Origin of the sequence: Ensifer sp. B1-9 (genome assembly GCF_050474445.1) — a bacterium.
Lineage (GTDB): Bacteria > Pseudomonadota > Alphaproteobacteria > Rhizobiales > Rhizobiaceae > Ensifer.
This window is the reverse complement of record NZ_JBCHVG010000011.1, coordinates 1-56,061: the sequence shown is the minus strand read 5'-3', so window position 1 is coordinate 56,061 and position 56,061 is coordinate 1. Positions and strand designations below refer to the sequence as shown.

The window sequence follows — 56,061 nt, the reverse complement described above, 5'->3', positions numbered from 1 at the left end:
ACCGCAGGCGGTGGGGGGCCATCTTCTACCGTGGCGCGCCGCCGTTTAGGCGACGGCTTGAGGCCCATCATGATTGACGATGTGTCCATGTCCAGCGGCCATCCTCCTGGCAATCCAGTATGGCCTCGTAGAGATCACGGGCATCGCTCTCTTCGCCGTTGGTGATGCAGGTGATCCCGTTCTCGGAGAGCAGGCTCAGCACTTTCCGGAACGTCTCGTGCCCGAGGGTTGCCTCGAGCCGGTCAACAAAGACATATCGCGGTCTTGCGAGAAGCACCTTGGCCACAGCCAGGAGCTGTTGCTGCCCCAAGGACATTTCCCGATCCAACTCCTTCTCCAGTGCGTGAGTGTCGCAGGCAAGGCTCTCGAGACCAACGCTGCGCACGACCTCAAGGATACGACTTTCCGAGATGTCGTCCGGTTTGTCGGCGGGCAGAAGAATCTGCCGAAGCGAGCCCGGCGGCAGGTAAGGTCGCTGTGGAAGAAACAACAGGTCGTTCGGACGTGTGATCCGCCCGTTACCGCTGGTCGGAATTCCGGCGGTCGCCCTGAAGAGCGCTGCGCCTGCAGCCGCATGCGATCCCGATATCAGCACCGGCATTCCCTGCGGGATCGATATTGACAGGTCGTGCAGGAAGGCGTGACCGCCAGTTGAACCCAACGTCACATGCTCGAAGAGCAGATCGCCCTCCCGCTTGACCAGTTCAATACCAGTCGCACCCCTTGTTCGGCTCTTCTCAATGGCTTCCAGCAGGGAACTCAACCGGGACACCACCGCGGCGAAGTTGGAGATAGAGTTGAACTGCCGAACGATCAGGGAGAACGCGCCCACGAGCATCGCGAAGGCCGCACCGGATTGCGTGATGACGCCGAACTCGATTTCTCCCCGCATGAAAGCGGGCGCGATGATCAGGTCCGGGATGATCTGTATCATCCAGTTATAACCGCTCGTAAAATAGGCGAGGTTCCGGTTGACAGTGGTGATGATGCGAATGTTGCCCACGAGGTCGTCGAGGCGTTGGATCAACCTTGTTCTTTGCTGCCCCTCGACGCTCGTCACCATCACCGACTCGGCGTTCTCGCGGACATGCATAAGGCTGGATCTGAAGCTCGCTTCCTTGTCGAGCCGTTCGTAGTTCAGGCCGATGAGAGGGCGTCCCAAGACGATCGTCATGTACGAGCCGCAGGCGGCATAGAACACGGCCACGAAGAAGAGCAGCGGGCTGATGGACCACAACACGCCGGAGAACGTCACCACCGTCAGCGTGCTGCTGAACAGCATGATGATGTAGGAGAGCGTCGTGACGGTGAACGCCTGGATGTCTTCGGATATTCGCTGGTCCGGATGGCTCAGCGTGCCCGAGACCTCCACGCGGTAGTAGGTCTCATTCTCCAGATAGAGATCGACGGCGCGCCGCGTCATGAATTCTCGCCAAAGCAGCGCCAACCGTTCCTCGACAAATCGTGCGATGACGCCGGTAACGGTGAGGACGGCAAACACGCAGACGTAAAACACGGCCTGCCGAATGAACTCGTCCATCTGCCGTTCGGCGATCGCGGTCATGAAATTGCGGCCGACGTAGTTGTTGACGACATTGAGGCCGTTCAAGCCGAACAGCAGCGCCATGAGCCCGACGAACATCCATCTGGCCCTGCCACCGACTTCGGAGGTCAAGAGCATTCGAACAGCCCGTGCAAAGCGCAGTGCGGTTGTTCTGATCGGCACTGGCTGGCTGTCCATCAGAGTACCTTTGTTGATTTGGTCCTTAGAGCCAGCCACCGGAGAAACCTGCTCGCCTCAACCCCACCACGATCGGCGCGCACCGGCGCATGATGTTCCACAGCAGGCCGGTTCGGTAATTCTCGATCATCAGAACCACGGGGCCCTGGTCGATGCCGAAGTGGTAGGGGCTGACCCACCAGCCCGATTCGCTTCCCTCGACGGGAAAGCTTCGGTTGAAGGACGGCTTGAAGCCGTAAAGCTTGGTCATGCCGAGGTTCATGCGGGCGCAATTCCAGACTGTCGGGATGACAATCTCCGGCGCGAACGGCAGCGAGGCGACGACGGCCCAAGGTGACACGGTTCCATCGTCCGGGCCGAAGGGAGCGCCGCGGGCGAGGTAGTCGAAGAACTCTCGTTCGGTGCCGTTTACATTGCGCTTGGTCCAGCCCGGTCCGTCGCTCGCCGTGAAGCCCCAGCAATGCTCGCCATAGCCGACGAAATTCAGCGGGTTGCGGATGGCATATTGCTGCTGGACGAAGGTCGCGTGCCGGCTGTTCTGGAAGTAGTCGCTGTTGTGCTCGCGCATGAATTCGTCGCGGATGCCGCGGAAATCGATCCACATGTGCGAGAGCTGATGCGTAAATAGCGGCCCCGAATAGAGCAATTCGCGACCATAGAGGTTCCGCCAGTCGTAGCTCGCCGTATAGGCAGCATAGGCTTCCGGCGGTAGCGGATGGGTGGGGGAGCCGAGGCCCAGGATGTAGAGAAGCAGGCCTTCGTCGTAACCGCGCCAGCGATAGGGAATGAAACCGTTTTCCGGCCGCCAGCCATGGGTCAGCGTAAGCCCATGATCGCAAGCCCAGTTCCAGTCAGCCCGTTCATAGAGCGCATTTGCCGATCGGCGAATTTCGACTTCTTCCGCCTCATCGCTGTCAAAATAGGCAGCCACCGTCAGCGCGCCAGCGAAGAGGAAAGCGGAGTCGATCGTCGACAGTTCGCATTCCCAAACACGTCTGCCGGTCTCGATATCAAGGAAGTGATAGAAGAAGCCCTTGTAGCCCGAAGCGTCCGGCTCCGGCCCCTGCGGGCATTGCAGCAGAAACTGCAGCCGTCGACGCGCGATTTTCGCGGCGAACTTGCGGATGACGATGCCCCGCTCGACCAGAACCGGGATCGTTGCGAGCGCCATGCCGATTGCCGCGATACTTGCGGGCGCATCTTCCTGCGTCTTGTCGCGCACGAGCCCGTTATCGGGATTGGTGCAATGCAGGTAGTAGAGCAGGGTGGTAAACTGCAGCCGGGCTAGATCCTGCTCGGTCGGCATCCGGTTCAGTTCGGGATCTGTCGACAGCAATTCCGACATGGCCAGCCAGCCGCGATTACGACGAGGGTTCATTCATCCAATGTGGGCGAGACGCTCCTGCCGGAGCGGCTCGCCGGCCCGATCGGGCGATCGGAGCAAGGTCGTCAATAGGGTAGCGCGCGGACCCTAGACATTGTCGCCTTCCGTCGATGTCGCCGGCTTCGTCTGCTGCGCATCTTTGACGCCCCATTTCCAGCCGCTGATCGACGGCATGTCGTCGCCGTGCTTCTCGATATATTCCCGATGTTCGATCAGCTTGGCCTGTATCGCCTGCTTGAAATAGGCGGCACGCGCGCCGAGCTGCGGCAGGCGGTCGATGACGTCGCCGGCGAGATGGAAGCGGTCCAGCTCGTTCAGCACCACCATGTCGAACGGCGTCGTGGTCGTGCCTTCCTCCTTGTAGCCGCGCACATGCAGGTTGTCGTGGTTGGTGCGGCGGTAGGTGAGGCGGTGGATCAGCCACGGATAGCCGTGGAAGGCAAAGATGATCGGCTTGTCCCTGGTGAAGATGCCATCGAAATCGCGGTCGGAGAGGCCGTGGGGGTGCTCTTCCGCCGGCTGCAGCTTCATCAGATTGACGACGTTGACCACCCGGACCTTCACTTCGGGAAGATGCTCGCGCAACAACTGCACCGCTGCCAGCGTTTCGAGCGTCGGAACGTCGCCGCAGCAAGCCATGACGACGTCCGGCTCGCTGTTGGCATCATTGCTGGCCCAATCCCAGATGCTGACGCCCATGCTGCAATGGCGCACGGCCTGTTCCATCGTCAGCCATTGCGGCCCCGGTTGCTTGCCGGCGACGACGACGTTGATGTAGTTGCGGCTGCGCAGGCAATGGTCGGTGACGGAGAGCAGCGTGTTGGCATCCGGCGGCAGGTAGACGCGGATGACGTCGGCCTTCTTGTTGACGACGTGATCGATGAAGCCGGGATCCTGGTGGCTGAAGCCGTTGTGGTCCTGCCGCCAGACATGGGAGCTCAGGAAGTAGTTCAGCGACGCAACGGGCCGGCGCCAGGGAATCTCGTTGCAGACCTTCAGCCACTTGGCATGCTGGTTGAACATCGAATCGATGATGTGAATGAAGGCTTCGTAGCAGGAGAAGAAGCCGTGGCGGCCGGTCAAAAGATAGCCTTCGAGCCAGCCCTGGCACTGGTGTTCGCTCAAGACCTCCATGATGCGGCCATCCGGTGAGAGATGATCGTCCTCCGGATAGATCTCGGCCATGTAGCAGCGATTGGTGACCTCGAGCACGTCTTGCCAGCGGTTGGAATTGTTTTCGTCCGGGCTGAACAGCCGGAAGTTCCTGGAGTCCATGTTGGACTTCATGACGTCGCGCAGGAACTTGCCCATGACGCGGGCGGCTTCCACGGTGGTCGCACCCGGACGCGGAACGTCGACGGCATAATTCCGGAAAGCCGGCATCTTCAGGTCGCGCAGCAGCAGGCCGCCATTGGCGTGCGGATTGTCGCTCATGCGGCGATGCCCCGTCGGCGCCAGCGCTGCGATTTCCGGCTTCAGCCGGCCCTCGTCGCTGAAAAGCTCCTCGGGGCGATAGCTCTTCATCCACTGCTCGAGGATGCGGATGTGCTCGGGCTTGTCCATTTCGCCCATCGGCACCTGGTGCGAGCGCCAGTAGTCCTCGCATTTCTTGCCGTCGATCTCCTTCGGGCAGGTCCAGCCCTTGGGCGTGCGGAAGATGATCATCGGCCAGGCCGGCCGCTTCAGGTTGCCCCTCACGCGGGCGTCGTCCCAGATCTGCCGGATCTCCGCCATGGCCGTATCGAGCACGCCGGCCAGTTGCTGGTGCACGCTATCCGGATCATGCCCTTCGACGAAATAGGGCTTGTAGCCCATGCCCTCGAAGAACTTCTGCAACTCGTCGCGCGGGATGCGGGCGAGGAAGCACGGGTTGGCGATCTTGTAGCCGTTCAAATGCAGGATTGGCAGGACGCAGCCGTCGCGGGCGGGATTCAGGAACTTGTTGCTTTGCCAACCGGTCGCAAGCGGCCCGGTTTCGGCCTCGCCATCGCCGACGATGCAGGCGACGACGAGGTCCGGGTTGTCGAAGGCCGCGCCATAGGCATGGCTCAGCGCATAGCCGAGCTCGCCGCCCTCATGGATGCTGCCGGGCGTTTCCGGCGCCACGTGGCTCGGTATGCCGCCCGGAAAGCTGAACTGCTTGAAGAGCCGCTGCATGCCCTCGGCGTCTTCGCCGATATTCGGATAGAACTCGCTATAGGTCCCTTCGAGATAGGCATGCGCCACCAGCGACGGTCCGCCGTGCCCCGGCCCGATGATATAGATCATGTTGAGATCGTCGCGCTTGATCACGCGGTTGAGATGCACATAGAGCATGTTGAGGCCCGGCGAGGTGCCCCAATGGCCGAGCAGGCGTGGCTTGATGTGTTCGCGTTTCAGCGGCTCGCGCAGGAGCGGATTGTCGAGCAGATAGATCTGGCCGACGGAAAGATAGTTCGAAGCCCGCCAATAGGCGTCCATCAGACGGAGTTCTTCTGACGACAGCGGAGTTGCTGAATGCGATTTTCCGGATGCCGTCTCTTGCATCGATGCCGTTTCAGGCGAAACCATCTGAACCTCCCGATCATTAGGACATTGCCTGGATTGCTCAGGCTTGCGGCGGTGCAAGCCACTGCAGTCCTCTGAATTCGCGACGGTCGTTGCTGTTTCCCGTTGGCGGGCGGAAGGGTGGAACGCCTGTCTTCGGACGACAGCGGCAAGGATCGTCTTGCTATTTCAGCGTCGCGGACACCTGCGTGCCGCGGCGGTTTCAAAATGCGCTCTATTGCGGATATGGTTCCGAGAAATGCTCGACCACCGCCCGAACGCCGCGGACATTTTCCGCGACGGTCCGTGCGGCTCTCCGGCACTCGGCAGTCTCCACATTGCCCCAGAGATGGACGATGCCGTCGGTCACCGCGACCTTTATATCCAGCCCTTCGAGACCGGTATTCTCGCCAAGGCGCACGAGAATGCTGCGCCGGATGGCTTCATCGCCTGCGGCCGTCTCGTCCTGTTTCGCTTGCAAAAGCGCCTGCAGCAGGTCGGCGCGGCTGACGATGCCGACCAGGACACCATTTCTCAGGACAGGAATGCGCTTGATGCCGCGCTCCTGCATCACCGCGGCCACACGCGCCACGGACGCATCCTCACCGATCGTCACCGGATCGGCCGTCATCGCGTCGCCGACCCGCCAGGAAGACCGCCGCACATAAGCGTTGGCGCGCTCATCGGCAGCTATCGTCACATCCACTATCGGGACGCCGCCCCCGAGTTCGGTCCGACGGATGAGATCACCCTCGCTGATCAAGCCCACCAGACGACCTTCATCGTCAACGACGGGGAGGCCGCTGACGTGATTTTCGAGCATGATCCGGGCTGCCTGTCTGACGCTGTTGTCAGGGGATAGCTTGACGACCGATGTCGTCATTACATCTTTGACGCGCATGTCGATCCAACCCCGAATAGGACCTTGGTACCGTCATCAGCAGGCGTAAGGTAAACCTATCGCGGCTGTTCGACAACCGGTTCGCGCGATGCAATTTCCAAGAAGGCAGGGACCAACTGCACCTTCTAGACGAAGACACATTCCGCCAGCGTTCACTATGAGAGCATATGGCTGTCCCCATGTCTCAGGGACAAACTGTCACCTATGTCTCCGGGTCGGACACTTAAGTCTTGGTGGAGCCGAAGGGAGTCGAACCCTCGACCTCCGCAGTGCGATTGCGGCGCTCTCCCAACTGAGCTACGGCCCCATCCCAAGTGGGATCATGTACAAATCTGTGGTCTTTGCAAGGGCAACATAGCAGACCTTGGTCCGTTCAGAATGTAAGAGGGCGAGGCGGGTCATCCGCCGATCGTGGCGTTGGTCTCAGAGTCACGACTCGGCCACCTTCGCGTCGATCAACAAAACTCGGGGTATCAAACCGGACTTAATCTCTTAGAGGTTGCTAGGGCTGTCACTGTCATAAGTATGGCAGGAAAAACACCATAGACGACACCAACAAGAACGTCTTCGATATTATAATCACCTGAAAATAGTTGCGGCAGACTATAGTCTGAAAAATCGTATGTGATGTAGCAAGGAGTAGCGCCTGTAGCTAATACACCCCAAGCGAGGTCTCTATTAATAAAGAGCAATAAAGATGATACGCAGAAGGTGCCTATATGACATCCCAGCTCTTTCGTGGACCATTTGTATGGTCGCGGCCTCATGAAGCCGAAGTAACAAAAGATTGCTATCGGAATAATCAAAAAGGGGGTGCTCAGCATTGCCCCGACTTGGAAGCTACCTGTGTCCCCTTGCGTGCAGGTCTCGGAATAGCCGAGCGCTTGCAGAACACACGCCACCACTGTTGAAACGAATGCTGCCCCCATTCGCAAACTCACGACCTCGCCCCTGCCGAGCAGCGCGCGACATTTTTTCGGCTCATTCTGTTTCACATTGTGGGCTCCGTGACATTTGTACGGAGCCCATCCACACACACTCGTTTGCGATCAGCCTTAGCTGCAGCCGCTCGTCGCGCCGCAGGTGTCGCACTTCTCGCAGGTGCCGTTGCGCACCATCGTGAAGTTCTGGCACTCGGTGCACATGTTGCCGGTGTAGCCCTGCATGATCGAGCGGGCGCGGCGTTCGGCTTCCACCTTCTTGGCATCCGTCTTGGCCGATGCCGCTTCAGCGGCTGCCTTGTCGGAGAAGAGGGCGGTCACTTCCTGCTCGACTTCGCCGGCGATCTCTTCCGCCAGTTCCGCGGCGCGCTCTTCATAGTCGCGCTTGAAGGCGACGACTTCCGAGGTGGCGACCGCTGCAGTCGTCTCGAGCTTGCGGGCCGCGTTGCCGGCAATTGCCGTCACCGTCGCGCCGGACGAAGCGCGGGCAGGGGCTGCCGTGGACGAGCCCTTGGGCTCACTGGCCGTACGATCCGCCGTGCCGCCGACGATCGTCGGCTTGTAGCCGCGGGTCCAGCCCGTCGAGATCAGGTTGGTCTTGCCTTCCTGGATGCCCTTGCCAAGCGCGGTGTTGCCGAAGTCGGAGGTGTCGACATGGGCGAGGTCGTGACGGCCGAGATAGGAGACCGCCAGTTCGCGGAAGACGTAGTCGAGGATCGACGTCGCGTTCTTGATCGCATCGTTGCCCTGGACCATGCCGGCCGGCTCGAACTTGGTGAAGGTGAAGGCCTCCACATATTCTTCGAGCGGAACGCCGTATTGCAGGCCGAGCGAGATGGCGATGGCGAAGTTGTTCATCATCGCACGGAAGGCGGCCCCTTCCTTGTGCATGTCGATGAAGATCTCGCCGAGGCGGCCGTCACCGAATTCGCCGGTGCGCAGATACACCTTGTGACCGCCGACGACGGCCTTCTGGGTGTAGCCCTGGCGGCGGTTCGGCAGCTTTTCGCGGGCGCGGATCACCTTCTCGATGACGCGCTCGACGATCTTTTCGGTGATGGTGACGGCCTGGGCGGCGGCCGGCGCCTGGATCAGGTCTTCCAGCGCATCCTCGTCCCTGTCGTCCTCGATTAGCGAGGCGTTCAGCGGCTGCGACAGCTTCGAGCCGTCGCGATAGAGCGCGTTCGCCTTCAGCGCCAGCTTCCAGGAAAGCATGTAGGCGTTCTTGCAATCCTCGACGGTCGCCTCGTTCGGCATGTTGATCGTCTTGGAGATCGCGCCCGAGATGAACGGCTGGGCCGCCGCCATCATGCGGATGTGGCTTTCGACCGAAAGGTAGCGCTTGCCGATCTTGCCGCAGGGGTTGGCGCAATCGAAGACCGGCAGGTGCTCGTTCTTCAGGAACGGCGCGCCTTCGAGCGTCATGGCGCCGCAGACGTGGATGTTGGCGGCCTCGATGTCCTTCCTGGAGAAGCCCATGTGCTCCAGCAGGTTGAAGTCCATCGCGCCGAGCTGCTCGTCGGTGACCTTCAGCGTGCCCTTGAGGAAGTCGGCGCCGAGTGTCCACTGGTTGAAGACGAACTTGATGTCGAAGGCGCTCTTCAGCGCGGCGTTGACGGCTTCCACCTTCTCGTCGGTGAAGCCCTTGGCCTTCAGCGTCGTCGGGTTGATCGCCGGCGCCTGGTTCAGGTTGCCGTGGCCGACGGCGTAGGCTTCGATCTCGGCGATCTGGCTTTCGCTATAGCCGAGCGAGCGCAGCGCTTCCGGAACCGCGCGGTTAATGATCTTGAAGTAGCCGCCGCCGGCGAGCTTCTTGAACTTGACCAGCGCGAAGTCGGGCTCGATGCCGGTCGTGTCGCAGTCCATGACGAGGCCGATCGTGCCGGTCGGCGCGATCACGGTCGCCTGGGCGTTGCGGTAACCGTGCTTCTCGCCGAGTTCCAGCGCCTTGTCCCAGGCACTCATGGCGTGGATGATCAGGTCCTGATCCGGGCTGTCCGAGTGGATGAGGGCGACCGGGTTGACCGAGAGCGCCTCGTAACCGGTCGTCTCGCCATAGGCGGCGCGGCGGTGGTTGCGGATGACGCGCAGCATGTTTTCGCGGTTCGGTGCAAAGCCCGGGAACGGGCCGAGCTTCTCAGCCATCTCGGCCGACGTGGCGTAGGAGATACCGGTCATGATCGCGGTGAGGGCACCGGCGATGGCGCGGCCTTCGGCGCTGTCATAGGGGATGCCCGAGGACATCAGCAGGCCGCCGATATTGGCGTAGCCGAGGCCGAGCGTGCGGTATTCGTAGGAGAGTTCGGCAATCTCGCGGGACGGGAACTGCGCCATCATCACCGAGACTTCGAGAACGATGGTCCACAGGCGGACGGCATGTTCGTAGTCGGCGATGTTGATGCGCTTGGTCGCCGCATCCTTGAACATCATCAGGTTCAGCGAGGCGAGGTTGCAGGCGGTGTCGTCGAGGAACATGTATTCCGAGCACGGGTTCGACGCGCGGATCGGGCCGGCGGCCGGGCTCGTGTGCCAGTCGTTCATCGTCGTGTTGAAGTGCAGGCCCGGATCGGCCGATGCCCAGGCGGCGTAGGAGATCGACTCCCAGAGGTCACGGGCCTTCAGCGTCTTCAGGACACGGCCGTCCTTGCGGGCGGTCAGGTGCCAGTCGCCATCAGCCTCGACGGCGCGCAGGAAGTCGTCCTTGATCGAGACCGAGTTGTTGGAGTTCTGCCCCGAAACCGTGAGGTAGGCTTCCGAATCCCAATCGGTGTCGTAGGTCTTGAATTCGAGATCCTTGTAGCCCTGCTTGGCGAACTGGATGACACGCTGGACGTAGTTTTCCGGAACCAGGGCCTGCTTGGCGGCGCGGATCTCGCGCTTCAGCGCCGGGTTCTGCTTCGGGTCATAGCAGGCGTCGTCGGTGCCGTCGCAGTTGACGCAGGCCTTCATGATCGCCTTCAGGTGCTTGGCGACGACCTTGGAACCGGTGACGAGGGCGGCAACCTTCTGCTCTTCCTTGACCTTCCAGTTGATGTATTCCTCGATATCCGGATGGTCGATGTCGACGACGACCATCTTGGCGGCGCGACGGGTGGTGCCGCCCGACTTGATGGCGCCGGCGGCGCGGTCGCCGATCTTCAGGAACGACATCAGACCCGAGGACTTGCCGCCGCCCGAGAGCTTTTCGCCTTCGCTGCGCAGATGCGAGAAGTTGGAGCCGGTGCCGGAGCCATACTTGAACAGGCGCGCTTCGCGCACCCAGAGGTCCATGATGCCGCCTTCGTTGACGAGATCGTCGGCAACCGACTGGATGAAGCAGGCATGCGGCTGCGGGTGCTCGTAGGCGGACTTGGACTTCGTCAGCTTGCCGGTGAAGGGGTCGACATAGAAGTGGCCCTGGCCGGGGCCGTCAATGCCGTAGGCCCAGTGCAGGCCGGTGTTGAACCATTGCGGCGAGTTCGGCGCAACGCGCTGGGTGGCGAGCATATAGGCGAGTTCGTCCTGGAAGGCAGAGGCGTCTTCTTCCGTGTCGAAATAGCCGCCCTTCCAGCCCCAATAGGCCCAGGTGCCGGCCAGGCGATCGAAGACCTGGCGGGCATCGGTTTCGGAACCGTACTGTTCTTCCTTCGGCAGCGCCTTCAGCGCATCCTGATCGGGAACCGAGCGCCAGAGGAAGGAGGGGACATCGTTCTCCTCGACGCGCTTCATCTTGGCGGGCACGCCAGCCTTGCGGAAATACTTCTGGGCGAGAATGTCGGCAGCGACCTGGCTGAATTGCGCCGGAACGTCGATATCGGCAAGGCGGAAAACGATCGAACCATCGGGGTTCTTGATCTCACTCGTAGCCTTGCGGAATTCGATCTCCGCATAGGCGGATTGCCCGGCCTTGGTGAAACGACGTTCGATCTTCATTGTCCCTGGTCCTTCGTGTTGCCTAGCGCCCGCCACAGGCGCAATTGTCCCCGCCCGGCCGCGAGGGGCATCCCGCAGCCAGTCTCAGCTTCCGTCCTTGGAGAGAAACCCATAACTGGGTGACCCTGTATCTTGTGAGATAGGCTGACTGCAAGCACTAAATATAGTGTTAACAGCTGATTTATGCCAGCCAAATGTTGCTCAAGCGGGCCACAAAGATCGCACAAAAATCCTCACGGCGACCGCATGGTGAAATCCATGACTGCCGCCTGTCAGAACCGACGATTTGGTGAGATGAACCGGGCGCTAAACAATCCGGTCCGCCGCCGTCGCAACGTGAAATCCATTAACCGTGAATCGTCCGGGGGCGTCAAGGGGTGGTTTGTGACGGAAGTTTGGGCGCTAGATGTTGTGTGGACCGACTGTGGAAAACGGGGACATCGGTCAACACCATGAAAATCAGGCACTTCCAGAGGTTGCCTGTGAGACTGCCGCAACGGTCAGCGCGAAATCAAAAAATTGACGGGTAAAAAACTGCATAAATACCATCCCCAACGGTACCCTCGGTTGCACTTGCGGAAGCGATGTGGGGTGGGCGTCGTGATTCGCGTCTTGCGCCTTGAGGCCGTTGGCCTTTTGGGTTCCCGCAGCGAAACGCCGACACCGCTGGAAACGGCTGTTCCAGCCTCGCTGATCGTCGGTGACGCTGGCGCGGCACAAGGACTGGTAGGTTGGTAACGGGTGAGCGGGATCAGGCGCGTGCACTGATCCCCGCCTTGGACCTCAATCGACACGCTTCTGCAACTCACGGGCACCGTTCGGCGCATTCACCTTGCCCTCGGTGATGAAGTAGGCGAACACGTCGCGCGGCTCCTTCGCGGCCTTGCGCTCCGGAGCGCTCTTGTCGAGCCCGTTCGGCTCGTCGCCGCTTGCGAAGGCCTTGGCGCGCTCGGCCCAGAGGTCGAGCTTGTCGGCCGCATAACAGGTCTCGATGTCGTCGCTGCCCTTCTGCAGGCGGAGATAGACGAAATCGGCGGTAACGTCGGCGATCATCGGATAATCCGCATGTTCGGCGAGCACCACGGCAACGCCGTATTTCTCCAGCAGCGCCACGAATTCCGGAACCTGGAAGGTGGGATTGCGGACCTCGACCACATGGCGCAGCGCAAGCCCATCCTGCTTTGCCGGCAGAAGTTTCAGGAAACCCTCGAAGTCGTCGGGTTCGAACTTCTTCGTCGGCGCGAACTGCCAGAGGATCGGCCCGAGATGGGGTCCGAGCTCGGTCAAGCCCTGCGTCAGGAATCGCTCCATGGATTCACCGGCTTCCGAGAGAACCTTGCGGTTGGTGACGAAGCGGCTCGCCTTCAACGAAAAGATGAAATCCTCAGGTACTTCGGAGGCCCATTTGGCGAAGGTCTCGGGCTTTTGCGAGGAGTAATAGGTGCCGTTCACCTCGATCGCGCGAAGCTGTTTGCTTGCGTATTCGAGCTGGCGCTTCTTCGCCAGCCCGCTCGGATAGAAGGTGCCCTCCCAGGGCTCGAAGGTCCAGCCGCCGATACCAACGCGGATCTTTCCGGATTTTGCCATGCCATCCTCCTCGACAACGGTCATCGCTTGACCGCGTGCTTTTCAGTCCTTGATCGATTTCGTCATGTCCACGAGCGTCCACCCTGGACGATAGGGATTGGGTCTGCGACCCGTTTCTTGAAATCCATAGGCGCGATAGAGCGCGATGTTTCGCTCCATGCGTGAATTGGTATAGAGCCGCACCTCCGGCAAGCCCCACTCGGCCGCCTTGCTCTCCAGGAACTGCAGGAGCTCGATACCGAGCCCTTGGCCCTGAAAAGCTGGGGCGACGGCAATGCTGAAGATCAGCAGGTGATCGGCGTGCCGCTCGAAGACGGCCAGCGCGATGACAACTTCATCTCGCTCCCGAAGCCAAACCTCGCCGCTGACAATGCGTGGGCCGTAGTCCTCGGTGACCGGGAGCGGCGGCCCGCCAAGAAGCGCCCGGTAGGGCTCGTAGGCCGCCTCGGTCAGGCCTTGCACAGCAGCCAGATCCTCCAGACGAGCAGGCCGCATCATCCGCGATCACTCCTTGTGGTCGCCGATCGGCGTCGAGGCGATCACTCCGCCGCCTCGACCTTCTTCATCGGCCGGCGCTCGAGAAGCTCCTTCAGGAACTGGCCGGTATAGGAGCGCTTCTCCTTGACCACCTCCTCAGGCGTGCCCTTGGCGATGACCTCGCCGCCGCCATCGCCACCCTCGGGACCGAAGTCGATGATCCAGTCGGCGGTCTTGATGACCTCAAGATTATGCTCGATGACGACGACGGAATTGCCCTGGTTCACGAGTTCATGCAGAACTTCAAGAAGCTTGGCTACGTCGTGGAAATGCAAGCCGGTCGTCGGCTCGTCGAGAATATAGAGCGTCCGGCCGGTGGAGCGCTTCGACAGTTCCTTCGCCAGCTTAACGCGCTGGGCTTCACCGCCTGAAAGCGTGTTTGCCTGCTGCCCGACCTTGATGTAGCCGAGGCCCACCTGGTTCAGCGTCACCAGCTTGTCGCGCACGGCGGGGACGGCGGCAAAGAACTCCACGCCTTCCTCGACCGTCATGTCGAGCACGTCGGCAATGGACTTGCCCTTGAAGTGCACGTCGAGCGTTTCGCGGTTGTAACGCTTGCCGTGGCAGACATCGCAGGTGACGTAGACATCCGGCAGGAAGTGCATCTCGATCTTGATGACGCCGTCGCCCTGGCAGGCCTCGCAGCGGCCACCCTTGACGTTGAAGGAGAAGCGGCCCGGCTGGTAGCCGCGCGCCTTTGCCTCCGGCAGACCGGCGAACCAATCGCGGATCGGCGTGAAGGCGCCGGTATAGGTCGCCGGGTTGGAGCGCGGCGTGCGGCCGATCGGCGACTGGTCGATGTCGATCACCTTGTCGATATGCTCGAAGCCATCGATGCGGTCATGCTCCGCCGGGTTCTCGCGCGCGCCCATGATGCGGCGGGCAGCGGCCTTGTAGAGCGTTTCGATCAGGAAGGTCGACTTGCCGCCGCCGGACACACCGGTCACGGCGGTGAAGACGCCGAGCGGGATCGAGGCGGTGACGTTCTTCAGGTTGTTGGCGCGTGCGCCAACAACGGTGATTTCCTTTTTCTTCTTCGGCTTCCGACGTTCTGACGGAACCGCGACCGAAAGCTCGCCGGAAAGATACTTGCCGGTGAGCGATTTCGGATTGGCCATGATGTCCGATGGGGATCCTTGCGCGATGACCTCGCCGCCATGGATACCCGCGGCCGGGCCGATGTCGACGACATAGTCGGCCGTCAGGATCGCGTCCTCGTCGTGCTCGACGACGATCACGGTATTGCCGATGTCGCGGAGATGGCGGAGCGTTTCGAGCAGGCGGGCGTTGTCGCGCTGGTGCAGGCCGATCGACGGTTCGTCGAGCACGTAGAGCACGCCAGTGAGGCCCGAGCCGATCTGCGAGGCAAGCCGGATACGCTGGCTTTCACCACCCGAGAGCGTTCCGGAGTTGCGCGACAGGCTGAGATATTCGAGGCCGACATCGTTGAGGAAGCGCAGACGGTCGCGGATCTCCTTGAGGATGCGGACGGCGATTTCGTTCTGCTTGGTATTGAGATGCGCCGGCAGAGCCTCGAACCAGTCGCGCGCAACGCGGATCGACATCTCGGTGACCTGACCGATATGCAGCTTGTCGATCTTGACCGCCAGCGCCTCGGGCTTCAGGCGGAAACCGGCGCAGGCCGGGCAGGGCGCGGCCGACATGTAGCGCTCGATCTCTTCGCGCGCCCAGGCGCTGTCGGTTTCCTTCCACCGGCGCTCGAGATTTGGCACGATGCCTTCGAAATTCTTGGTGGTGTTGTAGGAGCGGGCGCCGTCCTCATAGTGGAAGACGATTTTCTCTTCCGTTCCGTGAAGGATCGCATTCTGCGCAGCCGACGACAGTTCGTTCCAGCGGTTGCCGAGCTTGAAGCCGAAGGCCTTGCCGAGCGCTTCCAGCGTCTGGTTGTAATAGGGAGACGAGGACTTGGCCCAAGGCGCGATCGCGCCGTCACGCAAGGTCCTGTGCTCCTCCGGAACGATCAACGCCACGTCGATCTTCTGCTGGCTGCCGAGCCCGTCACAGGTCGGGCAGGCGCCGAAGGGATTGTTGAACGAGAACAGGCGCGGCTCGATCTCCGGGATGGTGAAACCGGAGACCGGGCAGGCAAATTTTTCAGAAAACAGCACGCGCTCGTGGGTCTCGTTCAGCGACTTGTTGGCCGAGCCGCCTGCAGCCGTTTCTGCCGGCGGCAGCGGCTTGTCGGCGAATTCGGCAATGGCAAGCCCGTCGGCGAGCGTCAGGCAGGTCTCGATGCTGTCGGCGAGGCGCGAGGCGAGGTCCGGCCGCACGACGACGCGGTCGACCACGACGTCGATGTCGTGCTTGTACTTCTTGTCGAGCGCCGGAACTTCGGCGATCTCGTAAAAGGTGCCGTCGACCTTGACGCGCTGAAAGCCCTTCTTCATCAGCTCGGCGAGTTCCTTCTTGTACTCGCCCTTGCGGCCGCGAACGAGCGGCGCGAGGATATAAAGGCGCGTGCCTTCGCCGAACTCCAGCACCCGATCGACCATCTGGCTGATCGTCTGGCTCTCGATCGGAAGCCCCGTCGCCGGCGAATAGGGCACGCCGACGCGCGCGAAGAGCAGGCGCATATAGTCGTAGATTTCGGTGACCGTGCCGACCGTCGAACGCGGGTTGCGCGAGGTCGTCTTCTGTTCGATCGAAATCGCCGGCGACAGGCCGTCGATCTGGTCGACATCCGGCTTCTGCATCATCTCGAGGAACTGGCGCGCATAGGCCGACAGGCTCTCGACATAGCGGCGCTGTCCTTCGGCATAGATCGTATCGAAGGCGAGCGAGGACTTGCCGGAGCCGGATAGGCCGGTCATCACGATCAGCTTGTTGCGCGGCAGATCGAGGTCGATGCCTTTCAGATTGTGCTCGCGCGCACCACGAATGGAGATGGTCTTGAGTTCACTCATCGGAAGCCAGCTTTTGCATGTCGGTTGAAAGCCCCCTATGTAATGACGCTAACGCCCATGTCGAGGCGCAATCGGCAAAAGAGGCGGCCAATTCGAGTCGGTTGACAGGATCATAGCCGAATACTAGAACAAATAAAGAACAAAACGCCCATAAAACGACCAAAACTGTTGTGGATTATGTGCGAGGCGGGGCGTATCGGCGGCATCTGGCCGCTAAGATGCGCGCTCTTGAAATTCCAAGCCGGGCCTAAGGCGCGGTGAAACCACGGGAAAAGCAACATGGCTGGAAGCGTCAACAAGGTAATCTTGATCGGAAATGTCGGGGCAGACCCGGAAATCCGGCGCACGCAGGACGGCCGGCCAATCGCCAACCTGCGCATCGCAACCTCGGAAACCTGGCGCGACCGCAACAGCGGCGAGCGCCGTGAGAAGACCGAATGGCACACCGTCGTCGTCTTCAACGAGGGCCTCTGCAAGGTCGTCGAGCAATATGTGAAGAAGGGCGCCAAGCTCTATATCGAAGGCGCACTGCAGACCCGCAAGTGGCAGGACCAGAACGGCAACGACCGCTACTCGACGGAAGTCGTGCTGCAGGGCTTCAACTCGACGCTGACGATGCTTGACGGCCGCGGCGAGGGCGGCGGCTCCGGCGTCAGCCGCGGTGGCGGCAGCGACTTCGGCGGCAGCAGCTACGGCGGTGGCGGCGGCGGTTACGACGATTACGATCAGCCGCGCCAGTCGTCCGGCGGCGGACGCTCCGGCGGCCAGGGTGGCCAGGGCCAGGGCGGCGGCTTCTCGCGCGACATGGACGACGACATTCCGTTCTGATTGTTGCGGCCAACTCGCACTGTTTCAGGCGCCGTGTCCGTTTGGGCACGGCGCTTCTGTTTATTCGGAGGAAGCCGCCGTCGTCTCGCGATGACTTCAGGTCGTCGTCTTAGAGGGCCATGGCGGATTTGACCCCATCGACGACGAACTGGACGGCAAGGGCCGCCAGGATGACGCCGAGCAGGCGGGTCAGGATGGCGCGGCCGGTGACGCCGAGAAACCGGTCGATGCGCTCGGCAATCACGAGCGCCAGGAAGAGGCTCAAGATCGACAGCGCGATGACGATGATGAGCTGTGTGCGCTCCACGGCCGTCGGAAACGAGCCGGCAAGCAGGATCGTCGCCGAGATCGCGCCTGGCCCGGCAATCAAGGGCAGGGCGAGCGGGAAGACCGCGATGTTGTGGATGTGGTCCTTGGCGGTCGCGTTCTCGCCGGTCTTTTCCTTGCGTTCCTGCCGCTTCTCGAAAATCATCTCGAAGGAGATCCAGAAAAGCAGCAGGCCGCCGGCGATGCGGAAGGCGCCGATCGAGATGCCGAGCAGACCGAGGATGCCATTACCGAAGAGCGCGAAGGCGGCGAGAATGAAGAAGGCGATCAGCGAGCCGCGCGTGGCCACCTGAAAGCGCTCCTGCCGGCTGAGGCCGACCGTCAGGCTCAGGAAGATCGGCGCGAGGCCGGGCGGATCGAGGGTGACGAGAAGCGTGGTGAGCGCATTGACCAGGAGGTCGATATTGAACATCCGTTTCCCCTTCCGGATTCGCCCCGGGTTTTCCCGATGGCATGGGGGCATTGTTAGGCAAGCCGCGAGCGCTTGGAAAGAGGGCGGCAAACAAAGTCTCAGCAAGGACTTAATGAGCAATCCCTTGCGGCAACCGGCCCGCAGATGCGCGGCGCCGCGGCGATTGGCGGCGGGGGTCTTCCGATTTGCCGCGCAATGCCCTAGAAAAGCCTCCTCCGGCGGCAAAAGACTGTTCACAACTGCCGCATGGCTCGTCGGCTCCGGATCTGGATCACCGAGAGAATCATGCAGCGAATCAAAGCGTTACAGTGACATCTTCACACTTGGGCGGACGAATGGTGCCGTGGGCCGCAAATTGGCGATTCCGGTGGCAATCCGCTATAAATATCCGACTGATTCTGAACAAAGATCGTGATCACCATTGACTGAGCAAAGCACTCCCGGCGGCGGAAAAACTCCGCCAGGCATCGAGCCGATTTCCATCATCGAGGAAATGCAGCGGTCCTATCTCGATTACGCGATGAGCGTCATCGTCAGCCGCGCGCTTCCCGACGTGCGTGACGGTCTGAAACCCGTGCACCGCCGCATCCTCTACGGCATGAGCGAGCTCGGCATCGACTGGAACAAGAAATACGTCAAATGCGCCCGCGTCACCGGGGACGTGATGGGTAAGTATCACCCGCACGGCAATGCCGCGATCTACGACGCGCTGGCGCGCATGGCGCAGGATTGGTCTCTCCGCCTGCCGCTGATCGACGGCCAGGGCAACTTCGGTTCCGTCGACGGCGACCCGCCGGCGGCAGAGCGCTACACCGAATGCCGCCTGCAGAAGGCGGCGCACTCGCTGCTCGACGATCTCGACAAGGAAACCGTCGACTTCCGCGACAACTATGACGGCACCCTGCAGGAGCCGGCCGTCGTTCCCGCGAAGTTCCCGAACCTGCTCGTCAACGGCGCCGGCGGCATCGCCGTCGGCATGGCGACGAACATCCCGCCGCACAATCTGGTCGAAGTCATCAACGGCTGCGCCGCGCTGATCGACAATCCGGCGATCGAATTGCCGGAACTGATGGAAATCATCCCGGGTCCGGACTTCCCGACCGGCGCGCTGATCCTCGGCCGCTCCGGCATCCGCTCGGCTTACGAGACCGGCCGCGGCTCGGTCATCATGCGCGGCCGCGCCCATATCGAGCCGATGCGCGGCGACCGCGAGCAGATCATCATCACCGAAATCCCGTTCCAGGTGAACAAGGCGACGATGATCGAGAAGATGGCCGAACTGGTGCGCGAAAAGCGCATCGAGGGCATCTCGGATCTGCGCGACGAGTCCGACCGTCAGGGCTATCGCGTCGTCATCGAACTGAAGCGCGACGCCAATGCCGACGTCATCCTGAACCAGCTCTATCGCTACACGCCGCTGCAGACCTCTTTCGGCTGCAACATGGTGGCGCTGAACGGCGGCAAGCCCGAGCACATGACACTGCTCGACATGCTCAGGGCCTTCGTTTCGTTCCGCGAGGAAGTCGTTAGCCGGCGCACGAAATACCTGCTGCGCAAGGCGCGCGACCGGGCTCACGTGCTCGTCGGTCTCGCCATCGCGGTCGCCAATATCGACGAAGTCATCAAGCTCATCCGCCATGCGCCGGACCCGCAGACAGCACGCGAGCAGCTTATGGAGCGCCGCTGGCCGGCCCATGATGTCGAGAGCCTCATTCGCCTGATCGACGACCCGCGCCACCGCATCAACGAGGACGGCACCTACAACCTCTCGGAAGAGCAGGCCCGCGCCATCCTCGACCTGCGCCTGCAGCGCCTGACCGCGCTCGGCCGCGATGAAATCGGCGACGAACTCAACAAGATCGGCGAGGAAATCAAGGATTACCTCGACATCCTGTCGTCGCGCCTGCGCATCATGTCGATCGTCAAGGAAGAGCTCATCGCCATCCGCGACGAGTTCGGCACGCCGCGCCGCACCGAGATCATGGAAGGCGGCCCGGATATGGACGATGAGGACCTCATCGCCCGCGAAGACATGGTCGTGACCGTTTCGCATCTCGGCTACATCAAGCGCGTGCCGCTGACCACCTACCGGGCGCAGCGCCGCGGCGGCAAGGGCCGTTCGGGCATGGCGACGAGGGACGAGGATTTCGTTACCCGGCTATTCGTCGCCAACACCCATACGCCGGTTCTGTTCTTCTCTTCGCGTGGCATCGTCTACAAGGAGAAGGTCTGGCGCCTGCCGATCGGCACGCCGCAATCGCGCGGCAAGGCGCTGATCAACATGCTGCCGCTGGAGCCCGGCGAGCGCATCACCACGATCATGCCGCTGCCCGAGGACGAGGCGACCTGGGAAAACCTCGACGTCATGTTCTCGACGACCCGCGGCACGGTTCGCCGCAACAAGCTGTCGGACTTTGTCCAGGTCAACCGCAACGGCAAGATCGCGATGAAGCTCGAGGAAGAGGGCGACGAGATCCTGTCCGTCGACACCTGCACGGAGCATGACGACGTCATGCTGACGACGGCGCTCGGCCAGTGCATCCGCTTCCCGGTCGACGACGTGCGCGTCTTTGCCGGCCGCAACTCGATCGGCGTTCGCGGCATTAACCTCGGCGACGGCGACCGCATCATCTCGATGGCGATCCTTGGCCATGTCGACGCCGAACCGTGGGAGCGCGCCGCCTATCTCAAGCGTGCTGCCGCGGAGCGTCGGGCAACGAATGGCGACGAGGAAGAAATCGCGCTGGTTGGCGAGGAAGTCACCGATGGCGGCGAGCTTTCGAACGAACGTTACGAAGAGCTCAAGGCGCGCGAACAGTTCGTGCTGACGGTCTCGGCCAAGGGCTTCGGCAAGCGCTCGTCGTCCTACGACTTCCGCACCTCCGGTCGTGGCGGCAAGGGCATCCGTGCCACCGACACGTCGCGGACCGCGGAAATCGGCCAGCTGGTCGCAGCCTTCCCGATCGACGACAACGACCAGATCATGCTCGTCTCCGATGGCGGCCAGTTGATCCGCGTTCCGATCAATGGCGTCCGGCTTGCGAGCCGCGCCACCAAGGGCGTCACCATCTTCTCGACCGCCAAGGACGAGAAGGTCGTTTCGGTCGAGCGCATCAGCGAGCCGGACGGCGAAGACGAAGGTGAGGAGGCTGCCGTCGACAATGGCGTGCCGGAAACGCCTGCCGAATCTGAGGGCTAACCGCCACGCGATAGACGCACTCAAGGAAACTGAAAGCCCGTCATCTTGGCGGGCTTTTCTGTTGCCGATGCTAAACTGCCCTTTGCGACGGTCGCAAACTTGCCGGTGGGAGCGGGGCGCGTTAGGCGCGATCCATGGAAAAAGCCCGCGCCTGCAACATGTCGATTATTCCCACCATTCATCGAATGGTGGGTTGACGCACGCTCTTTTCCCAAAGCAGCAACCCGCCGCAAGGCGGGTTTTGTTTATCCGTCTTGGGCTTCCAGGAGACGGAAATGTCAGACCACGAGCTGAAACAGCTTATCCAGGCTGCCGACCGTGCGATCACGGCGGAGGACTTCGAGAGCCTCATGGACTTTTATGCCGACGACGCGACGCTGGTCGTCAAGCCGGGTCTCAATGCGACCGGAAAGACCCAGATCAGAAAAGCGTTCATGGCGATCGCCGCCCATTTCAAGAATCAGTTGAAGGTTCGCCAGGGCGAGATGAAGGTGATCGAAGGCGGCGACACCGCGCTCGTCATCATGGAAACCGTGCTCGACACGGTGGACGCCGATGGGGTCGATGTCTCCACCGTCAGGCGGGCAACCTACGTATTCCGCAAGACGGAGGCCGGCAAATGGCTCTGCGTCATCGACAATTCCTACGGCACGACGCTGCTTGATGGATAGTCGCCGCGCCAGGTGGGAGCGTCGCTGTCCTCTGCCGCGGGTGCCGCTCCGCGAATGTAGTCGCGCAGCCCCTTGGCCAGTGCGTCGAACGTGACGCGGCAGCGCGGTGCCGACTTCAGGTTCTCGTGCATCGCCAGCCAGGTATCGAGCTTCATCTCGAAGAGGCTAGGCAGCACCGGGAGAAGGTCGGGGTCGCGCGCCGCCAGCCCGTTCTGGCAAATGCCGATGCCGAAGCCGGCGCGGATCGCGGCCAATTGGGCAAGGTTGCTGTCGGCCTTCAGCGCAAAGCGTGCCGCCGGCAGTTCGGACGAGCGCGCGATGATCGCCCGGATTGCCGCGGTTTCCCGGTCGTAGCCGATCAGGCTGTGATCGGCGAGGTCGGTCAGTGCCTGAGGCATGCCGCGCCGCGCGATGTAACGGCGGTGGGCGTGAAAGCTGATAGGGACGGCGCCGAGGCGGCGGGCGATCAAGGCATCCTGCGCCGGCGCGACCATGCGCACCGCGATATCCGCTTCCTGGCGCAACAGGTCTTCGACCGTGTCAGAGGCGGAGAGTTCGATCGTCAGCTCCGGATAGGCCTCGTGCAGTTGCGCCAGGATCGGCGGCAGGACCTCGATGCCGATGACTTCGCTGGCGCTGATGCGCACCGTGCCGCTGACGGCATCACGCTGGCTGGACGCGGCCCGCAAGAGCGCCGCCGATGTCGCGGAGAGCGTCTCGGCATAGGGCCTGAGCGCCAGCGCGGCATCGGTCGGCAGCAGGCCGTGCGGAGACCGCACGAAGAGCGGATAGCCAAGGGATGCTTCCATCGCGTCTATGTGCCGGCCGATGGTCGGCTGCGTCAGGCCGAGCTCGCGGGCGGCCGCGGACAGCGATCCCTCCCGCAACACCGCGAGAAAGCTTCTGTAGAAATCCCAGCTCAAATCCGGCTTGCTCATGCATTTCAGTATATCCGCTCAAAGATTTTCGGCAATTCCGTTTAGCTTCATGATGCGTGATCCTCTGTTCATCGAACTGGATGGAGCGTGACATGATCGCAACGCAGGAAAGAGCAAAGGTCGCACTGGTACTCGGGGCGACGGGCGGTATTGGCAGCGCCGTCGCGCGCGGGCTCGACAAGCGCGGCTGGCAGGTGCGCGCCTTGAACCGAAACGCCAAAAAGGCGGCACGGGCGGAGCCGGCATTCTGCTGGCGGCAGGGCGATGCCATGAGCCCGCAGGACGTCCGCGCCGCGGCGGAAGGGGTCGATCTGATCGTGCACGCCGTCAATCCGCCCGGCTACCGCAACTGGGGCACCCTGGTGCTGCCGATGCTCGACAGCACCATCGCTGCAGCCAGGGCCACAGGGGCGCGCATCCTGCTGCCGGGAACGATCTACAATTTCGGCCGCGATGCCTTTCCCATTCTGACGGAGGACGCGCCGCAGAACCCGGAGACGGACAAGGGCACAATCCGCAAGGAAATGGAGCGTCGGCTGAAGGATGCGTCCGAGGCAGGCGTCGGCGTCATCATAGTCAGGGCAGGCGACTTCTTCGGCCCGGGAGCCGCGAACAACTGGTTCTCGCAAGGGCTGGTAAAGCCCGGAAAACCGCTGACGGCGATTTCCTATCCCGGCCGCGAAGGCACTTCGCACCAGTGGGCCTATCTGCCCGACGTAGCGGAAACCATGATCCGTCTCGTCGAGCGTGCCGAGAAACTGCCGCGCTTTGCCGTCTATCACATGCGCGGCTTTCTCGACCGCAACGGCACAGAGATGGTGACGGCGATCCGCCGTGCCGTCGGTAAGCCGGAGCTGCCGGTGCGGGCCTTCCCCTGGTGGCTGATCGGCCTTGCCTCGCCCTTCGTCCCGCTCTTCAGGGAATTGCGCAAGATGCGCTACGTTTGGCGTGAACCGCTGAAGATGCCGAACGATCGGCTGCTTGCCGTTCTCGGTGAAGAGCCGCACACGCCGATCGACGAGGCGGTGGCGACGACGCTCAGGGGGCTTGGCTGCCTGCCGGCAGAGGTAGCCGCACGCACGAGCGCCGGCGACCGCGTTCGCGCGTGATCAGTTCTTGAAGACGAGGCATGCGCCGCCGCTCTTGCGGATGGTGGTGCAGAGCTTGTTCGCTTCCGCCTGGGTCTCGCGGCCGATGCGCGCGGCGTAGCGGATCCTGAGGCCAAAGCTGGCATTGCGCTCCCTGAGCAACAAAGGCTTCTCGCTGCGGATCGATTCCGGCAGGCGCTTGACAGCACTCACGAACAGGCGCTGCGCTACCGACTTTTGGAAATGCGCGGCGAGTTGCACGCCCCAGGGCGCCCATTCGGCTTCGTCGATCACTTCTATGTCGCGAAGGTTGCGGGTGCTGGCGAGCGCCACGCAGCCATCGAGGAAGGTCTTGTTCTTGTCGAGCGTCAGGTCGAGGATCTTCGGCGGATTGTCGCGCCAGTCCTCGACGCTGTAGGCGGTGATCGCGAGCACGTAGTTGCGGGTTTCGGCCGGCAGCCAATCGACCTCGAGGAACCGCTCCAGCCCGTTTTCTCCGGCATTGTAGGCAGCGGCGGCAAAACCGAGATTGCCATAGCGCGACTTGAGCTCGTTCAGATATTCCGCCGATTTTCCCAGCGCCTCGACCACATCGAAGCTGTTGTTGAGCCCCCGCAACTTCGCCGTTCCCGGCATGAACTGCGCGATCCCTTCGGCGCCCTTGGGGCTGACCGCATTTGGCCGGAACAGGCTTTCGCGCCAGATCAGGCGGGCAAAGAAGGCCGAAGGCAGGTCGTTCGCCGTCGCGTAATGGTCGATCACGCCGCAGACGTCGCGGGCGAAATTCTCCTTGCTGATGCAGAGTGCCTGCGCGGGATCTTTGGCCGATCGACCCGAATAGACGCATTTCGGGCGAGGGGCGAGGTCATCGATACGAGCAGCCGCCGATCCCGCTACAAATGCGGGTGCGCTGACAAGCAGCGCCAGCGCCGCTCTCGCGACCCATGACCAAGCGACCGATCTCACCTTCCGCCGAAGACTCACGTTGCTGCGTTCCAGAAACAGTCCTTGTGCGTTCATAGCATCTCCGATCGCCTCTACAAACGGCCATTGTCGAAGCGGATGCCGGGGCCTAGCGTGGCGAGCCCGTCCGAAGCACCAGTTGCATGAATGTGAGATCGAGCCAGCGGCCGAATTTCGTGCCGACCTCGCGCATGCGGCCGGTATCGACAAAGCCCAGTTGGGCGTGAAGGCGGATCGAGGCCGTGTTTTCCGATTCGATGCCTGCAATCATCACGTGCTTGCCCAGCCGTTCCGCTTCGGCGATCAGCGCGACCATGAGTTTGCGGCCGACGCCACCACCGCGACGATCCTTATGAACGTAGACCGAATGCTCCACCGTGTGGCGATAGCCATCGAAGAGGCGCCAATCGCCGAAGGAGGCATAGCCGACGATATCTCCCTCGTCGGAAACGGCGACCAGCACCGGATAACCTGCGTCCGCACGGGCTTTCAGCCAGGCGCCCCGATTGGCGACATCGACCAGGGTCTCGTTCCAGATCGCCGTCGTGTTCGCCACCGCGTCGTTGTAGATCTCGCAGATGGCTGGCAGATCGTCTTGGATGGCCGCCCTGATCAGCATGCTTGCTCCTCGCATTCGTCCACTATATGACTATAATATGAATACTAAAGTAGACAGCCTGGATCAACGGCTCAGTGAACGAATTCGTCTCGAAAGGGAAGCACGCGGCTGGTCGCTGAGCGAACTTTCAGAGCGCTCCGGTGTCTCGCGCGCAATGATCCACAAGGTCGAGCGGGGCGACAGCAGCCCGACGGCGACATTGCTCGCAAAGCTTGCGGGCGCGTTCGGCCTGACCATGTCCAGCCTGATCGCGCGCGCGGAGATGAGCCACAGCCGGCTATCGCGACGGCAGGATCAATCGGTGTGGCGCGATCCGCAAACGGGATATCTTCGGCGCCACGTTTCACCGATGTCGGACATGCCGCTCGAACTTGTCGAAGTCGAGCTTCCGGCAGGCGCCGAGGTGCCGATCCCGGCATCCGCCTATGCGCTTCATCGTCGATGGATATGGGTGAAACAAGGCAGCCTCACCTTTATGGAAGGCCATGAGACCCATGTTCTTGGCGAGGGGGATTGCCTGGAGCTCGGCCCGCCGCAGGATTGCGTCTTCCGCAACGCCGGCAGCGAGTGCTGTCTTTATGCGGTCATCCTGTTGAGGACCGGCTGAGCTTAACGATCGAGCTCGGCGATTGCGATCTCGGCCATGGTCAGATCGCTCTCCACGCCGAAGTCGTCACCGTCCTCCAGGAACCAGGCAGCGGAGAGCCCGGCATAGGCCAGCACCCAATTGAGGATGCGGCGCGGGTGAAGACCCGTCTCCTCGGCGACAATCGGCAGATGCTGCTGCAGCCGGCCAGGAGCGGTGACCAAAGGCAGCTCCGGATTGCAGAACAGGTTGGCATAGTCGTAGCCGCGATCGCCGAATACCCGCTTCGGATCGATCGCCAGCCAGCCGCGGTCGCCGAAATCGAGGATGTTGGCGTGGTGCACGTCGCCATGCAGCACGACGGGCGGTTCCGGCTCGGCAAACAGGCCCTTCGCCGCCTCGAGCGCACGCGCAAACAGGCCGCCTTGCGCTGGGGCGGCCGCCTCCAGCGAGGCGAACCATTTGTCGAGCGGGACGAGATCCTGCGGAACGGGCGTCGAACGCGGTGCATGCAGTTCCGCAACCGTGCGGCAGATGATGCGCGTCCCGTCTTGATCGCTTCCCGTCATTGCCATGTGGAACAGGTTGCGCTGGCTATCCGTGCGCTCCATCAGCACGGCATCGCCGTCGGATTCATAGACCTTTGCGGCGCCTTGCCCGTTCCAGTAGAGCATCGGCAGGCGACCGAACTTTTCTTCGGGGTCCTGCGCGACCTTCAGCATCGCCGATTGCTTGCGATAGCGAACGGGATGAAGATGGCTGGAGGGCGTGACAATGATTTCGCCGTCCGGCTGCAATGACCATTTTTCAAAATATGAAGAAAACATAAGGGGTTCCCAGGGGACAAATGCCCCGCCGAGGTGACGGGGCATGGGCCATGTGGGAGCGTCAGGCGACCTGTTCAAGGGCCGGATAGTCGGTGTAGCCCTTGGCGCCGCCCCCATAGAAGGTCGCCTGGTCCGGCGTGTTGAGTGGCGCGTCGCGCTTCAGCCGCTCGACGAGATCCGGATTGGCGATGAACGACTTGCCGAAAGCGACGAGATCGGCTTCGCCGTCCCTGACCGTCTTCGCCGCCAGCGCCTTGTCGTAGCCGTTGTTCGTCATCCAGGCAGCCTTGCCGCCGGCCGTCACATAGGCGGAACGCAGCGCGTCATAGTCGAACGGCCGGTCGCCCTGCTGGTGGTCGCGCGGGCCGCCCGTCGCGCCCTCGATGATGTGGATGTAGGCGAGGGGATAACGGGCGAGGTTCTCGACGACATAGCCGAACACCGGCTGCGGTTCTGGATCGAAGGCATCGTTGGCGGGTGTTACCGGCGACAGACGGATGCCGACGCGGCCAGCGCCGATTTCCTTCGTCACGGCATCCATGACCTCAAACAGGAAGCGAGCCCGGTTCTCGATCGAACCGCCGTACGAATCCGCCCGATGGTTCGATCCGGAACGCAGGAACTGATCGATGAGATAGCCGTTGGCCGCATGGATCTCGATGCCATCGAAGCCGGCATCGATTGCGGCGCGCGCAGCCTTGCGGTAATCCTCGACGATACCTTCGATCTCGGCAACTTCCAGCGCGTGCGGTTCGGAGGTTTCGGCAAAGGAGCCGGTGCCATCCGGATTGATCAGATAGGTCTTGGATTTGGCGCGGATTGCGGACGGCGCAACCGGCTTGAGACCGTTCGGCTGCAGCGAGTGGTGCGAAATACGGCCGACATGCCACATCTGCACGACGATCCGGCCACCCTTCGCATGCACCGCATCCGTCACCTTGCGCCAGCCTTCCAGCGCCTCCGGCGTATAGAGGCCGGGCACGTCGGCATAGCCCTGGCCCTGCTGTGTGATGGCCGTTCCCTCGGTAATCAGCAAGCCGGCCGTTGCACGCTGCTCATAATAGGTGACGTTCAATGTGTTCGGTACGGCGCCGGGAGAACGATTGCGCGTCAGCGGGGCCATGACGATGCGGTTCTTCAGCGGGATGTCGCCGATGGTGATGGGGTCGAAAAGCGAGGCCATGGGAGGTCCTTTCATGGAGGTTTGTATGGGAGGTCTGCTTGGGAGGTCTTGCGGTTCAGAGGTCGCCGATGCTCTTGAGGAAGGCGGCGATCGCCTCTTCGTCACGACGGTAGAAGATCCACTGGCCGACCCGGCGCGTTGTCACGAGGCCGGCGCGCTGAAGTACCGCAAGGTGCGAGGAAACGGTCGACTGCGACAGGCCGCAGCGTTCGAACTGACCGGCGCATACGCCGAGATCGAACGGATGCTCCTGCGTCGGGAAATGGAGCTGCGGCTCTTTCAGCCAGGCGAGGATGTTCACCCGCACTGGATGGGCAAGCGCTTTCAATATCTCGTCTCGGTCCATTGTATATCGCCATATCGAGTTTTATCGATAGATGTATCGTGAAAGCACGATATTCAAATCACAAGGCCGTGAGCACCGCGAGGGCAAAAAAAAGGGCCTCAAGAAACTTGGGCCCTTGTAGTTGTGAAGGTAATGAGAACCTCCAGAGGGGAACAGCTAATGCGGTGGCGGGGAGGAGAAGCCACCAAGAATGCATCAGCTACGTTTTAATATGGGAAGCGAAGTATCGGCTTTCAATAGCCGGCTGTGATTTTCATCACGGTTCGCCCGTATCTAACAGTAGACAAAAAAAGAGGGCCACAAGATGACTTGGGCCCTTATAAGTTGTGAAGGTAATTTAAACCTCCAGAGGGGAACAGCTGCTGCGGTGGCACTGGGAGGAGAAGCCACCAAAGATGCATCAGCTGAGTTTGGTATGCTGCTTTTTTGGGCGGGCAACAATCATTTAATATGCATGACAGCCATGCCATGTGCGCATCCCTGCACATTTTTGCAGCGCACAATAAAAATGCGCCACAAAAAACAGAGGGCGCATTCAAAATATCACATCAGAAACAGTCAGTTATGAACGAATCCAGGAAATGCTCACAAAAGGAGCATTTGCCAGGCCCGCGTCAGAAGTTCCAGTTCCGCGCCTTGGCGACGATGTAATCGCGGAAGACCTTGAGCTTCGCAGCGTTCTTCATCTCGTCGGGATAGCAGAAATAGGTATCGAACGACGGGATGTCGGCACTGATCGGAAGCTGGATGAGGCCAGGGTCGCGGCCGACGATATAGTCCGGCAGCATGGCGATGCCGATGCCCAGCAGGCAGGCGCGCTTGATCGAGGTCTGGCTGTTGATCTGCAGGTGCGACACGCGCGGATTGTCGGAATCGCGGCCAGCGATCTCGAGCCAGTTCACGTCGAGCAGATAGTTCGGCGCCGGTTCGCCGAAGGTGATGATACGGTGATTGTCGAGATCGTTGATCGACTGCGGTTCACCATACTTGTTGATGTAGGACGGCGCGGCGTAGACGTGCATATGCACCGTGAACAGCTTGCGCTGAATGAGGTCCGACTGCTGCGGCTGACGCAGGCGAATGGCGCAGTCCGCATGGCGCATGTTCACGTCGAGCTCTTCGTTGTCGAGAATGAGCTGGACCTGCACGTCCGGATGCAGCGACATGAATTCCTGGATCTTGTCCGTGAGCCAGCCCTGGCCGAGACCGACGGTCGTGGTGATGCGCAGCTTGCCGCTCGGCTTGTCGGTGGTCTCGCTGAGCTGAATCTTGACGCTTTCGAGCTTCATCAGCACTTCGTGCGCGGTGCGGTAGAGGATCTCGCCCTGTTCGGTGAGGATCAGGCCGCGCGCATGGCGGTGGAACAGCTTGATGCCGACGTCCTGTTCAAGCGAACTCACCTGCCGGCTGATCGCCGATTGCGAGAGATGGAGCTTGTCTGCCGCATGCGTGAACGACCCAGCTTCGGCCGCCGCGTGAAAAATGCGCAGTTTGTCCCAGTCCAGCGACATGAAGTCCCCCATATGAAACCACGCCGGGAGACGGGGTCCTGTCTCCCGGATGTGGCTGATGCGTCTGTTCCCACACGGGGAGGTGCCTCAGGACACCCGCCCCGATTCGCAGCTTCTATTCGGCTGCAATTGCGACGGGCATATGACCCGCCAGGTATTTCTCGGTCTCGAGCGCTGCCATGCAGCCCATGCCGGCCGCCGTCACCGCCTGACGGTAGATGTCGTCCGTCACGTCGCCTGCGGCAAAAACGCCGGGTACGTCGGTCGCCGTCGAATCGGGCGCGGTCCACAGATAGCCGTTGGACTTTTGCCGAAGCTTGCCTTTGAAAAGTTCGACCGCCGGCGCGTGGCCGATCGCGACGAAGACGCCGTCGGTGACCATGTCCGAGGTCTCGCCGGTCTTCGTGTTGCGCAGCTTCACGCCGTTGACCGAAGCAGGCATCGGCGGCTTCGCCGGAGTACCCAGGTACTCGATGACCTCGTGGTCCCAAATCACCTTGACATTCGGCTTGGCGAACAGGCGCTCCTGCAGGATCTTCTCGGCACGGAAGGAATCGCGGCGGTGCACGACGGTGACGGTCTTGGCGAGGTTCGACAGATACAGCGCCTCTTCCACGGCCGAGTTGCCGCCGCCGACGACGATGACGTCCTTGTTGCGGTAGAAGAAACCGTCGCAGGTGGCGCAGGCTGAGACGCCGAAGCCCATGAAGGTGTGTTCGGTCTCGATGCCGAGCCACTTGGCCTTGGCGCCGGTTGCGATGATCAGCGCGTCCGCCGTCCACTCGCTACCGCTGTCGGTCTTGATGCGGAACGGGCGCACGGACAGATCGACATCGGTCACGAGATCGTTGACGATCTCGGCGCCGACATGGGTCGCCTGCTTCAGCATCTGCTCCATCATCCATGGCCCCTGAACCGGATCGGCATAGCCCGGATAGTTCTCCACGTCGGTGGTGATCATCAGCTGGCCGCCCTGTTCCAGGCCGGCGATCAGCACCGGCTCGAGCATGGCGCGCGCCGTGTAGATGGCGGCCGTATAACCAGCCGGGCCTGAGCCGACGATCAGCACTTTCACGTGACGGGCAGTCATAGTCTTGTCCTTCGTTCACGGGGAGAGGGAACGCTCTCGTCCGATTCCATTGCGTCAATGGGAAATAGTTCCATAGTTTAGGTATTCCCTGCCATGACTTTCAAGGGCGTCCGCCCTGATACACACAAGTGCTTGAGCGCCAAGCCTAGTTTTGCCACCAGATGACGCGTTTGTGCACCAGGTTCGGCCGTGCGATCCGTTTTGCCGGACCGCGCACCGCGAGCGGTGCGACGGGCGAATGATCGCCGCAGCGGGCCAAGCCCATGCCGCTTGCGGCGGTCGAGGCCCCATTTTTGCGGTCCTACCGGCATCGGCCGTGCCATTTTCCCGCGAATAGTCGGCGGGACTGCTTGTTGTCCAGCGGGTTTGGCGATATTTCACGCGGATTCACTTTGCTGGAGAAGCATATGGGGTTGAATGCCGGCCGTGCTTGGTTCCATCGTGAAGGCGCTGCGCTCGGCCACGCACCGACTCGAGACGGCCTCGCCCTTGGAGAGCGCGCCTTGCCGGAAATCTCGACAGAGATGATCGCGGCTGCGCCGGGATAGGGGACCAGTCTACATCGCAGGCCATTGGATCAGCCCAACCATCAGCAAATACAAAGTTTTCGACTTTGCCCTCGCGCTTAAAGTCGCCACGCAAAAAGGACGAACGTTCATGACGAAACAAGTCGAGCTCGACGCAATCGATCTCAAGATCCTTCGCGAGCTCCAGCGTGATGGCCGGATGACCAATGTCGATCTCGCCCAACGGGTCGGCATCTCTGCGCCGCCGTGTCTCCGGCGGGTGCGCAAGCTCGAGGAAACCGACGTCATCAAGGGCTATCACGCGCTCCTGAACGCACCGGCTCTCGGCTTCGATCTCGTCGCCTTCTGCATGGTGGGCCTCAAGCGCCAGTCGGAAGCGGATCTCAAGGCCTTCGCTGCCGCCACGGCCGAATGGCAGATCGTCCGCCAGGCCTGGACAGTTTCCGGCGAAAGCGACTTCCTGCTGCACTGTGTCGCCGAGAACCTGACAACTTTCCAGGATTTCGTCATCGAAGTGCTGACGGCCAACGAACGGGTCGACACGGTGCGCACGATGCTGACCATTCGCCAGGTCAAGGATATCGGCCTCGTTCAGATCTAAGGCCCGCCCATGAGCAAGCTTCCGCTTTCCGCCTTCATCATCTGCCAGAACGAAGAAGCCTATCTCGGCAATTGCATCGAGAGCCTCGATCAATGCGCGGAAATCGTCATCGTCGACTCCGGCTCGACCGACGGCACGCCGGCACTCGTGCAATCCTATATCGACAAGGGCTGGCCGATCCGCTTCCTGCATGAGCCGTGGCGGGGTTATGCCGGCCAGAAGCAGTTCGCCCTCGATCAATGCACGCAGCCGTGGTGCCTCAACATCGATTCCGACGAGCGCCTGGACGGGCCGCTGAAGGCGCTGCTGCCATCGTTGCTCGATGCACCGGCGGAGACAGTCGGCTGGCGCGTCGCCCGCAGGCCCTATCTGATCGGCTACGGCTACACGCCCGAGCGCGTGCACGAAAGGCGGAACCTCAGGCTGATCCGCCAGGGCAGGGGCCGCTACGACCTCAACCAGAAGGTCCATGAGGGTATCGTTCCGGATGGTGCCGTCGGTGCCGCCCGCAAGGGCAGCCTGCTGCACTACCGGCCGCTGATTATCGACGAGCAGATCCTCAAGGAAAACAAGTACTCGACGCTCAAGGCAGACCAGCAGCTTGCCGCCGGCAAGTCCGCGCGGCCCTACAAGATGCTGTTCAGCCCACCGCTCTATTTCTACCGGCTCTATTTCCGCAACGGCCTTTGGCGCTGCGGCTTTCCGGGCTTCATCGAAGCGATGACGGGGGCGGTCTACGCCTTCCTGACCGCAGCCAAGATCTATCAGAGGCACGCGCTGAAACGCCGTCCGAACCATGACGACATGGATCGGCGCCAGACCAGCCCGTGAGGTTCCCATGAAAATCATGCACTTTCATTTCGGCAAGGACGGCGGCGCAGAGCGCTTCTTCGTTCATCTGGTGAATGCGCTTGGCGAGCGCGGCGTCGAGCAGACCTCGGTCATCCGGCCCGGGCGCATCTGGCGGAAGGATATCGAAGGTGCGACGCACATCATCGAAAGCAATTTCCGCAACCTGTCGCTCGACCGGATCCTCCTGCCGATGAAGGTCAGCAGCATGGCGCGCCGCGAGAAGCCGGACGCGCTCTTCGCCTGGATGCCGCGCGCGAGCCGTCTCATGCCGAACTACAAGGGCTGCATCAAGATTTCGCGCCTCGGCGACTATCCGCTGCGCCTCGACTATTTCCGCAATACCGATTGCCTCGTCTGCAACACGCCCGGCATTGCCGAACATGTGCGCAAGCTCGGCTGGACGCGCGACGTCGAGGTCATCTCCAACTTCACCGGTACCGAGCGGGTCGACCCCGTCAGCCGGGCGACGCTTGATACGCCGGAGAACGCGCCCGTCGTCATGTCGATGGGACGCTTCGTCCCGCGCAAGGGATTCCACACGCTGATCCAGGCGATCGCCAAGGTGCCGGACGCCTACCTCTGGCTCGTCGGCGACGGCGAGGAACGTGGAAACCTGGAGAAGCTGGCGGCCGATCTTGGCGTCTCGAAGCGCGTGCGCTTTGCGGGCTGGCAAAAGGATACGCGTCCCTTCCTCGCCGCTTCGGACATTTTCGTCATGGCATCGAGCCATGAGCCGCTCGGCAATGTCATCCTCGAGGCCTGGGCCCAGGGCACGCCTGTTGTTTCGAGCCGTTCGGAAGGGCCGCAATGGTTCATGCGCGACGGCGAAAACGGCTTGATGGTTGATATCGGCGATGCCGACGGCTTTGCCCAGGCGATCGACAGGATCGCAAGCGACACGTCGCTCGGCGAACGCCTTGCCGCACGCGGCCACGAGACGCTGATGAACCAGTTCTCGAAGCAGGCGATCACCGACGCCTATCTAAAGCTTTTCGCCTCGAAGCGCTGAGGTCGCTCTACAGCGCCGCGCGTCTAATCAGACGCGCAAAGGTCGCTGTGCACTTTGATTTACTGGATGCGGTTGCCGGCCGCTCAGAAGCGCATCAACCGCTCGTAGACGGCGTTGATCGCACGGGCCTCGCCTTCGATTGCAAAGGACGCGCAGGTCAGCCCCAGGCCATTGGCGCCTGCCAAGGCGCGGCGGCGATCATCGTCCATGAAACCGGCAGTCGCCTCGACCATCGCCTGCAGATCGTTTGCGGCTATGATCGTGCCGGTTTCCTGCTCACCGACGACGACCAGTTCCGAAAACGCGCCGACATCGGTTGCGACAACCGGTACGCCGGTTGCCATCGCCTCGAGCGGCGTCAGGCCAAAACCTTCCCAGCGTTGCGGCGCGACGAAGAGGTCTAGCGCGCGATACCAATCGGGAATGTTGGTGTGCTCGCCGACGAAACGGATGCGGTCCGTCAGGCCGGCCTTTGCCACACGTTCCTTCAGCTCGGTCTCGAACGCCACATGCGGGCCGGTCGCGCGCCCCGCGACGACGGCGCTCCAGCCCGGCCGGCAGGGCAGCAGCGCGATCATGCTGTCGACGAAGAGATCGGTTCCCTTCTGCTTGCGAACCCGTCCGAAGCAGCCGACATATTTCTGCGCGGGGTCGAGGCCGAGCGCAGACTTGACAGCAGCCGCGTCCACGGGCGGCTGGAAGCGTTTCGTGTCGATCCCGTGCAAGATCACCGTGTTCGGCACTTCGAGATAGGCGGCGGTCTTGCCGCTCGTCGCGATCACCGCGTCCATCCTGGAAATCAGGAACTTGCTCCAGCCGGTGTGGCGGCGCTGCGAGGCGGACGTGAAGACGATCTTCAGCTTCATGCCGAGCAGATCGCGCAGCACAATCGCCGGCAGCATCTCGACGTTGCGGCGCGCGTGCCAGACCCGGCAGGGCCGGCCATCCGGCGCGCTCCACAAGCGCAGGAGATCGCGGAATCGGATCGAGGGCAGGGTGTCCGGCAGCCCCGGGCCGAGCACCGCGATCTTTTCGCCGAGCGCGCGCTGGATCGGAATCAACTGGATAATGGTGGACGTCACGCCCGAGAGGCGGCGCTTGAAATTGGGAGCGATGACTTCGACGTTCCGGATATCGGCCACGAAAGCGCACTCCTTGCGCGAGCAACGATCGTCTTTTTGGAAAGAGAGAATGGGGCGAAGGGAGGCTTCGCCCCTGCTGGGGCTGATCAGCCCCAGTTGACCGCGAGAATTTCGTAGGCCTTGGAGCCGCCGGGGGCGTTCACTTCGATGGAATCGCCGACTTCCTTGCCGATCAGGGCACGCGCGATCGGCGACGAGATCGAGATGCGGCCAGCCTTCACGTCGGCTTCCTGGTCACCGACGATCTGATAGGTCTTTTCTTCGTCGGTGTCTTCATCAACGAGCTTGACCTTGGCGCCAAACTTGATCTTGGAGCCGGACATCTTCGAGAGATCAATGACTTCCGCGCGGGCGATCAAGTCTTCGAGCTCGGTGATGCGGCCCTCATTGTGGCTCTGCGCCTCCTTGGCGGCATGGTATTCGGCATTTTCCGACAGGTCGCCATGTGCACGGGCTTCGGCAATCGCCTCGATGATTCGTGGTCGTTCTTCCTGCTGGCGCCAGCGCAGCTCCTCCTGCAGGTTGACGAATCCACCCTGTGTCATCGGCACTTTTTCGACCATTTCATTGTCCTTCATCAAGCACGAGGCGCCGCCCTTGGGGCGGCGCCAACGCAAAAGAAAACGGTCTCCGGCGCGCGAACACCGGAACCGTCCGAAACTTCGAACCCTCGTTATAGCAGAAACGGAAGCGCGAAAGCCAGATATTTCGCCACCATCCACCAAAGGCGACACTCTATTCGCAACTTGTAGACGAACGAAACCGGCGGCAAGTTTCGCAGAAACCGCTTTACCTCAACTGCGGTTGAGGTCGTATCAGAATTGCTCCTGCAGCATATCAATGAGAAAGCAAGGCGCATGGATTTGACCAAAGACCACGACATCAAGGCGGACCTGGACACGGGGCCGCAAGAGGACGGGCGCTGGAGCGAACTGCTCCGGCCAGGCTATCTGGCGGCAACGGTGACGCTCTGCCTTGGGGTCGCACTTTTTGCGTTCAATGAGTTTTTCATAGCGACGGCACTACCAACGGCTGTCGCGGACATCGGCGGCGCCACGCTGCTTTCCTGGGCGGTCACGCTCTATCTCGTCTTTGCGATTCTCGGCGGGGCGGTTGCAGCCAATCTCAAGGCAAGGTTCGGCGCCCGCGGCACGCTGATTACAGCCGCCATCGTATTTGTGGCCGGAACCATGATCGCGACGACCGCAAGCAGCATGCCGCAGGTGCTCGCGGGTCGGGTGTTCCAGGGATTTGGTGAGGGTATCATCGCCGCGGTCTGCTACGCGCTGATCCCGGAGCTCTTTCCGCCGCGGCTGGTGCCCAAGGTCTTCGGAGCCGAAGCCATCGTCTGGGCGATGGCCGCCTTCGGCGGTCCGCTCGTCTCCGGCTTCGTCACAGAACATTGGTCCTGGCGGGCCGCCTTCGGCGTCAACATCCCGGCCGCGGCAATCTTCGTCGCCCTCGTCCTCGCCATCGTGCCGGCCCAAAAGATATCGGTCGGCAAGTCACGCCCGATCCCGCTCCTGCGGTTGACCGTCGTCGGTGCCGGCATATTGCTGATATCGGTTTCAACCACGGCCAAAAGCGTTCCGTTGATGGTCGCCGCATTGGCAACGGCGCTGACGATCCTCTGGGCTGCAGTCGGCACCGACCGGCGGGCAGCGCATTCGATCTTGCCTGCCGGCGCCTTCGCCCTCACAAAACCGCTCGGTACCGGCCTTTGGGTCGTGCTGCTGATGCCGCTGGCGCAAGCGTCCGGCTCCGTCTACCTCATCTATGGTCTGCAGCATGTGTGGAACTTCAGCCCGACCGCCGCAGGCTTTTCCGGTGCGCTGATGGCGATCTCCTGGAGCGTGACCGCAATTCTCGTCGCGAGCCTGCGCTCGCATGATCTGCGCGTGAAGCTGATCCAGACGGGGCCGGCACTTCTCAGCCTCGGACTCGCCGGCCTGACGATCGCGGTCGCCATGGACGAATTCCGGCTGGTCTTTCCGAGCCAGATCGCGATTGGCGCCGGCTTCGGCGTCTCCTGGGGGACGCTCAGCCAATTGATGATGGATGTTTCGCCGCATAGGGAACGCGACAAGACCTCGGCATTTTTGCCGACGCTGCAGTCGGCCGGCTACGCCATCGGTGCAGCAATCTGCGGATTGACCGCCAACCTCCAGGGCTTCGACGAGAAGGCAAGCGCCGCCACAATGCACGGGGCACTGTTCGCCGTCTTCGTCGTCGCTACCATGATCTCGACGGCATCGCTCTATTTCGGCCTTAGAACCGTCCGGCTTGCCGCCAAGCGGTCCGGGCGGAATGCGGGAGGAGCAGCGGTCCAGGCGATCTCTGGAAACCAAAGCGTCGTGCTTTCAGATGAGTGACGCCTTGGCGCTTTGATCCGGGATCAGCAGCCCCGCCCGGCAATTGCTTAAGCGGCCGCGTGGAGCGACGCGCCGACGTGGCGGCGACCAAGCAGCGCGCGCTGCTCGCCGCCGCGGCCGCCCGACGGAACGATGGTCGCAAGTAGCCTGCGGTTGCTGGAGAAGACCTCGACCTTCAGGGATCCATAGTCCGCATCGCGGCCGATCCTGTCGGCGATGCGCTGGCCATAATAAAGGGCGGAGCCTTCGTCGAAATAGATGATGCCGTCCTCGTCGACGAAGTGCTCGTCGCCCCAATGCAAATCGAAAAAATAGAGTTGCACGATCTTGCCCCGTAGCGCGCCCGCCGGAGGCTCCTCCGATCCCCAAGCGCTGACATATTGGAGCATGGTGTGGACGAACGCAGCCTGAACCACCCATTCATGCGGCATTCAGCCGGACGGAGTGGACGAAAGCGCTGATCGCAAGCAGTCGCCGAAAATGGGAGCGGCGCGCGAGACCATCGCGCGCCGCTTGTTTTATCAGGCCTTGAAGTAGCTCTGCAGGGGGCGCACTTCCAGGCTGCCGGCCTTCAGCGCCTTGATCGCATGCGCTGCCGCTTCCGCGCCGGCCATGGTGGTGTAATAGGGCACCTTCTGCATCAATGTCGCGCGACGCAGCGACTTCGAGTCCGAAATCGCCTTGTTGCCATCGGTCGTATTGATGACCAGTTGGACCTGACGGTTGCGGATCGCGTCCTCGACGTGCGGCCGGCCTTCCTGGACCTTGTTGACCTTGGTGGCGGCAATACCGTTTTCACCGAGGAAGCGAGCGGTGCCGGCCGTGGCCATGACCTTGAAGCCGATATCGACGAGAATGCGGATCGCCGGAAGAACCCGGGTCTTGTCCTCGTCGCGCACCGAAACGAACACCGTTCCATCGCGCGGCAGGTCGACGCCGGCGCCGAGCTGCGACTTGGCGAAGGCGAGCGCGTAGTCGGTGTCGAGACCGATGACTTCGCCGGTCGAGCGCATTTCCGGGCCGAGCAGCGTGTCGACGCCCGGGAAGCGCGCGAACGGGAAGACCGCTTCCTTCACCGCAATGTGCTTCAGGTTGCGCGGATCCGGCTTCTTGCCATAGGCGGCGATCGCCACATCCAGCGCTTCGCCAGCCATGACGCGGGCCGCGATCTTGGCGATCGGTGCGCCGATGGTCTTGGCGACGAAGGGCACGGTACGCGAGGCGCGCGGGTTGACCTCAAGCACGTAGATCGTGCCGTCCTTGATGGCGAACTGCACGTTCATCAGGCCGCCGACATTGAGCGCCTTCGCAAGTGCTGCCGTCTGGCGTTCGAGTTCGTCGACCATGGCCGTGTCGAGCGTGTGCACCGGCAGCGAGCAGGCACTGTCGCCCGAGTGGATGCCGGCTTCCTCGATATGTTCCATGATGCCCGAGACGAAGACGTCCTTGCCGTCGCAGAGGCAGTCGACGTCCACTTCCGTGGCGTTCGTCAGGTAGCTGTCGAAGAGCAGCGGGTTCTTGCCGAGCAGCGTGTTGATCTGGCCGGTCTTGTCGTTCGGGTAGCGCTGCTTGATGTCTTCCGGAACGAGACCCGGAACCGTGTCGAGCAGATAGGTCTGCAGCATGCTTTCCGAATGGATGATCTGCATGGCGCGGCCGCCGAGAACGTAGGACGGACGCACGACCAGCGGGAAACCGATCTCGGCAGCGACGAGGCGGGCCTGCTCGACCGAGTAGGCGATGCCGTTGCGCGGCTGGTTGAGGTCGAGCTTCATCAGGAGCTTCTGGAAGCGGTCGCGGTCCTCGGCAAGGTCGATCGCATCCGGTGCGGTGCCGAGGATCGGGATGCCGTTCTTTTCCAGCGCTTCGGCGAGCTTCAGCGGCGTCTGGCCGCCGAACTGCACGATGACGCCGACGAGTTCGCCCTTTTCCTGCTCGGCGCGCATGATCTCGATCACGTCTTCGGCCGTCAGCGGCTCGAAATAAAGGCGATCGGACGTGTCGTAGTCGGTCGAAACCGTCTCCGGGTTGCAGTTGATCATGATCGCTTCGTAGCCGGCGTCCTTCAGCGCGAAGGCTGCGTGGCAGCAGCAGTAGTCGAACTCGATGCCCTGGCCGATACGATTCGGACCGCCACCGAGGATGACGACCTTCTTGCGGTCGGAAACCCCGGCTTCGGAACGGGCGGCACCGACGAAGGGCGTTTCATAGGTCGAGTACATGTAGGCCGTCGGCGAGGCGAACTCGGCAGCACAGGTGTCGATGCGCTTGTAGACCGGACGGACATTCAATGCGTTGCGCAGTTCCGCCACTTCCTTCGGGCGCTTGCCACCGAGCGTGGCGAGCCGGGCGTCGGAAAAGCCCATGGCCTTCAGCATGCGCAGGTTTTCGGCATCCTGGGGCAAGCCGTGCTCGCGGATGCGCGCCTCCATGTCGACGATCGCCTTGAACTGGGCGATGAACCATGGATCGATCTTGCTCGCCTCGTGAACGTCCGCCTCGCTCATGCCGAGGCGGAGCGCCTGGGCAACCATGCGCAGCCGGTCCGGCGTCGGCGTGCCGATCGCAGCACGGATGGCGTTGCGGCCATCGCCGTCGTCGTCCATGTCGGGGATTTCGATTTCGTCGAGGCCGGTGAGGCCGGTTTCGAGGCCACGCAGCGCCTTCTGCAGCGATTCGGCGAAGGTACGGCCGATCGCCATGACTTCACCGACCGACTTCATGGCGGTCGTCAGAACCGGCGAGGCGCCCGGGAACTTCTCGAAGGCGAAACGCGGGATCTTGGTGACGACGTAGTCGATCGACGGTTCGAACGATGCCGGGGTCGCGCCACCGGTGATGTCGTTGTCGAGCTCGTCGAGCGTATAGCCGATCGCGAGCTTTGCGGCGATCTTGGCGATCGGGAAGCCGGTCGCCTTTGAGGCGAGCGCCGAGGAGCGCGAAACGCGCGGATTCATCTCAATGACGACTAGGCGGCCGTTCTCCGGGTTGACGGCGAACTGGACGTTCGAGCCACCGGTCTCGACCCCGATCTCGCGCAGCACCGCGATCGAGGCGTTGCGCATGATCTGGTATTCCTTGTCCGTCAGCGTCAGCGCCGGAGCAACGGTGATCGAATCGCCGGTATGCACGCCCATCGGGTCGATGTTCTCGATCGAGCAGATGATGATGCAGTTGTCCGCGGTGTCGCGGACAACTTCCATCTCGTATTCCTTCCAGCCGAGCACCGATTCTTCGATCAGAACTTCGGTGGTCGGCGAAGCATCGAGACCGCTGCCGACGATGTCGAAGAATTCGGTGCGGTTGTAGGCAATGCCGCCGCCGGTGCCGCCGAGGGTGAAGGAGGGGCGGATGATCGCCGGCAGGCCGACATCGTCGAGCGCCTGTGCGGCAATTGCCATCGCATGGTTCATGTAGCGCTGTTTGCGATCGCCTTCGCCGAGGTTCCACTGGTTCTCGAGCTCGTCGAGCGCCTTGTCGAGTTCCGGACCGGAAAGACGGTTCTTCAGTTCGGCGCGCTCGGCCTCATGCACCTTGCGATCGTGATCCTTGATGTCGGTCGCATTGGCGAGCCGCGACTTCGGCGTCTCGAGGCCGATCTTCGCCATGGCTTCGCGGAAGAGCGCGCGGTCCTCGGCCTTGTCGATCGCGTCCGGCTTCGCGCCGATCATCTCGACGTTGTAGCGGTCGAGAACGCCCATGCGGCGCAGCGACAGCGCGGTGTTGAGCGCGGTCTGGCCGCCCATGGTCGGCAGCAGCGCGTCCGGGCGCTCCTTGGCGATGATCTTGGCGACGACTTCCGGCGTGATCGGCTCGACGTAGGTTGCGTCCGCGAGACCCGGATCGGTCATGATCGTTGCCGGGTTGGAGTTGACGAGGATGACGCGGTAGCCTTCCTCCTTCAGCGCCTTACAGGCCTGGGTGCCGGAATAGTCGAACTCGCATGCCTGGCCGATGACGATCGGCCCCGCGCCGATAATAAGAATGGACTTGATATCTTGGCGCTTCGGCATGGTCGGTCATCCGTTTCTAGCTGCGCGAAAAACCGGCCAAAGTGGGAGGTCACCGGCCGGGCACGCATTGATGGTCTTTTCAGGCTAGAAGCGGCTTATAGGCAAATGTATCTGCGAGCGAAACCCCGAAAATTCCGGAATCGACAAGAAGCCGGCATATTTGCGCGTCCTCTGCTTTATCGCTCGCTCGGCGGCACCAAAACCGCTCCAAACGTCAGGCGCGACCGGGAATCACCAGAACCTTGACTTCCCCGGCTGCCGGAGGGCGTGAGATGACACCGGCGGCCTCATCGAGCGTTACGCGCCGTGAAATCAGCTTGTCGATCTCGATGACCCCGGATGCCACGAGATCGGCGGCGCGACGGTGCACGAACGGGTTGATGAAGGAGCCGAGCACGCGCAGTTCACGAAAGAGAATATCGAACGGTTCGATCTCGACCGTTTCCCCCTGGGGCATGACGCCGAGAATGACGACCGTGCCGCCCGCCTTGGCGAGTCGCGTCGACTGCCTGACGGTTTCGGCGACGCCGGCACATTCGATGACGACGTCGACTCCACCGGGAACGAGTCCATCCTTGCCGGCGATCCGTTCGACGGTATCGGCCGAGGGATCGACGGTCGCGGTCGCCCCGACCTCTTCGGCAAGTCGGCGCTTTTCTGCCTGCCGTGTCGAAAGAATCACCGTGGTTGCGCCGGCGAGCCTGGCGAGCTGCACCACCAGCAGGCCGATCACGCCGCCGCCCAGAACGACGACGGAGGACCCCGCGCGAATGCCCGCCATGTCCACGCCATGCAGGCAGCAGGCGAGGGGCTCGCAGAAGGCACCGTGTACCGGATCGAGATCCGACGGTATTTCGTAGGCCTGCTTTCGAGGCACGAGGACGTATTCCGCGAAGCCGCCGTCGCGATGAATGCCGATCGCCTGGAGATTCCGGCAGAGATTGACGCGACCGGCATGGCATTGCGGACAGGTCCCGCAGGCGATGTTCGGGTCGCCGGTAATTCTCGCGCCGATCGCGATATCGGAGACTTCCGTGCCGACCGCCTCGACGATGCCGCAAAACTCGTGGCCGAGGGTGACCGGCGGTTTCGAGCGGAATTCACCGTGCAGTAGGTGCCGGTCTGTGCCGCAGATGCCGCAGGCTTCGACACGGACGAGCAGGTCGTGTGGGCCGGGCAAGGGCTTTTCGACGTCAGCCAGGGTGAGACGACCGATACTTTCGAGCCGCAAAGCCTTCATGAACGCTTCTCCTCGTTCTGTCCGCGCGTGCGCATAGGAGCGGTAAAGCAGCGGAGGGTCAAGAAAGCCGCGCGTACCCCGAGGCGACAGAGTGCGACCTGCGTTCAGAAACGCCTTCGCAGGTCCGGCTTGAAGCAACAAAAAGTCTGGCCGGATCGCGAACTTACGGGTGGCAATTGCGTTTTACAACGACGTTAGGCCCGTCCTATAAAAGAGCAAACCGACAACGCCTGTTTACCGAGGCTGGGAGGACAGATCATGGAATGGAAAGGCCGCCGCCAATCCGAAAACATCGAAGATCAGCGCGGCGCGAGCCCGGGTGGCGGCAGTCCGTTCGGACGCGGCGGCGGTTTCCGCATGCCGGGCGGCGGAGGCGGCATGCGTCGCGCCGGCGGCGGCATGAGCTTTGGCACGATCATCTTCCTCGTCATCCTCTACTTCATCCTCAAGGCCATGGGCATCGACATGTTGCAGGTGCTGGAAGGCGGCGGCGGTCAGGTGCAGCTACCCGGCTTCGAGCAGAGCGACGGTTCACCCGCGCCGCGCGGCTCGGCTGAGGAAGAGGAAATGAAGGCCTTCATGGCGACCGTGCTCGCCGAGACCGAGGATACCTGGAACGGCATCTTCCAGGCGAGCGGCAAACAATACGAAGAGCCGAAGATGGTGCTCTTCCGCGGCCAGGTGCGCTCGGCCTGCGGTTTCGCGTCGGCCGCCTCCGGGCCGTTCTATTGCCCGGGGGACCACAAGGTCTATCTCGACATGAGCTTCTTCGATGAGCTCGCCCAGAAATTCGATGCGTCCGGCGATTTCGCCCAGGCTTATGTCGTCGCACACGAGGTTGGCCATCACGTCCAGAACCTGATTGGCGTCCTGCCGAAGTTCAACCAGATGCGCCAGTCGATGAGCGAGACCGAAGCGAACCAGATGTCCGTTCGCGTCGAGCTGCAGGCCGATTGCTTTGCCGGCGTCTGGGGCAAATACACGGAGCAGAAGGGTCTGCTCGAAACGGGCGACCTGGAAGAAGCGCTGAACGCGGCCACCCAGATCGGCGACGATACGCTGCAGAAGCGCATGCAGGGCTACGTCGTTCCGGAGAGCTTCAACCACGGCACCTCCGAACAACGCTTGCGCTGGTTCAAGCGTGGCTTCGACAGCGGCAAGATGTCGGCCTGCGATACTTTCTCGGGTGCCGTCTGACCGCAGCGACGCAGAAAACCGTCAGGGCCGGCGCGATTGCCGGCCCTTGTCGTTTGTCGTGGTCAGCGTTCGCTGTCCATATGGGCGAGTTGGGCTTCGGGATAGCGGGCGCCCGCGGCGGCGTCTTTCGGAACCGCCTTTTCGATTGCCGCCAGATCGCCGGCGCTGAGATTGACAGCACGCGAGGCGAGGGCCTCGGCCAAGCGATCCCGCCGGCGTGCGCCGATCAACGGCACGATGTCCTGGCCCTGTGCGGCCACCCAGGCAATTGCGATCTGCGCCACCGAAACGCCCTTGCCATCGGCGATCTGCCTCAGTGCCTCGACGAGGGCGAGGTTCTGGTCGATGTTGCCCTCCTGGAACCGCGGGCTCATGGCACGGAAATCACCCTTGCCGGCCGCGCCCTTCTGCCAATGACCACTGATCAAACCGCGCGAGAGAACACCATAGGCGGTGACGCCGATGCCGAGAGCGCGGCAGGTCGGCAGGATCTCCGTCTCTATGCCGCGTGAAATCAGCGAGTATTCAATCTGCAGATCCGAGATCGGGTGGACGGCAGCGGCGCGGCGGATGGTTTCGGGCCCGACCTCGGAAAGACCGATATGGCGGACATATCCAGCCTTCACCATGTCGGCGATCGCACCAATGGTGTCTTCGATCGGAACGTCTGGATCGAGCCTGGAGGGGCGATAGACGTCGATATGATCGACGCCAAGCCGCTGCAGCGAATAGGCGAGAAAGTTGCGGATGGCCTTGGGGCGGCAATCATAGCCGGACCAGTTGCCGGCGGCGTCACGCAAGGCGCCGAACTTCACGCTCAACAACGCCTTCTCGCGTTTTCCGCCTTTCAGCGCCTCGCCGATCAGCATCTCGTTATGGCCCATGCCATAGAAGTCGCCTGTGTCGAGCAGCGTGATGCCGGCCTCCAGTGCCGCGTGGATGGTCGCGATGCTTTCGGCACGATCGGCCGGGCCGTACATGCCGGACATGCCCATGCAGCCGAGGCCGAGGACCGACACCGATGGTCCGGTCTTTCCGAGTGAAACGTAATCCATTCGAGTTCTCCTTCAACAAGGCCGAAATCTGCCGGCCGCTTGCTCGGTCTCTTGTTTACTTCGTTCGACGTCGTGCGATAATCCGACCTCAACCGAACGACTTGTACGAAATTCCGCACGATGAACGATTTGCCGCTTGCCGATCTCGATGCCTTCACCGCCGTTGCCGCCGCACGCAGCTTCCGCGCAGCGGCCAAGAAACGCGGCGTTTCCGCGTCGTCGCTCAGCGAGGCGCTGCGCCGGCTGGAAGCGAAGCTGCAAGTGCGCCTCCTCAACCGCACGACCCGCAGCGTCACACTCACGGAGGCCGGCACGCGGCTGCTCGATCGGCTGACGCCTGCACTCGGCGAAATTGCCGGCGCGCTCGAGCAGGTCAACGAAATGCGCGACAGTCCCGCGGGAACGCTGAAGCTCAATGTCCCGACCATCGTCGCCCGCGAAATCCTACCGCCGATCGTCGGTCGCTTCCTCGGCGAGCACCCGGCAATCTCGTTGGAAGTGACGGCGGAAGATGGCTTCGTCGACGTTCTGGCGGCCGGGTTCGATGCGGGCGTGCGTTACGAGGAACGGGTCGAGCGCGACATGATCGCGATCCCCATCGGGCCAAGCCGGCAACGCTATGTCACGGCCGCGGCACCGGATTATCTCGCGAGGCGAGGGGTGCCGCGCCATCCCCGCGACCTGCTCGAACATGGCTGCATTCGTCACCGTTTCGCCAGCGGCATCTCGCTTCCCTGGGAATTCGGCGAAGGCGACGCAGCGCTGACGATCGCGCCGCCCGCTGTGGTGACCGCCAACACGATCGACCTCGAAATCGGCGCCGCCCTCGACGGGCTTGGCATCATCCGGACCTTCGAGGAGTTCGTGGCGCCTGCAATCGCGACCGGGCAGCTCGTGCCCATCCTCGATGACTGGACGACCAGCTTTTCCGGGCCGTTTCTGTATTATGCAAGCCGTAGGCATATGCCGGCGCCGCTGCGCGCCTTCGTGGATTTCTTGAAGCTCGAGCAACGGCGCGACCATGCGTGACAGGCGGTCGCCCGGTTACCCGACGCATCAACCATTGCGATAGTCTCATCAGATAATTTGAGATGTTCACGGATTGTTTCGCGCAAAATGATCCGTTACACCTAAATTGGTAGCGGCGTTCACGTTCTGTCTCTCACCCCGAGGCAGGCCGCCCGGGGGAGGTATCGCATGCTCGACGAGAAATTTGTGCGACGCGGCCTATTCCTCGTCTTCCTCATCCTGTTCCTGGATATCCTCGGCATCGCGATCATCGTTCCGGTGTTGCCGACCTATCTCGAAGAGCTGACCGGTTCCAATGTCAGCGAGGCGGCGATCGACGGCGGCTGGCTGCTGCTCGTCTATGCAGCGATGCAGTTTCTCTTCGCCCCACTGATCGGCAATCTCAGCGACCGATTCGGCCGGCGTCCGGTTCTGCTCGCCTCCGTCTTTACCTTCGCGCTCGACAATCTGATCTGCGCGCTCGCCACCAGCTATTGGATGCTGTTCATCGGCCGCATCCTCGCCGGCATCAGCGGGGCGAGCTTCGGGACGGCATCGGCCTATATCGCCGATATCAGCCATGATGGGAACCGCGCCAAGAATTTTGGGCTGATCGGAATTGCCTTCGGGACCGGCTTCGCCCTCGGCCCCGTGCTTGGCGGTTTGCTCGGCGAATTGGGTCCGCGCGTGCCGTTCTATGGTGCCGCAGCGCTCTCCTTCCTGAATTTCATCCTCGGCGTGTTTCTGCTGCCGGAGACACTGGATCGCGCCAATCGCCGCCGCTTCGAGTGGAAACGCGCCAATCCGCTCGGCGCTCTGAAGCAGATGCGAAACTATCCCGGTATCGGCTGGGTCGGCTTGGTATTCTTTCTCTTCTGGCTCGCCCATTCCGTCTATCCGGCAGTCTGGTCCTTCGTATCCAACTATCGCTATGGCTGGAGCGAGGGGCAGATCGGACTTTCACTCGGGATCTTCGGCATTGGCGGCGCATTCGTCATGGCCGTCATTTTGCCACGTGTCGTGCCGCGGCTTGGCGAGTGGCGGACGGCGGTACTCGGACTGACCTTCACGACGCTCGGCGCCATCGGCTATGCCGGCGCCTGGCAGGGGTGGATGATCTATGCGGTGATCATTGCGACCGCGCTCGAAAGCCTCGCCGATCCGCCGCTGCGCAGCATCGCAGCCGCGCATGTCCCACCGTCGGCACAGGGAGAACTTCAGGGTGCGCTGACCAGCATCGGCAGCATCACCACGATCATCGGCCCGCTGATCTTCACCCAGGCCTTCGGCTACTTCACCAGCCCCAGCGCTCCCGTCGCTTTCGCCGGTGCGCCCTATGCGCTTGCGAGTTGCTTCCTCGTCGGCGCGCTCGTCGTCTTCCTGTTGAAGATACCCAGGAGCAGCGCGGTCGGGCCGCAAGCGATGGAGACCGACGCGCCGGTCGTTGCCGCAGCAGCGGAAGCGGTTGAAATGGTCGAACGGCCGCGAATGCACGGAAATTGATCAATTTTCGTGATCTATCGATGAAAGTTTGAGCAACATCGCCCTAGCGGCTGGCTCTTTTCCCGACGGTATTCTATTTCCGGTTTTCCTCCCTCCGATCTCCAGTTGCGGCGGAGCCGCGCCGACTGCCAGGAATCTGCCATGCTGACCGCGAATGCGAGCTCGATGCCGTTGACGACCGACAACTCCTGGCGGACGCATTATCGCGCGAGCTTCTATCTCGGCGTGCCGTTCGTCGGTGCCCAGCTTGCTCAACTCGCTATCAACACGACGGACGTTCTGATGGTCGGCAAGCTCGGCGCAACCGAGCTCGCAGCGATCATCCTGGCGACGCAGATGTATTTCACGGTCTACATCTTCGGCAGCGGCTTTGCGAACGCAGTCGTGCCGATGGCAGCGCAGGCCGTGGGGCGGGGCGACAAGGTCTCGGTGCGCCGCTCCGTGCGCATGGGCATGTGGGTCGTCCTGCTCTATGGCGTACTGACGGCGCCGATCCTCTGGATGGCCGAGCCGATCCTGCTCTTTGCCGGGCAGCAGGCGAAGGTGGCAGAGCTTGCGGCCGAATATATCCACATTGCGCAATGGGCGATCTTTCCGGGCCTCATCTTCATGGTGCTGCGAGCGTTCCTGAGCGGTTTGGAGCGGGCAGGGGTCATTCTCTATGTGACGCTGGCGACGCTCGTCCTCAATGCCACCCTTTGCTACGTGCTGATCTATGGCCATTTCGGCTTCCCTCAGCTCGGCATCTTCGGTGCAGCGGTGGCCGCCCTTGGCGTAGCGCTCCTCGGCGCGGCGCTGACGATCGGCTATATCAAGAGCAAGCCAGAGCTTAACCGCTACGAACTCTTCGTCCGTTTCTGGCGGCCCGACTGGGTTGCTTTCCGGGAAGTCGTCTATCTCGGCATTCCGATCTCGCTGACGATCCTCGCCGAGGTCAGCCTCTTCACCGTCGCATCGCTGCTGATGGGCACGATCGGCACGATCGAGCTCGCCGCGCATGGTATCGCGCTGCAGTTCGCCTCGATCGCCTTCATGATCCCGCTTGGTATCGCGCAGGCGGCCACCGTTCGCGTCGGGCTTGCCTTTGGTCGCGGGGACATGCTGGGCGTGCGGCGCGCAGCGATTGCGTCGCTGGTCCTCGGAGCCGGCTTTGCCGTCGTCGGCAGCGCGATCTATGCGTTTTTCCCGAGCCAGCTCGCCGCACTCTATCTCGATACCGACCGGCCGGATGCCGCCGCCGTGCTTGCCTTTGCCGCGCCGCTCATCGTCATTGCCGGCGCCTTCCAGCTCGTCGACGGCATGCAGGCCATCGCCGCCGGCATGCTGCGCGGCCTGAAGGATACCAAGGTGCCGATGCTGCTGGCGATGATTTCCTACTGGCCGATCGGCTTCGTCTGCGCCTGGGCCTTCGCCTTTCCGTTCAACTTCGGCGGGATCGGCGTCTGGTTCGGGTTCGTCCTCGGCCTTGCCGCGGCGGCACTATTGTTGAATTGGCGCTTCTTCCGGATGATCAACGGGATTTCAGCAAGGAGTGCCTGACCAGCCAAGGCGGGGGAGCGCCTGGCAAAGAAAAGCCGGACGGGCAGGGGATGCCGTCCGGCTTGCAAAGGCGGTCGCCTCAGGGGAAGGGAAGGAACGACGGCCGCTTATTACCAAGCTTCATTCGCGAAGCCGTTGGGCTGCTAGACGTTGAAACCGTCGAGCCGCTCCGAACCCTGGCGATCGCGCTGGAGGTCGCGTATCGTCCGGGCAAAATCGATCAGAAAGACGAAACTGATGACCGCTGCCGCGATCATGAACAGGGTGGCCATGACGCCCTCCATCAACGGAAGATCTTCTGGGTCACGTATTGCTCGCGCCGGTCACGGGACTCGTTGCGAAGTCCTTGAATGGTCGCGAAAAGCATCGTGAAAAACATCGCCATCGAAAACAGAGCAAGTCCCATAGCCGTAATCCTTTCGCATCCTAAACGGCAGTACGTTCGAAAAGTTCCGTTGTTTTATGGCGCTACACTAACGTTCTGCGTGTGAAGCACCGTTGAACATGGCATTCATCTAGCATTCATTCTTTCTGTCCCGCTGTTTCCCAGGGAACAGCCCTTAGCTATCGGCACAACTCTTGCGGTCCGTCGCCGTACGTGACAAAAGGCTTCACCAAACGGAAACAGGTGCGATGACCACGGCATTCTATCCCGGCTCCTTCGATCCGATGACGAACGGGCATCTCGACGTGCTCGTGCAGGCGCTGAACGTGGCGGCGAAGGTCATCGTCGCAATCGGCATCCACCCGGGGAAGGCGCCGCTGTTTTCCTTCGAAGAACGCGCCGAGCTCATCCGTCAGTCGTTGCAGGAGTTTCTCCCCGAAAGGGCCGGTGACATCGATGTCGTCGCCTTCGACAATCTGGTCGTCGACGCGGCGCGCGCACGCGGCGCGAAATTGCTGGTGCGCGGGCTTCGCGACGGCACGGACCTCGACTACGAAATGCAGATGGCCGGCATGAACCGGCAGATGGCCCCCGACATCCAGACGTTATTCTTGCCCGCGGGCACGGCATCGCGGCCCATTACGGCCACATTGGTCCGCCAGATCGCGGCCATGGGCGGTGACGTCAGCGCCTTCGTGCCCGCGGCAGTTTACCAAGCGCTGCAGGCCAAACGCCGCGCCTGACGCGCGCCACAAATTCACCACGCAGGGAGAAACCATGAAAATCCTCCACCTCGCTTTTGCCGGCGCCCTTGCGCTTGCCTCCTGGACGGGAACGGCGATCGCACAATCGGCCGACAACTTCATCACGATCACGCTCAAGGATGGGCCCGTCGTCGTCGAACTGCGTCCGGACATTGCTCCGAAGCATGTCGAACAGATCAAGGCGCTTGCCGCCGCCGGCGAATATGACAACGTTGCCTTTCACCGCGTGATCAAGGGCTTCATGGCCCAGACCGGCGACGTGCAGTATGGTGACATGGAAAACGGCTACCAGCCGCAGGCTGCCGGCACCGGTGGTTCCTCGCGGCCTGACCTGCCGGCGGAATTCTCCGACGTTCCGTTCGAACGCGGCACGGTCGGCATGGCCCGCTCGCAGGATCCGAACAGCGCCAATTCGCAGTTTTTCATCATGTTCGCGCCGGGCGACTTCCTGAACGGCCAGTATACGGTCGTCGGCAAGGTCGTTTCCGGCATGGAGAACGTCGACAAGATCAAGCTCGGTGATGATGCCAACAACGGCTCCGTTACCGATCCCGACCGCATGATCAGCGTCAAGGTCGGCAAGTAAAGTCAACAGAAGGAGAAGACCCATGGCCGAGATCAAGGATCCGGAAAACACGATCATCATGGAGACCACCAAGGGCAAGATCGTCATCGAGCTTCTGCCTGACGTCGCTCCGGGTCATGTCGCCCGCATCAAGGAACTGGCTCGCGAAGGTGCCTATGACGGCGTGGTGTTCCACCGCGTGATCGAGGACTTCATGGCGCAGACCGGCGACGTTCAGTACGGCAAGACCGGCGGCGAGCACTTCAACCCGGCGCGTGCCGGCATGGGCGGCTCCTCCAAGCCGGATCTGAAGGCGGAATTCTCGAACGTCAGCCACGTTCGCGGCACCTGCTCGATGGCCCGCAGCCAGATGCCGAACTCGGCAAACTCGCAATTCTTCATCTGCTTCACCGATGCCCCCTGGCTCAACAAGCAATACTCCGTTTGGGGCCAGGTCATCGAGGGCATGGACAATGTCGACAAGATCAAGCGCGGCGAACCGGTGCGTGACCCCGACTCGATCGTAACGATGCGGGTTGCCGCCGACGCCTGATTTGCGCTAATGCACGGACCCGCCCCGGTCGCCAACTGCGCCGGGGCGGGTTTGCTTTTGTCTGAAGATAACGATGCGCGTAGACCTGTTCGACTTCGACCTTCCGGAAACCTCGATTGCGCTTAGGCCCGCAAGCCCGCGCGACAGCGCCCGCATGCTCGTCGTTCGCCCTGATGGCCCGGAAGTTCTGTCCGACATGGGCGTGCTCGATCTGCCGTCGTTCCTCAAGGAAGGCGACGCACTGGTCTTCAACGACACCAAGGTCATCCCCGCACAACTGGAAGGCATTCGCCGCCGCGGCGAGGAGATCACCACGCCCGTTTCGCTGACGCTGCACATGCGCACGGCACCCGATCGCTGGAAGGCCTTCGCCCGCCCGGCGCGGCGGCTCAAGGTCGGCGACCGCATCGCCTTTGGTCATGAGGGCGCGAGTTGCATGCTCGGCACGCTCGACGCGACCGTGGAAGAGAAGGGCGATGCCGGCGAAGTGACGCTGCGCTTCGACCTTTCGGGCCCGTCGCTCGACGAGGCGATCATGGCGGTCGGCCACATTCCCTTGCCACCCTACATCGCGTCGAAACGCGCCGAAGACGCCCGGGACCGCGCTGACTACCAGACGATGTATGCCCGGGAGGAAGGCGCCGTTGCCGCGCCCACGGCAGGGTTGCACTTCACCGACCGTCTTTTCGCCAAGCTCGACGAGGCCGGCATCGAACGGCATTTCGTGACGCTGCATGTCGGCGCGGGCACGTTCCTGCCGGTCAAGGCCGACGATACCGACGACCACGTGATGCACCAGGAGATCGGCCATGTCGACGCCCGCACGGCCGAGCGGCTCAATGCCGTAAAGGCGAGGGGCGGGCGCATCGTCTGCGTCGGCACGACCTCGCTGCGGCTGATCGAAAGCGCCACGTCCGAAGACGGGACCGTCAAGTCTTGGTCCGGTCCGACAGGTATCTTCATCACGCCCGGCTATCGCTTCCGCGCCGTCGATATGCTGATGACCAATTTCCACCTGCCGAAATCGACGCTGTTCATGCTGGTCTCGGCCTTCTCGGGCCTGGAAATGATGCGCGCGGCCTACACACATGCGATCGAGACCGGCTACCGCTTCTATTCCTATGGCGATGCCAGCCTGCTTTTCCGGAAAGACTAGATGACCGAGACCTTTCAGTTCAAGCTGCACAAAACCGACGGCAAGGCACGTCGCGGCGAGGTTTCCATGCCGCGCGGGACGATCCGCACGCCGGCCTTCATGCCTGTTGGCACGGTCGGCACGGTCAAGGCGATGTATCTCGACCAGGTGAAGGATCTCGGCGCCGACATCATTCTCGGCAACACCTACCACCTGATGCTGCGCCCCGGCGCCGAGCGCGTCGCCCGGCTTGGCGGCCTGCACGGGCTAATCCGCTGGCAGGGACCGATCCTCACCGATTCGGGCGGCTTCCAGGTCATGTCGCTTGCGGGACTGCGCAAGCTCGACGAGCAGGGCGTCACCTTCAAGAGCCATGTCGATGGCGCGATCTTCCATATGTCGCCGGAGCGCTCGATCGAGATCCAGGGTCTGCTCGACAGTGACATCCAGATGCAGCTCGACGAATGCGTGGCGCTGCCGGCCGAGCCCAAGGAAATCGAACGCGCGATGGAAATGTCGCTGCGCTGGGCCGAGCGCTGCAAGGTCGCCTTCGGCGACCAGCCGGGCAAAGCAATGTTCGGCATCGTGCAGGGCGGTGATATCCCGAAGCTGCGTGAGCGCTCGGCCGAAGCACTGAAAGGCCTCGATCTCAAAGGATACGCCGTGGGCGGCCTTGCGGTCGGCGAGCCGCAGGAGGTGATGCTGCGCATGCTCGACATCACGTGCCCGATCATGCCGGTGGACAAGCCGCGCTACCTCATGGGGGTCGGCACGCCCGACGATATCCTGAGGTCGGTGGCTGAGGGCATCGACATGTTCGACTGCGTGATGCCGACCCGTTCGGGACGCCACGGTCTTGCTTTCACGCGCCACGGCCGCATCAACCTGCGCAATGCGCGGCACGCCGAAGACATGCGCCCGCTCGACGAACAATCCTCGTGCCCGGCGACGCGCGACTATTCGCGCGCCTATCTGCATCACCTGATCCGTTCGAACGAGTCGCTCGGCGGCATGCTTCTGAGCTGGAACAACCTGGCCTACTATCAGGAACTCATGGCCGGCATTCGCCTCGCGATCGACGAGGGGCGCTTTGCCGACTTCATGGCCGAAACCCAGGAAAACTGGCGGCGAGGGGACCTGCCGCCGGTATGAGGCGCGATAGCGCTCAGATCGCCGGCCCCGGCGCCGACTGCAGCATCATCACGGCATTGATCTTGTAGCTGCCATCCGGCTGCTTTACGAGTTGGTAGATCGCCGTCCAGTCCTTGCCATCGGGGGCCGAGATCAGCACCTCCTGGATAATCTGGTCGCCCACGACCTTCGACCGGCCAAAGGCGAAATTACCCGGTCGATAGACAGGCCGATAGCCGCGCTTGACCATGTCGAAGAAGGCGGACTTGTCGGGAAACTTGCCGCGAATCTCGGGCGAGGCGAAGGAGTAGGCGGCCTCCGCATCGTCACGCAGAAAGGCGGCGATCTGCTCCTGTATGATCAATCGCGCCGTATCGACAGGCTCTTCCGCGCGTGTGGCACCCGTGCCAGCCAGTTCAGCCACTAGCCCGAGGGCGATAGCAAAGCTCCTGAACATCGCCGATCTCCATAGCCAGAGCTGAAGAGCATAGGACAGTCGCGCGCTTTGGAAACGGCAGGTTCGGCAAGGAGATCAGATCTCCAGCCCATTCCCGACATAATAAATTATTTTATTTCAATGCATTACTTAAAATTTCAAAGGCGCTGATTTAAATATCATAAGTTAGTGATGTTTGCGCATTGGACTGTTCCGGGCGAGCGACGGCAAGACAGAGGCGGACCCGCCACATGCAAGGGCGAACAGTATCGTTCGCTCGGACTGCTGGAGCGTCGCCTCGAACCGCCACGTAGGCTCGCTACCCGCGGTGCGCTGCCTGGCTGGCTCCGTAGAGATAGAACGCGATGCTGGCGTTGGCGTCATCGCCGGTCGAATAGACGATCCGTGCCATGCCTGCGCCGGGCGCTTTCAGACGCAATGGCAGATAGCGCTGCGGGGCTTCCTGATGCACGCGCTCGGCGATACTGGAAAAGCGTTCCGGATGAGGCGAGGTCATGCGCTCTTCGACATTAACGGCAGCATGCCCAAGCGCTGCAGTCAGTAATGGTCTAAACCACGGTTCACGTCGCCAGTCCGAATGCTGACGCTTGACAGCATCCAAGAGGCGACGACCGTTGCATTTGAAATGGATCCGCCCCCGGGGAGATCCTAACTGAAGTGCAACACGCCGTTTTTTAGGGTGGGGGTTCAGCGTCCATCTTGCAAACGTGCCCGGAACACTTCGGCCGGTGTTCTGTAGTCGAGGCACTTTCTCGGCTGATCGTTGAGATGGCGAGCAAGCTGGATGAGGTTGCGTTGCGACACGGCTGCAAGGTCGGTATCGCTTGGCATGAACCGGCGGATGCGCTTGTTGGTGTTTTCCACCGCACCTTTCTGCCACGGCGCACTCGGGTCACAAAACCAGCTGCGCGCGCCGATGCCATCTTCCAAAGCCCTGAAACCGGCAAACTCCGTGCCGCGATCAAAGGTGAAGCTCTGCCGGGCAAAGGCTGGCAACCGAGAGAACGTTTCGACGATCTTGTCCATGATCGGTCGTGAGTGCCGGCTGTGGTTTTTGATCATGACGGTGTAGCGGCTCTTGCGCTCAACCAAGGACGTGACGTTGGCGTTGCCCAAGTCACGTTGGAAGATCAACAAGTCGCCTTCCCAGTGGCCGAACTGCGAACGATCACCAATAAAATCAGGACGTTGCGATATCCGGTTGGCAGCAGGAAAAGTGCTGCCGCGAGGTTTCCTCGAGCCGTGGGGGCGGCGTTTGCGGCGGCCTTCCGCGAGGTGCTGATAGAGTTCCAGCGCCTGATCTTCCTTGCCGTAGATGAAGCGATAGATCGTCTCGGTGCAGACGCGCACGGCACTCACGCCATCGGCGAGCAGACGACCGGCGATCTGTTCCGGAGACCAAAGCGCCTTCAGCTGCGCGATCACCAGTTCGCGCAATTGCGGGTGCCGCACAAGCTTCCTTAAACGCTGCCGCCGCTCTTTGCGGATGTCATCAGCAACTGTCGGGAAGTAGCCGCTATAGTCGGGCAGCTCGCGATCGTGGAAGGTGTTGCGCCGGAGCTCGCGATAGATCGTCGATCGATGACGGCCGAGTTCGCGCGCCATTTCTTTGATCGGCAGTTTGCGTTCGACAAAGTGGAAAAGGCGGCGTCGATCGGCCAGATTCAGCTGCGAATAGCGTCGGGGCATCCCAAAATCTCCAAAGGCAAACCATTGAAATCATTGGCATGTCGCACTTGGAAATAGAATGTACCCCGGCTAACACAATGTCACAGCTATTTAAAGATGAGACAAAGTAGTCAACTTAGAAATGCGACGTCATTCTATTCATTATTACTTGATTTTCAAGTTGCTATATTTACACAGTACGCAGACGCTAGCCGCCGGCCGGGTGGAGCTGGTCAGGGTTGCGCAGCCCGGTCGGCGGCGGATGGCTCCAGCTGCAAGATAGACTTTAGCTTTGACATCCCGA

At 62.0% G+C, this 56,061-nt stretch carries 48 protein-coding genes and 1 tRNA gene; 19 read left to right on the top strand and 30 right to left on the bottom strand.

Going from position 1 to position 56,061, the window contains the following annotated elements; genetic code table 11:
• Positions 1 to 67: 67 nt before the first annotated feature.
• From ACQ5BM_RS20870 to uvrA, 10 genes are all read right to left on the bottom strand, one after another.
• On the bottom strand, positions 68 to 1,741 hold the full coding sequence (locus ACQ5BM_RS20870) for an ABC transporter ATP-binding protein/permease (protein ID WP_429815348.1): 1,674 nt from the start codon (positions 1,739 to 1,741) through the stop codon (positions 68 to 70).
• 25 nt (positions 1,742 to 1,766) lie between these two features.
• Entirely contained in the window at positions 1,767 to 3,086 is a 1,320-nt protein-coding gene (locus ACQ5BM_RS20865; protein ID WP_429815948.1) for a glucoamylase family protein, read from the bottom strand.
• 126 nt (positions 3,087 to 3,212) lie between these two features.
• Positions 3,213 to 5,675 (bottom strand): phosphoketolase family protein, encoded by a 2,463-nt coding sequence (locus tag ACQ5BM_RS20860; RefSeq protein WP_429815346.1) that lies wholly within the window; start codon positions 5,673 to 5,675, stop codon positions 3,213 to 3,215.
• Positions 5,676 to 5,886: 211 nt separating this feature from the next.
• Complete coding sequence (locus tag ACQ5BM_RS20855; RefSeq protein WP_429815344.1) at positions 5,887 to 6,552, bottom strand: CBS domain-containing protein; 666 nt, start codon at positions 6,550 to 6,552, stop codon at positions 5,887 to 5,889.
• 231 nt (positions 6,553 to 6,783) lie between these two features.
• Positions 6,784 to 6,859 (bottom strand) — tRNA-Ala (locus ACQ5BM_RS20850).
• Between the two features lie 166 nt (positions 6,860 to 7,025).
• On the bottom strand, positions 7,026 to 7,547 hold the full coding sequence (locus tag ACQ5BM_RS20845; RefSeq protein WP_429815342.1) for a hypothetical protein: 522 nt from the start codon (positions 7,545 to 7,547) through the stop codon (positions 7,026 to 7,028).
• Between the two features lie 60 nt (positions 7,548 to 7,607).
• Entirely contained in the window at positions 7,608 to 11,405 is a 3,798-nt protein-coding gene (locus tag ACQ5BM_RS20840; RefSeq protein ID WP_429815340.1) for a vitamin B12-dependent ribonucleotide reductase, read from the bottom strand.
• 783 nt (positions 11,406 to 12,188) lie between these two features.
• A complete protein-coding gene (locus tag ACQ5BM_RS20835) occupies positions 12,189 to 12,992 on the bottom strand; it encodes a DUF72 domain-containing protein (RefSeq protein ID WP_429815337.1) in 804 nt (267 codons plus the stop codon).
• Positions 12,993 to 13,034: 42 nt separating this feature from the next.
• Entirely contained in the window at positions 13,035 to 13,487 is a 453-nt protein-coding gene (locus tag ACQ5BM_RS20830; protein WP_429815946.1) for a GNAT family N-acetyltransferase, read from the bottom strand.
• Between the two features lie 44 nt (positions 13,488 to 13,531).
• The gene (uvrA, locus tag ACQ5BM_RS20825; RefSeq protein ID WP_429815334.1) at positions 13,532 to 16,453 is read right to left on the bottom strand and encodes an excinuclease ABC subunit UvrA; all 2,922 of its coding nucleotides are present in this window, start codon (positions 16,451 to 16,453) and stop codon (positions 13,532 to 13,534) included.
• 279 nt (positions 16,454 to 16,732) lie between these two features.
• On the opposite strand from uvrA, the gene ACQ5BM_RS20820 reads away from it, so the two are divergent.
• Positions 16,733 to 17,281: a single-stranded DNA-binding protein gene (locus ACQ5BM_RS20820; RefSeq protein ID WP_429815331.1), complete on the top strand. Its 549-nt coding sequence runs from the start codon at positions 16,733 to 16,735 to the stop codon at positions 17,279 to 17,281.
• A 109-nt stretch (positions 17,282 to 17,390) separates the two neighbouring features.
• On the opposite strand, the gene ACQ5BM_RS20815 is transcribed toward ACQ5BM_RS20820, so the two are convergent.
• Complete coding sequence (locus ACQ5BM_RS20815) at positions 17,391 to 18,020, bottom strand: MarC family protein (protein ID WP_173516555.1); 630 nt, start codon at positions 18,018 to 18,020, stop codon at positions 17,391 to 17,393.
• 421 nt (positions 18,021 to 18,441) lie between these two features.
• Here ACQ5BM_RS20815 and gyrA point away from each other — a divergent pair, with 421 nt between their 5' ends.
• Positions 18,442 to 21,219, top strand: coding sequence for a DNA gyrase subunit A (gyrA, locus tag ACQ5BM_RS20810; RefSeq protein WP_429815328.1), 2,778 nt, complete (start codon positions 18,442 to 18,444; stop codon positions 21,217 to 21,219).
• A gap of 275 nt (positions 21,220 to 21,494) precedes the next feature.
• Entirely contained in the window at positions 21,495 to 21,890 is a 396-nt protein-coding gene (locus ACQ5BM_RS20805) for a YybH family protein (protein ID WP_429815325.1), read from the top strand.
• On the opposite strand, the gene ACQ5BM_RS20800 is transcribed toward ACQ5BM_RS20805, so the two are convergent.
• Positions 21,863 to 22,828: a LysR family transcriptional regulator gene (locus ACQ5BM_RS20800; RefSeq protein WP_429815323.1), complete on the bottom strand. Its 966-nt coding sequence runs from the start codon at positions 22,826 to 22,828 to the stop codon at positions 21,863 to 21,865. The two genes, ACQ5BM_RS20805 and ACQ5BM_RS20800, sit on opposite strands and share 28 nt — an antisense overlap.
• A 92-nt stretch (positions 22,829 to 22,920) precedes the next feature.
• On the opposite strand from ACQ5BM_RS20800, the gene ACQ5BM_RS20795 reads away from it, so the two are divergent.
• Positions 22,921 to 23,937 (top strand): SDR family NAD(P)-dependent oxidoreductase, encoded by a 1,017-nt coding sequence (locus ACQ5BM_RS20795; RefSeq protein WP_429815320.1) that lies wholly within the window; start codon positions 22,921 to 22,923, stop codon positions 23,935 to 23,937.
• Here the strand turns inward: ACQ5BM_RS20795 and ACQ5BM_RS20790 are convergent, their stop codons facing one another.
• Both ACQ5BM_RS20790 and ACQ5BM_RS20785 read right to left on the bottom strand, forming a co-directional pair.
• Positions 23,938 to 24,936, bottom strand: a complete 999-nt coding sequence (locus ACQ5BM_RS20790) for a lytic transglycosylase domain-containing protein (RefSeq protein WP_429815317.1) — start codon at positions 24,934 to 24,936, stop codon at positions 23,938 to 23,940. It abuts the gene before it with no gap.
• Positions 24,937 to 24,988: 52 nt separating this feature from the next.
• Entirely contained in the window at positions 24,989 to 25,498 is a 510-nt protein-coding gene (locus ACQ5BM_RS20785) for an N-acetyltransferase family protein (protein ID WP_429815314.1), read from the bottom strand.
• A 37-nt stretch (positions 25,499 to 25,535) separates the two neighbouring features.
• On the opposite strand from ACQ5BM_RS20785, the gene ACQ5BM_RS20780 reads away from it, so the two are divergent.
• A complete protein-coding gene (locus ACQ5BM_RS20780) occupies positions 25,536 to 26,105 on the top strand; it encodes a helix-turn-helix domain-containing protein (protein WP_429815943.1) in 570 nt (189 codons plus the stop codon).
• Between the two features lie 2 nt (positions 26,106 to 26,107).
• Here the strand turns inward: ACQ5BM_RS20780 and ACQ5BM_RS20775 are convergent, their stop codons facing one another.
• From ACQ5BM_RS20775 to ACQ5BM_RS20765, 3 genes are all read right to left on the bottom strand, one after another.
• Positions 26,108 to 26,911, bottom strand: a complete 804-nt coding sequence (locus ACQ5BM_RS20775) for an aminoglycoside phosphotransferase family protein (protein WP_429815312.1) — start codon at positions 26,909 to 26,911, stop codon at positions 26,108 to 26,110.
• Between the two features lie 61 nt (positions 26,912 to 26,972).
• On the bottom strand, positions 26,973 to 28,094 hold the full coding sequence (locus tag ACQ5BM_RS20770) for an alkene reductase (RefSeq protein WP_429815310.1): 1,122 nt from the start codon (positions 28,092 to 28,094) through the stop codon (positions 26,973 to 26,975).
• 55 nt (positions 28,095 to 28,149) lie between these two features.
• Complete coding sequence (locus tag ACQ5BM_RS20765) at positions 28,150 to 28,440, bottom strand: ArsR/SmtB family transcription factor (RefSeq protein ID WP_429815308.1); 291 nt, start codon at positions 28,438 to 28,440, stop codon at positions 28,150 to 28,152.
• A 304-nt stretch (positions 28,441 to 28,744) separates the two neighbouring features.
• Between ACQ5BM_RS20765 and ACQ5BM_RS20760 the strand changes: the two genes are divergently transcribed.
• On the top strand, positions 28,745 to 29,008 hold the full coding sequence (locus ACQ5BM_RS20760; protein WP_429815305.1) for a hypothetical protein: 264 nt from the start codon (positions 28,745 to 28,747) through the stop codon (positions 29,006 to 29,008).
• Positions 29,009 to 29,054: 46 nt separating this feature from the next.
• Here the strand turns inward: ACQ5BM_RS20760 and ACQ5BM_RS20755 are convergent, their stop codons facing one another.
• Entirely contained in the window at positions 29,055 to 29,951 is an 897-nt protein-coding gene (locus ACQ5BM_RS20755; protein ID WP_173518131.1) for a LysR family transcriptional regulator VtlR, read from the bottom strand.
• Between the two features lie 115 nt (positions 29,952 to 30,066).
• Positions 30,067 to 31,041 (bottom strand): thioredoxin-disulfide reductase, encoded by a 975-nt coding sequence (gene trxB, locus ACQ5BM_RS20750; protein ID WP_429815301.1) that lies wholly within the window; start codon positions 31,039 to 31,041, stop codon positions 30,067 to 30,069.
• Positions 31,042 to 31,698: 657 nt separating this feature from the next.
• Here trxB and ACQ5BM_RS20745 point away from each other — a divergent pair.
• Genes ACQ5BM_RS20745 through ACQ5BM_RS20735 form a run of 3 tightly spaced genes read left to right on the top strand, consistent with a single transcriptional unit; the run spans position 31,699 to position 34,030 of the window.
• Positions 31,699 to 32,169 (top strand): Lrp/AsnC family transcriptional regulator, encoded by a 471-nt coding sequence (locus ACQ5BM_RS20745; protein ID WP_429815298.1) that lies wholly within the window; start codon positions 31,699 to 31,701, stop codon positions 32,167 to 32,169.
• 9 nt (positions 32,170 to 32,178) lie between these two features.
• Positions 32,179 to 33,000, top strand: a complete 822-nt coding sequence (locus tag ACQ5BM_RS20740; protein ID WP_429815295.1) for a glycosyltransferase family 2 protein — start codon at positions 32,179 to 32,181, stop codon at positions 32,998 to 33,000.
• Positions 33,001 to 33,007: 7 nt separating this feature from the next.
• Entirely contained in the window at positions 33,008 to 34,030 is a 1,023-nt protein-coding gene (locus ACQ5BM_RS20735) for a glycosyltransferase (protein WP_429815293.1), read from the top strand.
• 83 nt (positions 34,031 to 34,113) lie between these two features.
• On the opposite strand, the gene ACQ5BM_RS20730 is transcribed toward ACQ5BM_RS20735, so the two are convergent.
• Positions 34,114 to 35,172, bottom strand: coding sequence for a glycosyltransferase family 4 protein (locus ACQ5BM_RS20730; RefSeq protein ID WP_429815291.1), 1,059 nt, complete (start codon positions 35,170 to 35,172; stop codon positions 34,114 to 34,116).
• Between the two features lie 86 nt (positions 35,173 to 35,258).
• Entirely contained in the window at positions 35,259 to 35,735 is a 477-nt protein-coding gene (greA, locus tag ACQ5BM_RS20725) for a transcription elongation factor GreA (protein WP_077961205.1), read from the bottom strand.
• Between the two features lie 294 nt (positions 35,736 to 36,029).
• On the opposite strand from greA, the gene ACQ5BM_RS20720 reads away from it, so the two are divergent.
• Positions 36,030 to 37,544: an MFS transporter gene (locus tag ACQ5BM_RS20720; protein WP_429815287.1), complete on the top strand. Its 1,515-nt coding sequence runs from the start codon at positions 36,030 to 36,032 to the stop codon at positions 37,542 to 37,544.
• Between the two features lie 47 nt (positions 37,545 to 37,591).
• On the opposite strand, the gene ACQ5BM_RS20715 is transcribed toward ACQ5BM_RS20720, so the two are convergent.
• From ACQ5BM_RS20715 to ACQ5BM_RS20705, 3 genes are all read right to left on the bottom strand, one after another.
• Positions 37,592 to 37,867, bottom strand: a complete 276-nt coding sequence (locus ACQ5BM_RS20715; protein ID WP_429815284.1) for a hypothetical protein — start codon at positions 37,865 to 37,867, stop codon at positions 37,592 to 37,594.
• A gap of 198 nt (positions 37,868 to 38,065) precedes the next feature.
• Entirely contained in the window at positions 38,066 to 41,557 is a 3,492-nt protein-coding gene (gene carB, locus ACQ5BM_RS20710) for a carbamoyl-phosphate synthase large subunit (protein ID WP_429815281.1), read from the bottom strand.
• A 214-nt stretch (positions 41,558 to 41,771) separates the two neighbouring features.
• Positions 41,772 to 42,797 (bottom strand): zinc-dependent alcohol dehydrogenase family protein, encoded by a 1,026-nt coding sequence (locus tag ACQ5BM_RS20705; protein WP_429815278.1) that lies wholly within the window; start codon positions 42,795 to 42,797, stop codon positions 41,772 to 41,774.
• A 258-nt stretch (positions 42,798 to 43,055) separates the two neighbouring features.
• On the opposite strand from ACQ5BM_RS20705, the gene ypfJ reads away from it, so the two are divergent.
• Positions 43,056 to 43,994, top strand: coding sequence for a KPN_02809 family neutral zinc metallopeptidase (gene ypfJ / locus ACQ5BM_RS20700; RefSeq protein ID WP_429815275.1), 939 nt, complete (start codon positions 43,056 to 43,058; stop codon positions 43,992 to 43,994).
• 62 nt (positions 43,995 to 44,056) lie between these two features.
• Here the strand turns inward: ypfJ and ACQ5BM_RS20695 are convergent, their stop codons facing one another.
• Positions 44,057 to 45,049: an aldo/keto reductase gene (locus tag ACQ5BM_RS20695; RefSeq protein ID WP_429815271.1), complete on the bottom strand. Its 993-nt coding sequence runs from the start codon at positions 45,047 to 45,049 to the stop codon at positions 44,057 to 44,059.
• A 120-nt stretch (positions 45,050 to 45,169) separates the two neighbouring features.
• Between ACQ5BM_RS20695 and ACQ5BM_RS20690 the strand changes: the two genes are divergently transcribed.
• The 3 genes from ACQ5BM_RS20690 (at position 45,170) to ACQ5BM_RS20680 (ending at position 49,099) form a co-directional block, all read left to right on the top strand.
• On the top strand, positions 45,170 to 46,078 hold the full coding sequence (locus ACQ5BM_RS20690) for a LysR substrate-binding domain-containing protein (protein ID WP_429815269.1): 909 nt from the start codon (positions 45,170 to 45,172) through the stop codon (positions 46,076 to 46,078).
• Between the two features lie 168 nt (positions 46,079 to 46,246).
• Positions 46,247 to 47,560: a TCR/Tet family MFS transporter gene (locus tag ACQ5BM_RS20685; RefSeq protein ID WP_429815267.1), complete on the top strand. Its 1,314-nt coding sequence runs from the start codon at positions 46,247 to 46,249 to the stop codon at positions 47,558 to 47,560.
• A gap of 141 nt (positions 47,561 to 47,701) precedes the next feature.
• Positions 47,702 to 49,099: an MATE family efflux transporter gene (locus tag ACQ5BM_RS20680; protein WP_429815265.1), complete on the top strand. Its 1,398-nt coding sequence runs from the start codon at positions 47,702 to 47,704 to the stop codon at positions 49,097 to 49,099.
• A 143-nt stretch (positions 49,100 to 49,242) separates the two neighbouring features.
• On the opposite strand, the gene ACQ5BM_RS20675 is transcribed toward ACQ5BM_RS20680, so the two are convergent.
• Together ACQ5BM_RS20675 and ACQ5BM_RS20670 are read right to left on the bottom strand one after the other, a co-directional pair.
• On the bottom strand, positions 49,243 to 49,371 hold the full coding sequence (locus ACQ5BM_RS20675; protein WP_255571450.1) for a hypothetical protein: 129 nt from the start codon (positions 49,369 to 49,371) through the stop codon (positions 49,243 to 49,245).
• 11 nt (positions 49,372 to 49,382) lie between these two features.
• Positions 49,383 to 49,505 carry a hypothetical protein gene (locus ACQ5BM_RS20670; protein ID WP_429815262.1) on the bottom strand — a complete coding sequence of 41 codons (123 nt, stop codon included), beginning with the start codon at positions 49,503 to 49,505 and terminating at the stop codon, positions 49,383 to 49,385.
• A gap of 227 nt (positions 49,506 to 49,732) precedes the next feature.
• Between ACQ5BM_RS20670 and coaD the strand changes: the two genes are divergently transcribed.
• From coaD to tgt, 5 genes are all read left to right on the top strand, one after another.
• Positions 49,733 to 50,227 (top strand): pantetheine-phosphate adenylyltransferase, encoded by a 495-nt coding sequence (coaD, locus tag ACQ5BM_RS20665; RefSeq protein ID WP_429815259.1) that lies wholly within the window; start codon positions 49,733 to 49,735, stop codon positions 50,225 to 50,227.
• A 34-nt stretch (positions 50,228 to 50,261) separates the two neighbouring features.
• A complete protein-coding gene (locus ACQ5BM_RS20660; protein WP_429815256.1) occupies positions 50,262 to 50,834 on the top strand; it encodes a peptidylprolyl isomerase in 573 nt (190 codons plus the stop codon).
• 22 nt (positions 50,835 to 50,856) lie between these two features.
• Positions 50,857 to 51,366 (top strand): peptidylprolyl isomerase, encoded by a 510-nt coding sequence (locus tag ACQ5BM_RS20655; RefSeq protein ID WP_057250311.1) that lies wholly within the window; start codon positions 50,857 to 50,859, stop codon positions 51,364 to 51,366.
• Between the two features lie 73 nt (positions 51,367 to 51,439).
• Positions 51,440 to 52,522, top strand: a complete 1,083-nt coding sequence (queA, locus tag ACQ5BM_RS20650) for a tRNA preQ1(34) S-adenosylmethionine ribosyltransferase-isomerase QueA (protein ID WP_429815253.1) — start codon at positions 51,440 to 51,442, stop codon at positions 52,520 to 52,522.
• Entirely contained in the window at positions 52,523 to 53,653 is a 1,131-nt protein-coding gene (gene tgt / locus ACQ5BM_RS20645) for a tRNA guanosine(34) transglycosylase Tgt (RefSeq protein ID WP_429815250.1), read from the top strand.
• Between the two features lie 13 nt (positions 53,654 to 53,666).
• On the opposite strand, the gene ACQ5BM_RS20640 is transcribed toward tgt, so the two are convergent.
• From ACQ5BM_RS20640 to ACQ5BM_RS20630, 3 genes are all read right to left on the bottom strand, one after another.
• The gene (locus ACQ5BM_RS20640; protein ID WP_429815247.1) at positions 53,667 to 54,089 is read right to left on the bottom strand and encodes a DUF4864 domain-containing protein; all 423 of its coding nucleotides are present in this window, start codon (positions 54,087 to 54,089) and stop codon (positions 53,667 to 53,669) included.
• A gap of 298 nt (positions 54,090 to 54,387) precedes the next feature.
• Positions 54,388 to 54,585 carry a hypothetical protein gene (locus ACQ5BM_RS20635; protein WP_429815244.1) on the bottom strand — a complete coding sequence of 66 codons (198 nt, stop codon included), beginning with the start codon at positions 54,583 to 54,585 and terminating at the stop codon, positions 54,388 to 54,390.
• Between the two features lie 191 nt (positions 54,586 to 54,776).
• Complete coding sequence (locus ACQ5BM_RS20630) at positions 54,777 to 55,778, bottom strand: IS30 family transposase (RefSeq protein WP_429815241.1); 1,002 nt, start codon at positions 55,776 to 55,778, stop codon at positions 54,777 to 54,779.
• Between the last annotated feature and the right edge of the window lie 283 nt (positions 55,779 to 56,061).

Excerpts from the sequence above, each read along its gene's own strand:
- ACQ5BM_RS20835 (WP_429815337.1), bottom strand. The coding sequence starts at position 12,992 with ATGGCAAAATCCGGAAAGATCCGCGTTGGTATCGGCGGCTGGACCTTC.
- ACQ5BM_RS20865 (WP_429815948.1), bottom strand. The coding sequence starts at position 3,086 with ATGTCGGAATTGCTGTCGACAGATCCCGAACTGAACCGGATGCCGACC.
- ACQ5BM_RS20670 (WP_429815262.1), bottom strand. The coding sequence starts at position 49,505 with ATGGGACTTGCTCTGTTTTCGATGGCGATGTTTTTCACGATGCTTTTC.
- carB (WP_429815281.1), bottom strand. The coding sequence starts at position 41,557 with ATGCCGAAGCGCCAAGATATCAAGTCCATTCTTATTATCGGCGCGGGG.
- ACQ5BM_RS20755 (WP_173518131.1), bottom strand. The coding sequence starts at position 29,951 with ATGTCGCTGGACTGGGACAAACTGCGCATTTTTCACGCGGCGGCCGAA.
- coaD (WP_429815259.1), top strand. The coding sequence starts at position 49,733 with ATGACCACGGCATTCTATCCCGGCTCCTTCGATCCGATGACGAACGGG.
- ACQ5BM_RS20860 (WP_429815346.1), bottom strand. The coding sequence starts at position 5,675 with ATGGTTTCGCCTGAAACGGCATCGATGCAAGAGACGGCATCCGGAAAA.
- ACQ5BM_RS20870 (WP_429815348.1), bottom strand. The coding sequence starts at position 1,741 with ATGGACAGCCAGCCAGTGCCGATCAGAACAACCGCACTGCGCTTTGCA.
- ACQ5BM_RS20705 (WP_429815278.1), bottom strand. The coding sequence starts at position 42,797 with ATGAAGGCTTTGCGGCTCGAAAGTATCGGTCGTCTCACCCTGGCTGAC.
- ACQ5BM_RS20735 (WP_429815293.1), top strand. The coding sequence starts at position 33,008 with ATGAAAATCATGCACTTTCATTTCGGCAAGGACGGCGGCGCAGAGCGC.
- ACQ5BM_RS20640 (WP_429815247.1), bottom strand. The coding sequence starts at position 54,089 with ATGTTCAGGAGCTTTGCTATCGCCCTCGGGCTAGTGGCTGAACTGGCT.
- ACQ5BM_RS20840 (WP_429815340.1), bottom strand. The coding sequence starts at position 11,405 with ATGAAGATCGAACGTCGTTTCACCAAGGCCGGGCAATCCGCCTATGCG.
- ACQ5BM_RS20780 (WP_429815943.1), top strand. The coding sequence starts at position 25,536 with ATGAATACTAAAGTAGACAGCCTGGATCAACGGCTCAGTGAACGAATT.
- ACQ5BM_RS20800 (WP_429815323.1), bottom strand. The coding sequence starts at position 22,828 with ATGAGCAAGCCGGATTTGAGCTGGGATTTCTACAGAAGCTTTCTCGCG.
- ACQ5BM_RS20795 (WP_429815320.1), top strand. The coding sequence starts at position 22,921 with ATGATCGCAACGCAGGAAAGAGCAAAGGTCGCACTGGTACTCGGGGCG.
- ACQ5BM_RS20685 (WP_429815267.1), top strand. The coding sequence starts at position 46,247 with ATGCTCGACGAGAAATTTGTGCGACGCGGCCTATTCCTCGTCTTCCTC.
- ACQ5BM_RS20695 (WP_429815271.1), bottom strand. The coding sequence starts at position 45,049 with ATGGATTACGTTTCACTCGGAAAGACCGGACCATCGGTGTCGGTCCTC.
- ACQ5BM_RS20660 (WP_429815256.1), top strand. The coding sequence starts at position 50,262 with ATGAAAATCCTCCACCTCGCTTTTGCCGGCGCCCTTGCGCTTGCCTCC.
- tgt (WP_429815250.1), top strand. The coding sequence starts at position 52,523 with ATGACCGAGACCTTTCAGTTCAAGCTGCACAAAACCGACGGCAAGGCA.
- ACQ5BM_RS20770 (WP_429815310.1), bottom strand. The coding sequence starts at position 28,094 with ATGGCCTCGCTTTTCGACCCCATCACCATCGGCGACATCCCGCTGAAG.
- trxB (WP_429815301.1), bottom strand. The coding sequence starts at position 31,041 with ATGACTGCCCGTCACGTGAAAGTGCTGATCGTCGGCTCAGGCCCGGCT.
- ACQ5BM_RS20745 (WP_429815298.1), top strand. The coding sequence starts at position 31,699 with ATGACGAAACAAGTCGAGCTCGACGCAATCGATCTCAAGATCCTTCGC.
- ACQ5BM_RS20690 (WP_429815269.1), top strand. The coding sequence starts at position 45,170 with ATGAACGATTTGCCGCTTGCCGATCTCGATGCCTTCACCGCCGTTGCC.
- ACQ5BM_RS20680 (WP_429815265.1), top strand. The coding sequence starts at position 47,702 with ATGCTGACCGCGAATGCGAGCTCGATGCCGTTGACGACCGACAACTCC.
- ACQ5BM_RS20630 (WP_429815241.1), bottom strand. The coding sequence starts at position 55,778 with ATGCCCCGACGCTATTCGCAGCTGAATCTGGCCGATCGACGCCGCCTT.
- ACQ5BM_RS20785 (WP_429815314.1), bottom strand. The coding sequence starts at position 25,498 with ATGCTGATCAGGGCGGCCATCCAAGACGATCTGCCAGCCATCTGCGAG.
- ACQ5BM_RS20740 (WP_429815295.1), top strand. The coding sequence starts at position 32,179 with ATGAGCAAGCTTCCGCTTTCCGCCTTCATCATCTGCCAGAACGAAGAA.
- ACQ5BM_RS20720 (WP_429815287.1), top strand. The coding sequence starts at position 36,030 with ATGGATTTGACCAAAGACCACGACATCAAGGCGGACCTGGACACGGGG.
- ACQ5BM_RS20765 (WP_429815308.1), bottom strand. The coding sequence starts at position 28,440 with ATGGACCGAGACGAGATATTGAAAGCGCTTGCCCATCCAGTGCGGGTG.
- ACQ5BM_RS20760 (WP_429815305.1), top strand. The coding sequence starts at position 28,745 with ATGACTTGGGCCCTTATAAGTTGTGAAGGTAATTTAAACCTCCAGAGG.
- ACQ5BM_RS20815 (WP_173516555.1), bottom strand. The coding sequence starts at position 18,020 with ATGTTCAATATCGACCTCCTGGTCAATGCGCTCACCACGCTTCTCGTC.
- ACQ5BM_RS20775 (WP_429815312.1), bottom strand. The coding sequence starts at position 26,911 with ATGTTTTCTTCATATTTTGAAAAATGGTCATTGCAGCCGGACGGCGAA.
- ACQ5BM_RS20655 (WP_057250311.1), top strand. The coding sequence starts at position 50,857 with ATGGCCGAGATCAAGGATCCGGAAAACACGATCATCATGGAGACCACC.
- ACQ5BM_RS20805 (WP_429815325.1), top strand. The coding sequence starts at position 21,495 with ATGTCAGACCACGAGCTGAAACAGCTTATCCAGGCTGCCGACCGTGCG.
- ACQ5BM_RS20675 (WP_255571450.1), bottom strand. The coding sequence starts at position 49,371 with ATGGCCACCCTGTTCATGATCGCGGCAGCGGTCATCAGTTTCGTCTTT.
- ACQ5BM_RS20820 (WP_429815331.1), top strand. The coding sequence starts at position 16,733 with ATGGCTGGAAGCGTCAACAAGGTAATCTTGATCGGAAATGTCGGGGCA.
- ACQ5BM_RS20855 (WP_429815344.1), bottom strand. The coding sequence starts at position 6,552 with ATGCGCGTCAAAGATGTAATGACGACATCGGTCGTCAAGCTATCCCCT.
- ACQ5BM_RS20790 (WP_429815317.1), bottom strand. The coding sequence starts at position 24,936 with ATGAACGCACAAGGACTGTTTCTGGAACGCAGCAACGTGAGTCTTCGG.
- ACQ5BM_RS20830 (WP_429815946.1), bottom strand. The coding sequence starts at position 13,487 with ATGCGGCCTGCTCGTCTGGAGGATCTGGCTGCTGTGCAAGGCCTGACC.
- greA (WP_077961205.1), bottom strand. The coding sequence starts at position 35,735 with ATGGTCGAAAAAGTGCCGATGACACAGGGTGGATTCGTCAACCTGCAG.
- ACQ5BM_RS20635 (WP_429815244.1), bottom strand. The coding sequence starts at position 54,585 with ATGACCTCGCCTCATCCGGAACGCTTTTCCAGTATCGCCGAGCGCGTG.
- uvrA (WP_429815334.1), bottom strand. The coding sequence starts at position 16,453 with ATGAGTGAACTCAAGACCATCTCCATTCGTGGTGCGCGCGAGCACAAT.
- ypfJ (WP_429815275.1), top strand. The coding sequence starts at position 43,056 with ATGGAATGGAAAGGCCGCCGCCAATCCGAAAACATCGAAGATCAGCGC.
- queA (WP_429815253.1), top strand. The coding sequence starts at position 51,440 with ATGCGCGTAGACCTGTTCGACTTCGACCTTCCGGAAACCTCGATTGCG.